The following is a 46,751-nucleotide window of genomic DNA, read 5'->3' as shown; positions in this document are numbered from 1 at the left end:
TTACTTTTAAGATATGAACGGATCCGTTTTAGATCAGAATAATACTCAACATTGAAAAAAACTGCACAGCCTAAGGCTAGTAATACTACTAGAATCATACGACATACTCCTTAAACAGCTAACGCCTTTGTAACGGGCAGCCTTGTGGCGAAGCCATGCTTAAGGCTGTCCAGCCCGAAGGGCGATCGTTGACAAACTTGTTAAGTGTTTTTGCTGACAAACTTTCTGCTCTCTTCAATGATTTCGGTCGCTGTGTTTTCTAGATCGAAGCCAAGGTGTTCATGGCCTCGCTGATCATGTGAAAGCAGCGAGAACATTGCCAGTTCACTTGGGTGGTTATTTTCCTCACACAACTGAGCTAGCTTGTCACAGCCTAAATTTGGGTCAATGTTGCCAGCAATAATGCTTTGAGCAATGTTGATGGCATTATCTTTAATATTATCTTCCATCTTTGTAGAGACACTTACGCCGCCAAGCGTTTTGCGTCCTTTTCATTATGGCTTTGTTATGTGTTTATTCAGCTGGCTCTCTACACTGCCCGTAATACTGGAATTCAACAGGAGACATGATATTAGCTGTTTCATCAATTCGATACAGCTCAGCTTTACAATGTGTAGAATGCGCACCCAACTGACCTGAGACATTCATTTCATAATATTCATCAGCTTTAGGTTTAAATGAAGCATAAATAATACAGTTACTCATACCTGCAACTGACATAATCATGAAGCTATATTTCTTACTTGCAGCTAGCTTTACACCATCAGGGTTTAACTCAGAAATTAACGGGTTGCTGTCGTCTAATACAACTAATTTTGCACCGCTTTCAGAACCAAATGATTTCCCGCAAGTTTGTTCTTCCGTATGTACATAAACGAATGTGGAATAACCTAAAATAGGAGCGTCAAAATCATGCTTAACTTTAAACCCCGCAGAAGACTCACCAGTTTGTGGCTCAACGTAATTAGGTAATCCAGCACAGCCAGTAACCAGCAAAAGTAGTGATACGATGCTTAATCTCAAGGTAACTCCTTCTAAAACACATAACGCCCTGTTAAGGGGCTGATAATGTTTGGCTAAAATGTGTAGCGAAGCGAAACCGAGCCAAACATTAGCAGTCCCGCGCTTAAACAGCTTGTTATATTGCGATTACTTTAATGCTTGCTCTACCGCACATTGCAACAAGCCTTCATCTTCGTATAGTTCGCGGTAATCAGCTAGAGGCAGATTACCCTCGTTGTATTGTTTTTCGAAAAAAATTCGTAAGCGCCATTCATCAGGGGCGACCTTGTCGAAATCAAAATCAATTCCGCCGACATCAGCTGTTCGATAGATATCAACCCCGATACCATGTGTACGATACATCCAATTAGTACCAGGAATAGGTTTTGCTCCACGATATTTAGACTGGAGAATATCTTCGGCTTTTTCTAATTGGAAAGATTGAACTAGTAGTTCTTCAGCCCATTTTCTTTGGGCATACCACAGAGGAATAATCTTCCTGATTTTTTCGAAATTATCCATATGCTCCTAAGCAATATAACAGCGTATTAGACGGAAAAATTCCGTGTTTAAACACGGACTTTTTCCGTCTATCATGATCTTTGTTGCCACAACGCTAGCGTAATTGTTTATAAATTACAATTACTAACGTCACATCCATCAAAAATTTGTTTTGGGGAAAGGCGGAATAATTCCGTCTAATAGGCAGAAACACAGAATCACGCCTATACTGTACAAATAAACAGTGTTGCTGAGGTGTATTTTTGAATGAAAAACTCCCCTTTTCTTACCCACATCCAAGAATTTATGTATACCAGGCACTATGCTAAACGAACGATTGAAACCTACCTCTACTGGATTAAGGGCTTTATCATTTTTAACGATAAGCGTCACCCTAGCCGCTTAGCTGAAGCAGAGGTCGAGGCGTTTCTCTCCCACCTCAGTTGCCAAATGAACGTGGCGCCCAGTACGCAAAAAGTAGCTCTGAATGCGCTAGTGTTTTTGTATAAAGAGGTGCTTCGCTCACCGCTAAAGTCCCATATGACTTTCAATAAGTCCGCTAGACAAACCAAGCTTCCTATCGTGTTAACCTGTGATGAAACAGCAAAACTGCTTATGCACGTAACCATTAATCATGCACTGATCGTCAAGCTCATGTACGGCAGTGGTTTACGCTTAATGGAAGCGGTTAGACTTCGCATTCAAGATATAGATTTTGATTTTCTATCTGTGCTTGTCTGGTTCGGCAAAGGGGGAAAACACCGTAGGGTGACGTTAGCTAAAGAGTTGGTTCCAGCATTGTTGCAGCAAATTGAGTTTGCACGTCAATACTATGAAAGTGATGTGCTACGTGCAGATTATTCAGGCGTATGGTTGCCCAACGCATTAATCCGTAAATTCCCTAATGCGAATAAGAGTTTTCAATGGCATTACCTTTTTCCGTCAACACGCCTTAGTGTTGACCCAGCAGATAAAGCGGCGATACGGCGCCACCATATTGATGAAACGTCTGTACAAAAAGCGGTGAAGGCAGCAGCTTATAAAGCCGATATCAATAAAAAAGTCACCTGCCATACGCTACGTCATTCTTTCGCTACCCATTTATTACAACGAGGCGCCGATATTCGAACAGTGCAAGAACAACTCGGCCACAGTGATGTACGCACTACGCAGATATACACCCATGTGATACAAGCTGGAGGAAATGGAGTGAAGAGTCCGTTAAGTGATTTATAGCTTTGCAGAACCCATAAAAAAACCAGCGTGGAAGCGCTGGTTTTTAGGTTTATTCAATGTCGCAACAACTTACTTTTTCTCAGTCCAGCGATCCATCCAACCCAATACTTTGGCGTACCATTGCTCTAAATTCACAGGGTTCAAGATCCAATGGTTCTCATCTGGATAAATTAGCAACTCCGATGGGATACCGTTACGTTGCATGTAGCTAAACGCTGCGAGACCTTGTCCGTAAGGAACGCGAAAATCTTTTTCACCGTGAACGACAAGCATCGGCGTTTTCCAGTTTTCTACGTAGTTGACTGGGTTGAATTTTTCGTACAAGTCTTTGTTCGCTTTATATTGACCACCAAATTCATATTCAGGGAACCATAGTTCTTCAGTCACGTAATACATCGAGCGCATATCAAACAAGCCCGCATGGTTAACTAAACAATTAAATCCATCAGGCCAGTTCCCTTGGATCCAATTCATCATATATCCGCCGTAAGAGCCACCAAGGGCACAAGTGCGGTTTACATCGAGCCATTTTTGTTGTTTAGTCACAGCAGCAAGGCCTTTTTGTAAGTCTTCAAGCGGCTTGCCACCCCAGTCTTGGCTGATTGAGTCAGTAAAGGCTTGGCCATAACCCGTTGAGCCATGGAAGTCGACCATTACAACACCATAACCCGCACCAGCCCAGAGTTGTGCATTCCATCGGCTACTAAATGAATTGCCAAATGAGCCCTGTGGACCACCATGTACTAAAAATGCAATGGGGTATTTTTTCCCTGCTTGGTAGTTCGATGGTTTGATCCAGTAACCATAGACTTCTTCGTTGTTCCAGCCTTTAAAACTGAACTGTTGATATTCACCAAATTTAATCTTACTCAGTTTTTCTTTGTTGACATGGGTCAACTGAGTCGGGTTTTGTCCGTCTAGATCAATTACATGTAAATCACTTGGCTCTGAAAGGCTTTTGTGATTGAAGTAAAGCTTCTCTTGTGTAACGGCAACAACACTATTGCTACCTTCATTGTATATCGTACGGACATCACCAAACTGGGTATTGATTTCAAATATTGAAACTTGGCCGATATCCTGAGCAGTGACATAAAGTGTTTTATTGTCTGGGCCAAAAGTTAATGAATGAGGACTGCGATCCCATAAAGGCGCTACTTCTTTGCTTTGGCCGGTCACTGTATCGCGTAACATAATGGCGTAGCGATCCGCCTCGAAGCCCGGCTTACTCATGGCTAAATAAGCCATGTAACGCCCATCCGTTGAAAACGTTGGATGTGCATCCCATGCTTTGTTATCCGCGGTTAAATTTTCTGTTTTATTACCCGCGACATCGACTTGCCAGATATCGTAGTTTGTTGACCATGCTTGGTCGACACTTGGCGCTTTAGCGCTATACACAATATGTTTACCATCAGGAGTAAACGTGACTTCTTCCATACCAGAAAATGGTTTGGGTGGTGTTTCAGTATCACGGCCCGCGGTCACGTTTGTAACATGGGTCAGTTTGTCGTCGCTCAGTCGTCCCACAAACAAATGATTACGCGCATGGTCATACCAAGTATCCCAATGACGCACCATTAATTGGCTATATTCACGGCCAGTCGATTTTCGATTTGCTTCGGCATCGAACTTTTCTTTTGAGCATGCAAGAGTTTCACATTCCGGAAACGTACGAATACTCATCACAACCTGTTGACCATCTTGTGAAAGCTTATAACCATCGACGTCTAACGCTAAATCAGACACTTGCATCGCTTCGCCGCCACGAAGGGACAGTTTGTACAGCTGACTGCTCCCTGTCCGCGCAGCAATGAAGTAGATCGCCGAGTCATCCGGCGCAAAAGCGACGTCATGTTCCGTCCCTGCACCACTGGTAAGTTGCGCAGGCTTGGCGTCTTTTTGGGTGAGATCAAGCAGGTAAAGATCTGAGCTTCCCTTTCCTTCTGCATCAATATTTTTGACCGCGTATACAAGTTTGCTACCATCGTGAGAAACGACTGCCGAGTGCAATTTATTGATTTTTGTTAATTGTTGCACGCTAAATGGCGTTGGTTCGGCGGCTTGGACATTCGCCATCATTCCCGCAGTGAGTGCAAAAGCTAAAGCAGTTTTTTTCATGGTTCTATTCATCTTCTTTGAAAGGTCATTTGATATGCGTGGCATACCCTCTGCAATTCATGTAGCACGACGCAGCTTTTCGATTGGCTCGCTGCTTGTCTGAGTACATCAATAGAAATTCGGTTGGATTTGCGCACTTTATGAATTGGCGCAAAAACTAGATTGGCACACTAGCGAAATAATAAGGCTCAAGCAAGCGCTTGAGCCTAGATTTTGTATACAAATTTGTCAAAACGATCGCGAAGCTTTTAGCTTGGGTCTGCGAGTTTGCCTTTCCATATCGCAGGGCCTGTTTCATGAGCGTTGATCCCCTCAGAATCAACGGCAACTGTTACTGGCATATCTTGCACATCAAACTCATAGATGGCCTCCATCCCTAAATCTTCAAATGCAACAACGCGGGACTTTTTAATCGCTTTTGACACTAGGTATGCTGCACCACCGACAGCCATAAGGTATACGGCTTTGTGTTGACGAATGGACTCCACGGTCGCAGGTCCACGCTCGGCCTTACCGATCATGCCCATCAACCCTGTTTTTTCAAGCATCAAATCGGTGAACTTATCCATACGCGTTGCGGTTGTCGGGCCTGCTGGACCAACAACTTCGTTCCCAACAGGATCAACCGGCCCAACGTAATAGATGAACTTACCGGTAAAGTCGACGCCTTCAGGAAGCCCTTCACCCGACTCTATCAGTGTTTGTATTCTTTTATGCGCGGCATCACGACCCGTCAGCATTTTGCCACTGAGTAATAGCGTGTCACCGCTTTGCCAAGTTTGCATCTTTTCTTGAGTCACCGTATTGAGGTCAACTCGTCGAACATTCTCACCGACTTCCCATGTGATTTCCGGCCAATCTTCGAGTGATGGTGGTGACAAATCGGCGGGCCCACTCCCATCTAAATGAAAATGAACGTGACGTGTAGCGGCGCAGTTCGGGATCATCACAACAGGTTTAGAGGCTGCGTGTGTCGGGGCGGTCTTTACTTTTATGTCGAGTACAGTCGTTAATCCGCCCAAGCCTTGTGCACCGATACCAAGTTTATTCGCGCGTTCAAAAATATCTAAACGCATTTTTTCTTCGGTTGTATCCGCGCCCTTTTCTAGCAAGTCATGAATATCAACCGGATCCATTAATGATTCTTTTGCCATCACTGCAGCTTTTTCTGCCGTACCACCGATACCGATCCCCAGCATGCCTGGCGGACACCAGCCAGCCCCCATGGTTGGTAGTGTGCGTTCAACCCATGCTGCAACATCATCAGACGGGTTTAGCATCGCCATTTTTGACTTGTTCTCAGACCCGCCGCCTTTGGCTGCGATAGCAACTTCGATATGATTGCCCGGCACCATATCGATATGTACAACGGAGGGCGTATTGTCTTTGGTATTTTTACGGTTCCCAGCGGGATCAGCCACTATCGATGCACGCAATGGATTATCCGGGTTGGTGTATGCTCGGCGCACTCCTTCGTCAACCATTTGCTGCACGGTCATGTCCGTTTTGTCCCACTGCACGCCCATACCCACTTTGACAAAACACGTCACAATGCCGGTGTCCTGACAAAGGGGACGTTTACCTTCGGCTGACATGCGCGAGTTAATCAAAATTTGCGCAATCGCGTCTTTTGCTGCTGTGCTTTGCTCACGTTCATACGCTTCGGCCATAGCATCCACAAAATCTTTTGGGTGATAATAAGAGATATATTGCAGTGCGTCGGCAACACTTTCGATTAAGTCGGCTTGCTTAATCACACAAGGGGTTAATTCTGCATGAGAATCAGTACTAGACATTGTAGGCTCACTCCTGTCGCTTTACTCGGATAACTCGAGCTGGCTGTGTGTTATTGTTTTTCATCCTTTATGTGAACAATATGATACTCTTTCGTTCCTTTTGGGGCTACATCACATTTTAGATAGGGTTAATCGATGACCAGTTTGGCATCAAATATATTGACAACAAAAAAACTCGACTGGCAATATTCTGCAAGTGAGTTGTTTGAATTCTTTAGCGACTTACCTTGGGCTATATTCTTAGACTCAGCGAATGCTCAGCACCAAGACGCAAGATACGACATTATCGCCCTCGCTCCAAGAGCAACGTTGGTTTGTAACGACGGCCTTTTTACGCTTGATACGTATGAATCGAATTCATTCAACTTGAATGAGCAATTAGTCGTAGGTAGCGAAGTTTTGCAAACCAATGACCCCTTTTCTGCCATTCAAACGGTTCTTGATCAGCACTTCCCGACAGCCTATCGTTCTGAGTTACCATTTACCGGTGGCGCAATGGGTTGCTTCAGTTATGATCTGGGACGTCATGTTGAAAACATCCCAGCCCTTGCTCAAAGGGATGTTGATTTTGCTGAACTTCATTTGGGTTTTTATACTTGGGCACTGGTTTATGATAACCAAGCTGGTCATTGGTATTTAAGCCACTATCAAGGTGATACGGCTCTAGAACAAGTGAAATTGGTCTTAGAGCAACATATTGATACCCAAGCTTTTGAAAAAACGTTTGCACCGAATGCGCCGTTTGCATTGCTGAGCCATTGGCAATCTCAAATGAGCCAGCAAGAATATCAACAAAAGTTCGAGCGCATTCATCACTATTTGCACGCTGGTGACTGTTATCAGATAAACTTGACCCAGCGTTTTGAAGCCCAATACAACGGCGATGAATGGCAGGCTTATTTAAAACTCAGAGCCAGTAACCAAGCGCCGTTTTCAAGTTTTATTCGTTTGCCAACCAGTGCAATCCTCTCTATTTCTCCTGAGCGTTTTATCCATTTAGACGACGGACAAATTCAGACTAAACCAATTAAAGGTACGCTGCGACGTCACACGGATGACAAACTCGATCAACAAGCCGCTGAGACCTTGCGCTGCTCGGAAAAAGATCGCGCCGAAAACCTGATGATTGTTGATTTATTGCGAAACGACATCGGGAAGGTTGCCAAAGCAGGCAGTGTGGCCGTGCCACATCTATTTGAGATCGAAAGCTTTCCCGCGGTACATCACTTGGTAAGCACCATCACCGCCACACTCGCGCCAAAATTTCAGGCCTGCGATCTATTAAAAGCCGCGTTTCCAGGTGGCTCAATTACTGGTGCACCCAAAGTAAGGGCAATGGAAATTATTGAAGAGCTTGAGCCTAGTCGAAGGAATATTTACTGTGGTTCGATAGGTTACATTAGCCAGGATGGCAAAATGGATACAAGCATTACGATTCGAACACTACTGGCAACCGAAGGCAAGCTATACTGTAGTGCTGGCGGGGGAATTGTCGCTGACTCTGAAATGGAAGCGGAATATCAAGAAAGCTACGACAAGGTCAACAAAATCCTCCCCGTATTGACACAATAGGTGCAGAACTTGGTTTAAGGTTAGGTAGAGCAAAAAGAGGTATTCATGGAAATTAGTGAGTTGGCCACACGTTATCAGTTGCATGCGCTGTCGTCGCCGATCCCACTTGCGCCGCCCTACCGATTTGCATCCAAAACCAAACTTAGACAAGCCGCAGTTTTAATTCCTGTTATCGCAAAGCCTGATGGCTTACATATTGGTTTAACCCAGCGTCCTATGCATATGCGGGCCCACCCGGGACAAATTAGTTTTCCGGGCGGTAAAGTTGAATCGAGCGATATCAATGAAGCAGCAACAGCACTCCGAGAAGCTGAAGAAGAAATAGGACTATCGCAACAAAATGTCACGGTTTTAGGTCAGTTCCCTTCGCACAATACGTTTACCGGCTTCGAAATTACGCCAATTGTCGGCATGGTCAAACAACCCTTTGAACCAGTACTCGATCCGGGTGAAGTCGCCGACTATTTTACAGTGCCATTATCTTTTTTACGGCAACAGCACAATCGCCACCGCCTGAATGTGAGCCGCAAGGGCCAGAACTTCCCGGTTTTTTTTATTCCTTATCAAAATCGCTTTATATGGGGCGCCACCGCGGCAATTATTGACCTGTTTTGCCGCCATATCTTTGAGTGAACTATCGGCATACATTAACTTGCATGCTATACATTAACTTGCATGCTAAATGTCGAACGGATCGGTTTAGACGAAGCATTAGGGTAAACTATTACGTGAGACCAATAAGAAGAGCGCCATCAATGACAGCGCTCTATGTAGGTGTAGAAATTAACGCATGGAAAGTTTTACATCAGTGAACCCAAAGGTGGTTCCAGTTACACCACGTAACGTATATATAAACCTGCTGCGAGCGAGCTAACCAGCAGCAATGGAATATTAACCCAGTAACCTTCTTTTGTAGCTCGCACGGTATAAAAGTTAAGTGCCAGACTCACAAAGCTGATCCCAGCGCAGGCCCAAATAATGTATTCAAGTTGTAATGTGAGTTCTGGATCCCAGTCAAGCCGAACCGGCGCTCCCTTTGACAAGTAATAACCTACGGCACGATCGGGTCTTGCTTCACCAAAAATGATTAACGCGTAAATCGCAAATGCCCAACCCGCGACGGACAAAGTCGTCAATAAAATCTGTAGAAATTTCCCTTTCTTCATCAACTCCACTCACTTTTTATGTTTTATCTAACAAAGAATAACAATAATCATCCTAGGATACCTTTTTCAGCTTGAGAAAAGCCACAAGCAAGGTAATATAAACGTCCAAATTTTTTAACTAAAAACGTTTCGTTGGAGAACTAAGCAACAATGAGCATTGCATCTGTCGCTTCTGTATTTAAAGGTGATTTTGCGATTGGTTCGCAAGTCACTGTACGTGGCTGGGTACGAACCCGTCGTGATTCTAAAGCAGGGATTTCGTTCCTTGCAGTATATGACGGTTCTTGTTTTGACCCGATCCAAGGTGTAGTGCCAAATACTCTGTCAAATTATGAAGATGAAGTCCAAAAATTAACAACGGGCTGTTCTGTCATTATGACCGGTGAAGTTGTTGAATCTCCGGGTAAAGGACAAGCGTTTGAGCTTCAAGTGATTAAAGTTGAAGTGACTGGGTTAGTTGACGATCCTGATACTTACCCAATGGCGGCCAAACGTCATTCTATAGAGCACTTGCGTGAGCTCGCACATTTACGTCCTCGCACCAATATCATTGGCGCAGTAGCACGTGTGCGTAACTGCTTATCACAAGCGATTCACCGCTTCTATAATGAAGAAGGTTATATCTGGGTGTCTACACCACTCATCACAGCCTCTGATTGTGAAGGTGCTGGTGAGATGTTTCGTGTTTCGACACTGGATATGGAAAACTTACCTCGCACTGACGCGGGTAAAATTGACTATGACAAAGATTTCTTTGGTAAAGAGTCATTCCTGACTGTATCGGGTCAGCTGAATGCTGAAACCTATGCTTGTGCACTTTCAAAAGTATATACCTTTGGCCCAACGTTCCGTGCTGAAAACTCAAACACCAGCCGCCATTTAGCAGAGTTCTGGATGGTAGAACCTGAGGTTGCGTTTGCAGATCTAGACGATGTCGCTGGCCTAGCAGAATCTATGTTGAAGTATTGCTTCAATGCTGTACTTGAAGAGTGCCGTGATGATCTTGAGTTTTTTGCGCAACGCGTAGAAAAAACTGCAATTGAACGTTTAGAGGCGTTCGTGAAGAGTGATTTTGCCCAAGTCGATTACACTGATGCCATTGAGATCCTAAGAGCATGCGGTAAGAAATTTGAATTCGATGTGGAATGGGGCATCGATATGAGCTCTGAGCACGAACGCTATCTTGCTGAAGAACACTTTAAAGCACCAGTTGTCGTTAAAAACTACCCGAAAGATATTAAAGCTTTCTATATGCGTCTTAATGACGACGGCAAGACAGTAGCCGCTATGGATGTATTGGCACCAGGTATTGGTGAAATCATCGGGGGTTCGCAGCGTGAAGAGCGTTTAGATGTACTTGATATGCGTCTAGAAGAAATGGGACTAGAGAAAGAAGACTTCTGGTGGTATCGCGATTTACGTCGTTATGGTTCAGTTCCTCATGCAGGCTTTGGACTTGGCTTTGAGCGTTTGGTCTCTTATGTCACGGGTGTTTCGAATATCCGAGACGTGATTCCTTTCCCTCGCGCACCTCGCTCTGCGAACTTCTAAGTGCACGAGATTAAAACGGTCATGGCTTAGCCAATTCGGGCAAGCATAAATTGATGAAATCCGCAGTCTGAATAGATTGCGGATTTTTTTATGTTTTGAGGAAATCTTTGCGCATTCGCGCGATATTCTTTAGCTAAGTGCATAAAGTTCCATATAAAGCATCAATATACCCATCTGCTTTGCCACCCTCTCCCACCACACAGCAGGACTTACCCATCAGGTGTTTAGTTCATGACTTCTATATATATGTAGGTATGTACCTGCCACCTCTAATCTGCTGGTGAATAAAACGCAGACAAATCTACAAGTGGCCAATACATCATGACTCAATTACCTGTTGGTCAACTATGGGCTATTCTGCGCAACCCTCCTATCACATCGACACGTTACATCGAAACGTTACATCAGCATCAAAAGCATCGCGCAACTCAAAGCAATAGTATGAGAGCACAGCCCTAAAACCCTGCTGTAGAACTTAAAAACTAAGGAATCTTTATACATTCAATACTTACCGGTTTTGCTGTGCGCTTATTTGATAAAGGTAGCTCAATCCAAGAAGACGCATTCATAGTAGTGGGGTTCATATGCGACTCGTCTATAGGTATCTGCAGGGGGGCACAATTAGGTGGCAGTCATGTTTTTTTCTCCACTGTAAAACGCAGAACAAGCGCTTTTTGAGCTCGTTTTTGCTCAAATCTAATCCTGAATTAGGTCGGTTTTTTATGTGTAGACTGTATATATACACGGTCATTTAACAGGTTCAATGGGCAAAGCAGTAACAAAATATCGGAAAAAGTTTGTAAGTGTAGTTGGACAATTCACTGTAGCTTAGACCACAAAAATTGAATCATTTCACACAAAATGTGAACCATTACTGCGTGCAGATCACACAAAAAACACCCAGCACTTTAGCTTTATCAATATTAGCCTAAGATTAACAAGGTAAATCTTACTGTGACCCCCTTAATAGGTAGATCGTCGAGGTTTTGTGCCGGTGCGCACATTGCCGCAAAACCATGTTATTAGTCACGGGAATGAATAAAAAATCTTGAAAGTGAGTGGCTTATCGTTAGTTTTGTGTTGTTGAAATTTACGATAAAAAGTGGGTCATTTTGTCCCACCCTTAGGGGGTAAACATGATCTTCTTCATGTTAACAGAATGTCAAACCCCACTTAAGGCTATTAAATTTCAAAGCTTGATATGAGTCAATTTAACACTTATCAGCGAATACTAAACTTACAGCCTGTCGATGATGTGAGTTGAACGCATTTTAACATTCTAATAAAGAAAAGGTTGATCCATGGACACACATGCAGCCCTCTATGAACAGGGGAAGGCGCGTCTCGAAGCGTTACGCGAATTGAGCCCTCGCCATACAGAGTCTTTAAAACAAAAAATGGAACAGCATGGTATTACTCGCCGTGACTTCATGAAATGGAGTGCAGCGGTAACCAGTATGCTGGCCCTACCTCTACCATTCAGTACTTTAGTAGCAGAAGCTGCTGAGCTTTCTGACCGTGTACCACTAATCTGGTTGCACATGGCAGAATGTACTGGTTGTTCGGAGTCTTTAATCCGTACCGATACACCTAACCTAGATTCTTTAATCTTCGATCATATCTCTCTTGAGTATCATGAGACGTTGATGGCTGCTGCTGGTTGGCAAGCAGAAGAGAACCTAGAGCACGCTTTAGAGCAGTATAAAGGTAACTACCTATTAGCAGTTGAAGGTGCTGTACCAACTGCAAACAACGGTGCGTTCCTAACTGTTGGCTGTAAAGGTCACACGGGTCTAGAAATTATGCACCACGCTGCTGAAGGCGCTGCGGGCATCATTTCTGTCGGTACTTGTGCTGCATTCGGTGGTGTTCAGGCAGCTGCTCCAAACCCAACAGGTGCTGTTGGTGTTGCTGAAGTAGTTCACAAGCCTGTAGTTAACTTAGGTGGTTGTCCACCAAGTGAAAAGAACATCGTGGGTACACTAATGTACTTCATCATGTTCGGTAAGCTTCCTGCACTCGATATGTTCAACCGTCCTAAGTGGGCTTACGGTGCTCGTGTACACGATAACTGTGAGCGTCGTGGTCGTTTTGACGCTGGTGAATTCGTTGAAGAGTTCGGCGATTTCGGTGCGAAAGAAGGTTACTGTCTATACAAAGTTGGTTGTAAAGGTCCTTACACTTACAACAACTGTCCAACTGAAAGATTTAACCACCATACTAGCTGGCCAGTGCTAGCAGGTCATGGTTGTATTGGTTGCTCAGAGCCTAGCTTCTGGGATGATATGGCAGATTTCGAAAGACCTCTAGGCAGACAACTCCTGTACGGATTTGATGCAACAGCTGATGCTGTAGGTGCTGTTATTCTTGGCGCAGCTGCTGTGGGTGTTGGTGCTCACGCTGTTGTTAGCGTATTTGCCAAACCACTGGAGGATTAATAAATGAGCAAACGTGTAGTTATCGACCCTATTACCCGCATTGAGGGTCATTTACGCGTCGAAGTCGAAGTCGACGAAAACAATGTAGTACAGAAAGCATGGTCTTCTTCTACATTGTGGCGTGGTCTTGAGGTTATCCTTAAAGGCCGTTCTCCACACGACGTAGGTCTATTGATCCAACGTATTTGTGGTGTATGTACTTATTCACACTACCGCGCTGGTGTTGAAGCAGTAGAAGATGCATTGGGCACTAAAATCCCATTGAACGCTAAATACCTACGTTCTTTAATGCAAACTTCTCTATACATGCACGATCACATCGTACATTTCTATCACTTACACGGTCTTGATTGGGTTGATGTTGTTTCTGCACTAAGTGCTGATCCAGCAGCGGCTGCTCAAGAAGCAATGAAGTACACTGATAAGCCTATCGCTGCTGGTGAAGGTGAGTTACGTGCAGTTCAAGAGCGTGTTAAAGGTTTCGTAGAAACTGGTAAGCTTGGCCCATTCGCGAACGCGTACTGGGGCAACGGTACTTACAAGTTTACACCAGAGCAAAACCTAATTGCTCTTTCTCACTACTTGAAGGCACTTGAAGTTCAACGTGTTGCTGCAGAAATGCTAGCTATCTTCGGTGGTAAGTCTCCACATCCACAGTCTTTGGTTGTTGGTGGTGTGACTGCAGTACGTGACATGCTAAGCCCTGCTCGTCTACAAGAGTGGAAACAGAAGCACGCTATCGTAACTGACTTTATTCACCGCGCATACAAAGCTGACATCATGATGGCAGCTGCTGCATTCGGTAATGAGCCAAGTGTACTTGGTGGTGTTGCAATCAAGAACTTCATGGCGACCAACGACTTTGTACTTGCTGATGGCGAATACATGTTCGACGGTGGTGTTATCATGAACGGTGACCTAACAAGCGTTACTGATATTGATAATGACCTTATCAAAGAAGATGTGACTCACTCTTGGTACAAAGCAGACGGTGCACAACACCCATATGAAGGAACTACGATTCCTGATTACACTGGCTTTGTTGAGCGTGACACAGTTTACGGTAAGCTTCCAACGTTGGACGGCGACGGTAAATACTCTTGGGTTAAGTCTCCTCGCTACGGTGATGAGCCAATCGAAGTTGGTCCACTAGCTAGCCTACTGGTTAGTTATGCACGTGGTAACAAAGTTGTTGTTAAGTCAGTTAACGAGCTTCTAGAAGCAACTGGCCTACCGGTAGAAGCATTGTTCACAACGCTTGGCCGTACAGCAGCACGTATGTTGCAAACCGTTATCGTTGCTGAAGAAGGTCTGAAAACTTTCGATGCAATGTTACTGAACATGCAAACTGACGAATCAACTTACGTGAAGCCTGAAATTGACTCTGATAAAGAGTACCAAGGCGTAGGTATGATCGAAGCACCACGCGGTATGTTGAGCCACTGGATCCGTATTAAAGGCGGCCTAGTTGAGAACTACCAAGCTGTTGTACCAACAACTTGGAACGCTGGTCCTGTTGATGCAAACGGTAAAATGGGCCCTTACGAAGCTTCATTGATTGGTCTGAAGTTGGAAGATCCAACTAAGCCATTGGAAGTGATACGTATTATTCACTCGTTTGACCCTTGTATGGCGTGTTCTGTACACGTGATGGACTACAAAGGTGCTGACTTGGGTGAGTTCCGTATTAATCCCAACGGTCAATAATCACTAAGGGAGGGGCAGCAAAATGGGTAAACCTGCAACCCACAGTAGAGACTATATCTTTACGCCCGCAATCCGTATTTTTCACTGGTTGCGTGCACTAGCGATATTAGTCCTAGTTATTACGGGGTTTTATATCTCATGGCCGTTTCTCGTTGCACCTGAAACTAATGACACTCAGGTTCAAAGCATTTTACGCTTTGCTCACTTAGTCTTTGGTTTTGTGTTAACGGCAATTACCTTTGTGAGGTTTTACTTATTCTTCTTCAGCCGTAACGACATTGAGCGTCGTTCGTTTAGAGATGTAATGAGTATCAATAGCTGGATTAAAAACCTGAAGTCTTACCTTTGGATGGGCCAACTACATAAACAAGGTGTTTATGGTCCATTACAGTTCATGACCTATGTAGCAGTGTCATTTATGGCATTAATCATCTGTATTACAGGTCTAGTACTGTACGCTAATGTCTATCACTTAGGCATGGGCGGCATGATGTGGGATATCTCTGGTTGGATCACTGCGCAAATGGGTGGTCTAGCGTGGGTACGAATTATTCACCACTACTTAACGTGGGCATTCTGTATCTTCGTAGTAATCCATGTATATATGGCAGTTTGGTGTGGTATCCGCTTCAAGCATAACTCAGTAGACTCTATCGTCTCTGGTTACGACTACCATAAAGCTGATCATTAATTAGCAATTAACAAATTGTTATCTTTGTGAAGTACGCCGATGTATTCATCGGCGTATTTTTTTATATTTAGACCATTCTAAAAAGTAATCCAACTCCAACTAAATACCTGCACTGTCTGCGATGGATTTCTGTACTACAGATATCGTGTTTAAACAGATCCAGGCAAAAATAACTGTTAACAAAGAAAGGTTCTAATGAAGATACTGCTTTTGGGCATTGGCAATGTCCTGTATGCCGATGAAGGTATTGGCGTACATTTTGTCAATTATATTTCTGAAAATTACGACTTTGACCATGAAGTGCACACGTTGGACATTACCGATGGCGGCACTTTGGCACAAGGCCTGATTCCGATGCTGAGCCAATATGATTACATGGTGGTTTGCGATACTGTAAATGCACACGGTGTAGCACCAGGAGAAGTCTACTTTTTTGATTTTGACAAAGCCCCTGCCGAAATTGATTGGCAAGGTAGCGCTCACGAAGTAGAAATGCTACAAACACTAATTATGATGGAAATGGTTGGTGACCGACCGAAAACATTTATTCTCGGCGTAACACCGACGGTACTTGAGCCTATGGTTCTAGGATTAACGCCTATGGTAGCAGGCGCTGTACCTTTGATGGAAAAAACTCTCCTCAAACATTTCGAATCTTTGGATTTCAGTGTTACTCGCAAAGCCGAAGTTGATATCCACTCGCTCATTCCTGACTCGTTTAAACGTGGTGTCACTACACATGAAATTGATTAAATTTGATTTTACCTGCGCTAAGCAGGTGCCATTTTACGCACACTTATGTAATGAATACCTAAAAAAGGATTCACTTAATATCAGTGTGGGTGAACAAGATAATGGTTACTTTATTGAAGCTGAAGGTGAACAGCCTGAGTTAGAAAAGCTTGCTGATGAAATTGCTGCGGACTTTCTTCTCTCAATTTGGCTCACTGATTCTAAAGTTGCTTTGGTAGAGAAACGCCAAGGCAAAGCAAGCCCGATTAAAACTGCGGCACTTGAACAAGCATTTTGTTCAAAGTGTTTCCCGTTGTTTGCAGATAATCAGTCGAGCCAGTTTGGTCAACTTGATTTGGCTTGTAACTGCTGCAATGGCCAAAATACCGTAGCAGAGACAGCACAAAAACTGTCGCTCAATGATTTAAAAGCGCTGGTTGAAACACTTCAACAAGATGGCGAAGTCACTTTCAATGGCATCAAGCTCAGCTTAAATGCAACTGCTGGTGATAATGAGCGTAACAAAGTGCTTGTATGTAACCCCAATACGCTCAATGCGCATTTTGTAGTGAAAGATCATCAGGTCCTTGCGCTTTCAAGTATCGAGAAGCCGTTGATCACTGCCCGCCCAATTCATGAGCATACGCAATTAGATGCCCCACTCTACGATATCTGCTTTGCATACGATCGTGTGACTGCTGTACTCGCTGAAATCCTACGTCAAAAAGGTGTAGATTGGGTCTATTACACTGCCATTGCTGCACGTCCTCGCATTGCATGGATAGAAAATGGCTGGAGCGAAATTCACACCCCAATTGCAGAATCTGTAGAGTTTTCTACCAAGCAAGAACCATTGCACGATGACGCAGTATTTGCTGGCCTAGAAGCCAAATGGAAAAAAGGTAAAATTACCTTTACCCAAGCAAACACGAGCAGCAACCTTGCTCGCTCAACTGCAGCAACATGCGCCTTGCATGCAGCTAATCTTGAGCAAAATATTGTCAAGAACAGCGCGGTTTTGTATTTAAGTAAGAAGTTTCCGGGTCAAATCGTAACGATTAACTCGAAGAAGGAAACTGAGCTGTTTTTCGCGTTACCTGAGTTACCAAGTACTGGCTATGATATCTATCATCAGCTAGAGCAAAGTCCTCAGCGTAATGTTCTGGAAAAGTTTAAAACCAAGTATCCAGAAGATTACACGCGTCTACTTGACCTGAAGCTTGAAGGCCCAACAGATAACCTGCAAAGCCTATGGGCTATAGCTGGATTATTGCTTGGTCTGCCCGCTAAAGCATTGACTAAAAACGCACTCGCAGATGCTTTATTGGCAAGTGCCCAAAGCCATAAAGGTGCCAACGCGCCACGTATCGACTACCCATTGACTAAAGGTGAAGCACACCGCAGCTTAAACTGGTGTAAAACACTTGGAACGGTCATGAGTTTCCGACTTGCTGATGATTCGGACCCAGCGAAGATCGCATTTGGTATGCAAGATTCACTTGCTGACTTTATTAGCAACTGGATCGAACACGTCGATCAAAATGTTGGCATTAAAACCGTATACCTCGCCGGTAGCGAATTTACCAACGAAATCCTTGCCCGTCGTATTTCTCTGCGCTTAGGGAAAAACTTTGGCTTAGAGATCAACCGTGAACTTGCGATTGATGGCAATAACTTGTCTACAGGTGCTTTATATCTGAAGCAACGGAGGCGCTAACGAGTCCATGAGCAATCAAGCTATCTCTAATAGCATAAGGACTCGCATTAAGGTAACTGGAATAGTGCAAGGCGTAGGGTTTCGGCCCTACGTATACCGTCACGCGACGGAACTTGCTCTCCAAGGCTCCGTGTTAAACAATCAACAAGGCGTGACGATTGAATTACAGGGACCAGAAGGCGTCGTTGCGCAGTTTATAGATATACTCCGCACAACGCCGCCACCTCTTGCACGAGTCGATGCAATTGATATCACCCCCCTCACCTTCGATCCCAATGACAATCAGTTCACGATTATTCAGAGTGAAGGCGAAGGCGACGCTGTCGTTGCGGTTTCTGCTGACAAAAGTACTTGTCAGGATTGTTTAGACGATATGCAGGATACGACAAATCGTCATTATCAGTACCCATTTACAAATTGCACCAATTGTGGCCCCCGCTACACACTCATCAAAGCACTCCCATATGACAGAAAGCATACGTCGATGTCGGGATTTGAAATGTGTGCTGATTGTGCAAAATCTTATCAAGATCCACTTGATCGCCGCTATCATGCCCAGCCTGTTAGCTGCCCAGCATGTGGCCCTCACGTGAGCTTCTGTAAAGCTGATGGACAGGTGATTAGCGAGCGGGAAGACGCGCTTGAACAAACATTGCAGAGCCTACTCGAAGGTAAAATCATCGCCATTAAAGGCTTAGGTGGTTTCCATTTGGTTTGTGATGCGACCAATGAATCTGCCGTTGCTGAATTAAGATCTCGGAAACAACGTCCTGCCAAACCGCTCGCCGTCATGGCTGCTGATATGTCGATGGCGCAAAAGCTTGTGCAAGGTAGTGAATTTGAGTGGCAACTTTTGAGCTCGAAAGAACGCCCGATTACTTTAATGCAAAAGCAAGATCAGCCGACAATTGAGCTAGCGGCGAGCGTGGCTCCGGGAATTGATAAACTCGGCATATTTTTACCCTATACGCCATTGCACCATTTGTTACTCACAAAATTACAACGACCAATTGTCGCCACCAGCGCAAACCGCTCAGGTGAACCCATCATTACCGAAAAGCGTGACATAATTTTACATTTGGGTCGTGTGGTTGATGGCATTCTCGACCATAATCGCGCCATTATTAATGGGTGTGATGATAGCGTGGTGCAATCGGTTCGAGACGAAATTCAAATCATGCGGATGGCCCGCGGTTATGCACCGTTAAGCCTCCACACAAAAGAAGCCCTACCCAACAAAATTATAGCGGTTGGCGCCCAACAAAAAAACAGCATTGCATTTGGATTTAACAACAATCTGTTCCTTAGTCCGCATATTGGGGATTTATTTAGTATTGAAGCAGAAACCTACTTTGATGCAACCTTAGCCACATTCAAACGCCTCTATGATTTCACGCCTGACGTGATTGTCAGTGATAAACACCCAGATTATGCCCCAACACAATGGGCAAATAATTATCACCTGCAACATCAATCATGCCAGTGGCAACAAGTTCAGCATCACTATGCCCATGTGTTGAGTGTTATGGCTGTTAACCAATCAACCGAAAATGTTTTAGGCTTTAGTTTTGATGGCACTGGCCTTGGAGATGACGGAACCTTATGGGGTGGCGAAGCATTACTCGCCAACACGCAAGGCTTTGAACGTTTGTGCCATTTAATGCCATTCAAGTTGATCGGCGGCGAACAAGCAATAAAAGATCCTCGACGTTTACTGCTCGCAACATTATTTGAACGTTATAGCCTTGAGCAAGTGTTAGGGCTACCAATCCCCAGCATTCAACACATGCCGAAGCTGCTCGTCAGTAACTTGCATAAGTTATGGAGCACAGGCAGTGGTTGTACATCCACCTCATCGATGGGCCGGTTATTTGATGCGGTGGCCTGTGCCTTAGGTTTAATTGAAAAGACACAATTTGAAGGCCAAGCCGGCATGCTCATAGAAGGCGCAGCGAACCAATTATCACCGGATGAGTGTGATGCGCTACACTTTACTTTAGCAAGAGCTAACAAAGTATGGGATACCGCAGGACTGATGGCACAGATTGTTGATAGCATTTCCAATCAGCCGCTCACTCAACTCAGAGTGAATCAAATCGCCGATGCATTTATGCGATGCCTTGGTGACGCTGTATGCGAATTTGCACAGTTGCATCATCAGTATAAAGTAGTCTTAACAGGCGGCGTTTTTCAAAATCGCTTCCTTTCAGAATACTGCCTCGCGAAGCTAGAATCATTAAATATAACAGTGTTACCAAGGCAACAAATCCCTATTAATGATGGGGGTATAGCCCTTGGCCAGCTTTGGTTTGGGATACACCAGTCAAAGTTTTAACCATTAATTAACCTTTTTCTGATAAACCTGACAGACGTCACCGAAGCGCGTCAGGTTATGAGGCATTATCTGCCGCAGAAAAAACTGTACCAAGATAACGGAGTTTCCAAATGTGTAAAGATTGCGGTTGTTCTATTACTCGTCACGACCATTCCCATGACCACGACCATTCACACGATCATTCACATGAGCATGGCCATCACCATGAGCTCAATAGTAATCCTCAGTTGAACGATAAAAAGACCCTATCAATCATCAACAAGATCCTTGATAAGAATGATATTGAGGCTGCCCACAACCGCGAACATTTTGAAGCGAAAAATGTTACGGCATTCAACCTAATGAGCAGCCCTGGTAGCGGTAAAACAACGCTTCTTGAAAATCTTATTGACCATACCGCGCAAAAGTATGCCGTCATTGAAGGTGATTTAGAAACCTCGCGTGATGCTGACCGCCTCAAAGCCAAAGGGGTTGATGCTTACCAAATCCAAACTGGCTCTGCATGTCACCTCGATGCATTTATGGTTCACGGTGCTTTACACCATATCTCACTAGACGAGCTTGATATCTGCTTTGTTGAAAACGTGGGTAACTTAGTTTGTCCTGCAAGCTACGACGTCGGTACACACAAGAACGTTGTTCTTGTTTCTGTTCCAGAAGGTAGCGATAAAGTAGAGAAATACCCAGTCATGTTCCGCCGAGCAGACGTTGTATTCATTACCAAGTGCGATCTACTGCCCTACTTTGACTTCAGTGTTGAAGAAGCACGCGAAGAGTGTAAAAAGTTGAACCCTGATGTTGAAGTGATTGAAGTTTCAGTAAAAGATCCTGCATCTATGAAAGCCGTTGCACAGTGGTTCGCCAATAATACAGGGAACTTCAAATAATGTGTTTATCTATTCCATCTCAAGTTGTTGAAGTACACCCAGAAGATAGCACGGTTACCGTTGATACCATGGGCGTCAAACGTCAGGTCAGTACTCATCTGATGGCTGAAGAGCTAGAAGTTGGTGACTATGTATTGATCCACATTGGTTTCGCGATGAACAAAATTGACAAAGCTGATGTTGAAGAGAGTCTCGCTCTCTATCAGGAGATCATCGACAAGATGAACACTGGAGAGGAGTAATCTCGATGCTTGAATTAAAACATTTATATCAAGGATTTCGTGATCCACAAACGATCGAAACCATTGCAAAGGAAATCCAAGCGGAAGCCCTGAAAGTCAAAGGTGAAATCAATATTATGGAAGTATGTGGTGGTCACACCCATACCATCATGAAATACGGTATCAATCAGTTGTTACCAGACAACATTGATTTTATTCATGGACCCGGTTGCCCAGTCTGCGTGATGCCCAAAGAACGCATTGACCATGCTGCCGCATTGGCGAGCATGAATGACACAATCTTGGTCACCCTTGGCGATATGATCCGCGTTCCTGGCTCCGATGGCAGCCTTGCAGAGTTTCGTTCTAAAGGCTGTGATATTCGCCCAATCTACGATCCGCTCGATACTTTGCAAATTGCTAAAGACAACCCGGACAAAAAAGTAATCTATTTTGCAATTGGTTTTGAAACATCAACACCAATGACTGCCGTACTTCTAGAGCTTGCTGAGTTGCAAGGAATTGATAACCTTCTTTTCCACATCAACCATGTATTGGTCCCCCCTGCAATTGATGCCGTCATGGCGGACCCAGCGGTAAAAGTAAATGCATTTATCGGCCCCGCACACGTGAGCGTTATTAGTGGTTCTAAGGTGTATCGCCCGGCTGTAGAGCAGTACAACACCCCAGTTGTGGTTTCAGGCTTTGAGCCCGTAGATGTCATGGAATCGATTCTGCGCATTACTCGCCAAAAAGCCCGTGGTATTGCTGAGTTAGATATTCAATATAGCCGCTCTGTGACCGAAGAAGGTAACCTAACCGCCCAGGAAAAAGTCAATAAATTCCTTATGGTACGACCGGAATTTCGCTGGAGAGGCCTTGGCCCAATCCCCAACTCAGCATTGATGCTACGCCCAGAGTATGCGCACAGAAATGCCGAAGATAAATACGGTGATCGGTTACCAGTTACTGAAATTGACGATCATAAGGCTTGTCAATGTGGTGACATTCTTCGTGGTTTATCAAAGCCAAAAGACTGTAAAGTCTTCGGTCGCGGCTGTACACCAGAAACACCTCTGGGCAGCTGCATGGTGAGTTCTGAGGGCGCATGTAACGCCTATTATCGTTACAACGGAGTGAAGTAATTCATGGCAAAATTGTCCAAAACAGTTCAACTTAGCCACGGCGGTGGCGGTAAAGAGATGAACTTGCTGATCAAAAAGATATTCTTCAAGGCATTTGACAACCCGATCCTACAAAGCGAAGAAGATGCAGCTGCACTTCACTTTAATGGCCCGACTGCGTTCACTACAGACTCTTTTACCGTTGCCCCCCTATTCTTTGCAGGGGGAGATATTGGTAAGCTAGCGGTTGCAGGTACGGTAAACGATCTCGCAATGATGGGCGCTCAGCCTGAATACTTAAGCTGTAGTTTTATCATTGAAGAAGGTTTTCCTGTTGATGATTTAACAACCATTGTCAATAGCATGGCATCAGAGCTCGAGAAATCTGGCGCGAAAGTAGTTTGCGGTGATACGAAAGTTGTCCCTAAAGGATGTGCCGACGGATTATTTATTAATACCTCAGGTGTGGGCCATATCAAAACTCAAGGCATTTCAGTTAAGAGTTTAGCGAAAGATGATGCCATCATCGTCTCCAGAGATGTTGGACGTCACGGTGCAGCAATCTTAATGGCTCGTGAAGGTTTAACCCTAGAATCTGATCTCACCAGTGACTGTGCAACACTATGGCCAGCGATGGACGCATTGATGCAAGCGGGGATCCCGATCCATGCGGCTCGAGACGCAACTCGCGGTGGTCTTTCGGCTGTACTCAATGAGTGGGTACAAGCTTCAAACGTTGGTATCAGCGTCCATGAGAAACACATTCCGGTATGTGATGAAGTCAAAGGGCTTTGTGAACTGTATGGATTTGAGCCTTATGACCTTGCCAATGAAGGCACCTTTATTCTTGCTGTTCCTAAAGATGTTGCCGAAAAAGCACTAGAGATTATTCAACAATTTGATTTCAGCGCAAATGCAGCCATTGTTGGCGACGTTGACGAAGAGCGTCGTGGTAAAGTGGTTTTAGTAACGCCATGGGGTAGCAGCCGTTATTTGGATGTCCCGCAGGGCGAGCTTCTGCCGAGGATCTGTTAATGCACGAATATTCGATTGTAACGGCTCTGATTGAGCAATGTGAGCAATTGGCAGTGGAAAACAGTGCAGCCATTGTATCAAGGGTTTCTATCAAAGTAGGCGTAATGAGTGGCGTAGAACCAGCATTACTGAAGACTGCTTTCGATACCTTTAAACTTGATAGTATTTGTAAGACCGCTGAGCTTGAAATGAACGTTCAACCTTTAGTCATTAAATGCCAAGAATGCGGCACGCAATCAGAACTCGAAGAACGTACGGTCATCTGTCCAAGCTGTAATGGTAACTTCACCAAGGTCGTTGATGGCGAAGACATGATGCTCATGCAGTTGGAGATGGAACAAATCTAGCTGATTTAGGTTTGTGGTTATATAGCTCAAACCTCAGCCCAAATTAACCAACTGCCATATTTGCATTCAAAACACGTAATTAGCCGCGGCACCTGTTCGCGGCTTTTTTATGTCAGCAACGCTTGCAAAGTACCTCTTTTTGAAAGAGGATCCTGTCAAACGAACAAATTCACTCAAATTATGTGGCAACAAAAATCCATCAGTTTACGTGCTTACCCAAGAGGCTTTCACCTAATAACAGATACGATTGAGCAGCAACTTCCTGAGTTAAAACAATATCAGGTTGGTCTAGCCCACCTACTTTTACAGCATACTTCTGCCTCACTCACCCTGAATGAGAATGCAGATCCAACCGTCCGACAGGATTTTGAAAGTTACTTTAATCGCGTAGCAAAAGAAAACGAGCCCTACTTCAAACACACCTATGAAGGAAGCGATGATATGCCCGCGCATTTAAAATCAAGCCTCTTGGGTACAAGTATTCTGCTACCCATTTCAAATGGCCAATTTAACCTAGGTACTTGGCAAGGAATTTATCTTGGAGAACACCGAAACCATGGTGGCAAACGGCGGATATTAATAACATTACAAGGTGAATAGCCATAACATAGATACAATATAAAAACGGCGCCATCAGGCGCCGTTTTTAACCGATTCAATATAGACGAATTTACTCGCTAATCCGCTTGAGTTTCGCATAGTAGAACCCATCAAAACCCGTATCCGCCGGGCTAATTAGCTCGTCTTCAATGAACTCGAAGTGCTCATTGTCAGCTAAGAACTGATCAACTTGCGCTCTGTTTTCTTCAGTCATGATAGAGCAAGTTGCATAAACTAAAATACCGCCCACTTTAACCATACGGCTATAGCTTTGTAAAATTTGCTTTTGTAAGTCGACTAGCACAGGAAAACGCTCTGGAGTATCCCGCCATTTTGAATCTGGGTTGCGCTTTAACACGCCAAGGCCAGAACAAGGGACATCCAACAACACCCGATCGGCGCTAAGTTTGAGTCGCTTAATCGTCTTACTACTCGCGATAATACGTGTTTCGACATTATGCGCTCCCGCTCTCCGTGCGCGTTGCTTCAAATTGTCAAGTTTCCATTGCTCGACATCCATTGCAAGGAGTCGTCCCTTGCCTTCCATTTGTGCTGCAATCGACAGCGTTTTTCCACCAGCCCCTGCACATGCATCGATAACGCGCATTCCTGGTTTTGCATCAACAACACTCGCAATTTGTTGTGAACCCGCATCTTGCTGCTCAAAGCGCCCTGCTTTAAAGGCTTCGGTTTTAAACAGCGCAGAATTAGACAACACTTCAAGTGCGCCTTCAACACCATCAACCGGTACAGTTTCAACGCTTTCTTTCAACAAAACGGCTTGTAGTTCATCTGGGGAGTTTTTAAGTGTATTACAACGCAAATAGCGTTTGGGCGCTTGTAACAGGGCTTTGCGTTCTCGTGGCCATGCTTCGCCGAGTTGCTGACTCCCCATCTCATCAAGCCACTCAGGGCAGCCATCCCATAACGCCTCATCACCCTTTGCTTTTTCCAGCCGAATTAAATATTCTGTTTCGTCAACTTTTAGAGCGTATTGCAAATTCGGTAATGGTAAATCATTGAATCGATGCCAGACATTGAGTAATCGACTCCCCGTTCGCTCTATCTCATCAGTTTTCACATCGGCCAAATAACAGTACAAATTCAAACGACGCAATAAATCACCAGTGACCCAAGTAATTTTCGCTTGTTCTTCGGCGGCAAGCTTTAATCCCGAAAAGTTATGGGAATAGGCTCTATCGAGCGGCTTTCCTTCCTCTAATACGAGCGCCAATATATTGATAACAAGCTCTGTTGAACTCGCTGATAAGGAAGATGTAAGCATGTTGGGTAACCTAATTAAGAAAACCGAGCGATCATAGGTGGATGGACGTTGATACGCAAGCGCTATAAGGGGATTTTGATCCTATACAGACACTTTTAAGTGGTTGATACCTGTTGGGGCAAAACCAAATCTTTAATAGCGCTGATGTTTAGGTTTGCCCTGAACGGCTCATTCGTTGAAATAATCGACTACAACAATATGAATTTACGGGGTAAACCTAAACATGGCTTCATTTAAGATCATGACAAAGTGAGCAATGACAGGTTAAATGCCCAGCTCATCAAGCAAATCATCAGCACTCGTTTTAATCGTGGTCGAAGTACTCGCAGCAGAATTACTACTTGTAGCCACTGGAGACACTTTCTCATTGTGACTGCCATGTTCATCAATCAAAGAGTCCAAATCGAATTCTTCATCATGCTCAAATTCAGCTAGCTTAATAAACTCTGTTTTGTCCATGGCAAACTCTAAGTAGAAAATATGATTATTTTCAGTTTTGAAGGAAACTCGTCTCGCCAAGGGCTCGTCTAAGTTTGCGTCAATAGAGATAGTAAGTTCTTTATTAATGGTGAGCATTTTAGGCTGCGACTGGCCAATTGATGTTTGTAGTTCTTTGTTCACTTGGTTAATAAAGTTCCCAAGCATTTGGTTCATCAATTCGCCCATGACATTGCTCACTTCATCAGATGTATGAGAAAACGCAAGTTCAGATTCAGGCATCCCCATGTTGATCATATATTTTCGATAGATTTCAATCGCTGCGGCGGCAGAGAAATTAATCACGACAAGACCAGAAAAGCCGCCATCAAAAATAGAAAAACAGCCGACATCAGGCTTGAGCCGAGTTCGAGTGATACTCTGAACCATTCCTGCATGTGAAATTTGACTAGCAGTCGTACTCGAAAGCACATGACTCACGGAATGGCACAACTTTAGAAGAATATCATCTGATGTCACAATTTGAGGAGATGTCATTTTACTAACCATATAAGAATGAAGAAGTGCATCATGTTGCACAGAAAAAGCCGTAAGATCAAAATCTAATTCGGCCCAAAGGCTGATCAAAGTCAATTCTTAAACAAACTGTACAACTCAATGGACTATATATGAACAATAGCAAATCATAATCGCTCAAGGTTTGTACAGTGTTCAGCAAAGCGGGTTACGTCAATTAACAATCAACACGATTAAAGCCTTATTATAGTCTATTGAGAACATCTATACCGCTAATCCCCCCAATATAGTGCAGTTCAGTTACTTACACCTTTAGCTCTCTACTCCTCAAATTAGGTAAGATCGCAAGCCCACGAATGCTGCTCCAGTTTTACATTGTAAAAACATCATCCTTTCCACGCTTTTATGGCCAAAAATAACAAAGTAGCGACCAGCTCACTAACAAACTTATCAATAGATTACAATGGCACTGACTAGCGAGCCGCTTAAAATGTGATAAACTAAGCTCATTGCAAATAGGTGTCATGGTTTAGGCCACAATTTAATATTGAACAGGGCTTAGCTTTTGAGCCTAACATTGAGTTTAAAAGAGGTTAGAACTTGAGAATGACGTTAGCGGTTCATCCGCAATTATTTACGATTCATAGTTTTAGCCCTGAACAAAGCATTGATGCGGCAGTGTTTCAGCAATCAATGTTCTTTATCGGAAAAACAAAAGAAGAGCTTTCTGTAGTGGTGCCTGCTGAGCTTAAGCTTGATAGCTTAGAGCAAGAAACCGATTGGCGCTGTTTTGAAGTTGTTGGCCCACTTGGATTTTCAATGACCGGGATCATGTCACGGGTTTCCGGTGTTCTCGCCAATGAAAACGTGAGTATTTTCGCCCTATCCACTTTCGATACCGACTATATTTTGGTGAAGAAGGATAAATTGGACCAAGCGATTACTTCACTACGCAATAATGGCTACCAAATCATTGAATACCATGATTAAGCTAACGGAAATATCTAGGTTACAACAATAAGATATTCAACTCGGTAATATCCTTAAAGATGTAAAGAGTTCAATCTCACCAAGTAAAGATAATATGGATAAGGATTTGATGTACGAGAAATCAGTCACCATCACCGCACAACACGGAATTCACACCCGTCCTGCGGCATTATTGGTTAAAGAAGCAAAAAACTTTCAATGTGATGTATTAGTCGAATGCAATGGCAAACAAGCCAGTGCGAAAAGTTTGTTTAAGCTACAAACGCTAGGATTACATAACGGCGTTCAGGTTAGGGTGTTTGCTCAAGGCGAACAAGCAAAAGCCGCAGTAGAAAAAGTCACCGAATTACTTACGACCCTAAGCTAAACACAAGGATTTTAAATGATTAAAGGAATCGCAGTTTCATCCGGAATCGCATTCGGCCAAGCATTAAAACTGCAACCTTATGATAATAGCCTCGATTACCGACTGCTTCCTTTTTCGAAAATCAGTGAAGAGCAACAAAACTTTCGTGATGCACTACAAGAGTTAGTCGAAAGCTTGCAAGACGCAGGTAAAAATCTCTCTCGCGAGTCAGACAATTATCAACTCATCGAAGCAGATCTCCTGCTACTTGAAGATGAAGAGCTCATCCATCAAATCATCAACTCAATTCGTGAGTTACAGTTTAGTGCTAGTGCAGCCGTAGAACGTGTATTTGAGCACCAAGCAAGTGAGCTTGAATCACTAAATGATGATTATCTAGCAAGTCGGGCAGATGATGTTCGCGGCCTTGGAAAGCGGCTCATTTCCGCAATAAATGGCACCCTTGGTTTAGATCTAAGCAAACTGCAAAACGATACGATTTTACTGGCTCAAGATATTACACCGGCAGAATTCGCAATTTTACCTTTGAAACGTATCAGTGGCATCGTATTGCAAACCGGAGGCTTAAATAGTCATACAGCAATTCTTGCCAAAGCAGCAGGGATCCCAGCATTACTCAGTTGCCATTATCAAGATCAAAAGATTAAAAATGGTGATTCGTTAATTTTGGACGCCCTTTCAGGAGAGTTACATGTCAAACCAGACGAAGAATTACAACAAATTCTTGAAGAGAAGTATTTTCAAGAAGCAATTCGTCGTCAAAATTTGCTCGCGTTCAAAGATAAACCCGTTTATACAACCGACCACCACAAGGTCACCTTGCTTGCAAATGTCGGTAACCTTAATGAAATAAAACATCTTTCAGATGTAGGCGCGGATGGTATTGGCTTATTTAGAACCGAATTTATGGTCATGAACGCGAAAAAGATACCAGACGAACAAGCCCAATACTTACTTTACTGCAATGCACTACAGTCCCTAGAAGGGAATATCTTTACGATTCGCACATTGGATATCGGTGCAGACAAAGAATTACCCAGCCTTTCATTAGATAGCGAAGAAAACCCGGCTCTTGGCTTAAGGGGCATTCGATATTGCTTAGCCCATCCGGAGCTGTTGCGTACTCAGCTGAGAGCTGTATTGCGAGCGTCATACCATGGTCCAATTCGTTTAATGTTCCCAATGGTCAATCATGTAGAAGAAATCGACCAAATTTTCGCAATGGTCGCGCGGTGTGAGAAAGAGCTTCATGAAGAAGAAATGCTATTCGGCGAAGTAAGCTATGGAATTGTCGTTGAAACACCTGCGGCCGTGATGAACCTTGACTCTATGCTAGACAGATTAGATTTCGTTAGCATCGGAACCAACGACTTAACCCAGTATGCCATGGCTGCTGATAGAACCAACCCGAGTCTGAATAAAGACTACCCTTCTTTTTCGCCGGCAATTTTAAAGCTAGTGAAAATGACGATCGATACGGCTAAATCGAACAATGTTCGGGTAGCACTGTGTGGTGAGTTAGCAAGTGACCCACAAATTGCGCCGATTTTGGTGGGTATGGGATTAGATGAATTAAGTGTGAGCCTCGGCAGTATGCTAGAAATCAAGTCAGCAATCTGTCAGTGCGAATACAAGCAACTCAAAGCCAAGGCTAAGGAAATCTTAACCCATAATCGCATTGAGTCACTTCAGGCCAGCCTAAGCGAAAACACTTAGTTTGAGGCCAGATTTTTTGAAATAAAGTCAAGAAGATAAGCAGCAGTACAAAAAAGAATCAATAGATTTTAAAACAGATAAAAATAAAGCAAGTTTAACCGAGGCATACCCTATGATTCAGAACAATGTTTCAGTATGCTTAACAAGAAATATACAAAAACTATAAAAATTTAATAGGGGCAGATTTATGGGTTTTTTGAGCCGCATAAGACGATTAGTCTCAGGCCAACCTAATATCGAAGGTGGCATAGACATTGTGGCGCCGGTCTCAGGTGAAATTGTCGCCATAGAAAAAGTACCCGACGTCGTATTTGCAGAAAAAATTGTAGGCGACGGTATCGCGATAAACCCAGAAGGTAGCCAGATAGTGGCACCTCTTGATGGCACAATTGGTAAAATATTTGAAACAAATCACGCCTTTAGCATTGAGTCACCTCAAGGTTTAGAGTTATTTGTTCACTTTGGTGTTGGTACCGTTGAGCTCAGGGGTAAAGGTTTTAAGCGACTCGCAGAAGAAGGGCAAGAAGTAAAAGCTGGCGAACCAATATTGGAATTTGAATTAGATTATTTAACCGACCAAGTAGATAGCCTGCTTACACCAGTCGTGCTCGCCAATATGGAAGATATCAAATATTTAGAAAAGCGCTCAGGGCATGTTAATGCGGGTAGTGATGTTATCTATACCGTACAAGTTTAATCTGCTATCTAATCATTTGAACAGAGGCTCTATTTAACCTTCGTCAGATAGAGCTTTCTTTTGAAAACGGCTTATCAAGACATCACCCGTAAAACGATACGTGCGATAATAAACACCATCGGCACATTGCACCTGACTTTTTACTAACGGTGAATTCTATTCAAGCGAATCATCTGCACTTGTCCCTCACACTGCTCAGTGCCACAATGACTAAATATTCAATAATAACCATAATAAAAACGGAGTGACCATTTTGATCTTATATGGGATTAAGACCTGCGATACCGTTCGAAAAGCTCTGAAGTGGCTAAAAGCGAACAACCACCTTGTAGAGTTTCATGATTTTAGAGAACAAGGACTTCAGCAAGAGACCCTTGAACTTTGGGTAAAACAATGTGGCTGGGAACAAGTATTCAATAAACGAAGCACCAGTTTTAGAGCTCTCGAACCACATGAAAAAGAAGCTCTTGATGAAAACAAGGCTATAAAACTAATGTTGCAGCACCCAACGCTTGTGAAACGCCCGGTGCTTGTAAACCAAGACCAAATATTCATTGGCTTTAAAGACGCATCTTATAGTGAGTGGCTAAAATAATGACAAATGCAACCCTAGAACTAGCAAAAGAGCTGATTTCCAGAGCCTCTGTTACGCCTCTTGATGAAGGCTGCCAACCCTTGATGGCCGAGCGTCTAGCCAAAATTGGATTCGATATTGAATCCATGGTTTTTCATGATACAACGAACATGTGGGCCCGCAGAGGAACTGAAGAACCTGTTTTTTGTTTCGCTGGCCATACAGATGTTGTTCCTGCAGGTGATATCAGTAGTTGGCACACTGCACCGTTTGAACCGACCGTGATCGATGATTATCTCCATGGCCGCGGCGCTGCCGATATGAAAGGCTCACTTGCAGCAATGATAGTTGCAACCGAACGTTTTATTGAAAAGCACCCGAACCATAAAGGTTCAATTGCATATTTAGTCACGAGTGATGAAGAAGGCCCTTTCATCAATGGCACACCAAAAGTAATTGAAACTCTAGAATCCCGCAATGAGAAGATTACCTGGTCTTTAGTGGGTGAGCCTTCATCAACCTACAAGCTAGGCGATATCGTCAAAAATGGTCGTCGTGGTTCATTAACGGGAAACCTGACAGTCCGCGGTATTCAAGGTCATGTTGCCTACCCGCATTTAGCTGACAACCCGGTCCATAAAGCTGCACCTGCATTAGCAGAATTGGCACAAATGCATTGGGACAATGGCAATGCATTCTTTCCTCCTACGAGTTTCCAAATTGCCAATATTAATGGCGGAACCGGAGCATCAAACGTGGTACCTGGGACATTAGACGTGATGTTTAATTTCCGCTACTCAACTGAAGTTACTGCAGAGCAGTTAATCGAACGAGTTTTGAATATTCTAGACGCCCATGGCCTGGAGTACGATATTGATTGGGTGTTTAATGGCCTGCCCTTTTTGACTGGTGAAGGCCCGTTGCTTGAAGCGACGAAAGCCGCAATTAAAGATGTGACGGGCATTGAAACTGACCCACAAACAACTGGCGGCACATCAGACGGACGCTTTATTGCCCCCACTGGCGCTCAGGTTATAGAGCTGGGTCCTGTCAACGCAACCATTCACAAAGTAAATGAGTGTGTTAGAGTTTCAGATCTGGAAGTACTGGCTCGATGTTATGAGTCCATTTTAGAGAAATTGCTTTGTCCGGAAACGCAATAAAAAATAGCTACCTATACGGGATCCAACCCCACCAGCTAATTGATTGTGCTGGAGTCCAGCTCCAGCAGGATACCGCCGCTGCATTTACCGCAATGCAACGGCAAGCTCAGCTGGAAGGTATCCACATCGAAATTTGCTCAGCACATCGAACATTTGTTAAACAAGCGCAAATCTTCAACGCAAAAGCCAACGGCATACGCCCTTTGCTCGATATTGAGTGTCGGCCCCTCGACTCTAAAAGCCTAAACCAAGATGAATTGCTGCACGCCATTTTGAATTGGTCGGCACTCCCTGGCGGGTCTCGGCATCACTGGGGAACGGATATCGATGTTTTTGATACAAACCGTATTAAACAAAAAGACTTAAAACTGGTTGCAGCCGAATATGAGGCGACAGGCCCATGTGGCAAGCTTTCGAGCTGGTTAAAAGAACACGCCCCCCAATACGGATTTTTCTTTCCTTATCAGAAAGGTAAAAGCGGCGTAAGCCCTGAGCCATGGCATTTAAGTTACGCGCCAATTTCTGCGCGTTATCTAGAGCTATTTGATCCAAAAGCATTACAAGACATTATTTACCACAGCGATATTTCACTCAAAAAGTCCATTCTTGATCACTTACCTTACCTCGTCGAAAAGTACGTATATCGCATTGCAGATATTGACTCTCAAGTAAGATAAAAAGCAAGATACCCATCAAAGTTGCAGCCGCTAAATTAAGCCACAATGCAACGCGGAAAATCAGTGACTAACTTTTACGGTACAAATATGAATTTAGAACAGTTTCGCCATCAGCATGAAATTGCTGGCAGTACGTTAAGCTATCTCGATATTGGCCAAGGCCCAGTGCTTTTGTTTGGCCATAGCTATTTGTGGTGTGCAAAAAGTTGGCTACCTCAACTGGAGCAGCTCTCCAAAAATTATCGTTGCATTGTTCCCGATCTCTGGGCGCATGGCCAATCGGGTGCAATCCCAAAGGATTGTCGAAATCTGGTCGATCTCGGGCAAAATATGCTTGAGTTAATGGATCGTATAGATATCAGTACTTTTACAATTATTGGTCAGTCAGTTGGGGGCATGTGGGGAACAGAACTTGCGCTCTCAGCGCCAGCCAGAGTCAATGGTTTAGTTCTTATTAATACCTTCATCGCGTTTGAGCCCGAAGTCACTCGTGAAAAATATATGGCTATGCTCAATCAAGTTAAAAATGCACAAGCAGTCGAAGCGACGTTAATTGAGCAGATCGCAGCCCTGTATTTTGGCAACCACACCCACGAACAGCAGCCCGCACTCGTTGAGCAATTTAAATTTTCACTAAAAAATATGCCAACAGCACTGATTAACGATGTTGTGAAAATGGGTAGAATGATCTTTGGTCGCAGAGACACCAGTGAGTATGCGGAGCAACTAACATTACCCTGCCTGATTTTGTCTGGTGTTGAAGATAAAGTTCGCACGGTACTCGAAGGGTATTTAATGCAGGACATCATTGACGCCAGCCAATTCGAACATATTCAAGGTGCCGGGCACATGGCCACGTTAGAGCAACCGGAGGTTTTGAATCTAAAACTAGCGTCGTTTCTTAGTCAAGTTTGACGCGTTAGGAAAGATCGATTCAAACGGATATTGATGAGAAAGCAGTGGAACGATTGCCAAGGTAATGTCATCGAAGATTGGCTCAGTTGCGAAAGTGGCAAGTTTTGCTTCCGCAGTTACTACGACGAAGTAAAGCAAAAAAAACCAATTTAAGCGGTTTTTAATTAAGTTTATGGTAAAACAACATGCAGGAGTAAATTGGATAGACCAGCACTGATGCGAATCCTGTTACACTAGTATTATTTCGCCAACTTTCTCAGGTAGTTATAATCAGAACTTATGAAATCATTACAAGCACTTTTTGACAACAACCGCCGTTGGGCCGAAAGGGTTAACCAAGAGAACCCAGAGTTTTTTGCACAATTAGCGAATCAACAAAGCCCTGAATATCTGTGGATTGGTTGCTCTGATAGTCGGGTTCCATCCAATCAAATTATCGACTTAATGCCTGGTGAAGTGTTCGTTCACCGGAACATTGCCAATATGGTAATCCATACAGACTTAAACTGTCTTTCGGTATTGCAATACGCTATTGATGTACTCAAAGTAAAACATGTCATGGTGGTCGGCCATTATGGCTGTGGCGGCATTCGAGCCTCTCTCGAGGATAAGCGCCATGGTTTAATCGATAACTGGCTAGGCCACTTACGAGACATTTATCGCATTCACAAACAGGAGCTCGACCAGCTTGATGACACGGCTAAGTTCAATAAAATGTGTGAACTCAATGTCATTGAACAAGTCGCGAACGTCAGCAGCACCACAAGTGTTCAAGATGCTTGGGCCAGAGGGCAAGATGTGTCGATCCATGGGTGGATATATGGTGTTGATAACGGACTGTTATCAGATCTCGATGTAACCACAGACCGTGAGCAGTGGTTAAAGGCTGCTCGCTAAAGGTTCTATACGCGGGTAAAACTGCTTACCCGCACGCAACTGCTTATATTGTTTCGATCACATAAATGATTGCACTCTGCAAAACTAAGCGACGCTTCTAAAATCTCAATTTATGTACCCTTATCTCGCTTCTTCGCCTTCGTTCAATAGATCAAATCTAGCCTTCTCTTGTGGCCGCGTCACCCTTGTTCGTTAATCGCAGCACCGCGGCTTTTTAATGCTAAGTTGGGCCGATTCGGGTCAATTATTTACGCCGCAATAGCCAATCAATCAAAATATTATGCAAATACGCATCACCCAGCGTGAGGCGTGGGCGACAATGGACAAATTTGAGATCTGCAACCAGACTAAAAGTGTATATAAAGTTCAAACAACCAATAAATTAGGCATAAGAAACAAATCATTCAACCCCAAAAAAAGCATGACCAGTCACACGCACCAGCCCAAATACGAGAGCCAGGCTCGCCCTCCAACAGCTCGACAAGCGTTTAACATCACAATTTAATCTGAGATAAATGCTTAAATTTAGCTAATGTTAATTCATAACTCCCCCAAATAGCGAAAAGCCTTAAACCACCGGAGATTTCGACCACGCGATATCCTGATACACTGGCCAAATTACGCGAATGCACAGATGCGAAATTACAATTAATTATGAAGTCACTAAAAACACTTTTTGATAACAATCGCCGCTGGGCAGAGCGAATCAATAGAGAAACCCCGGATTTTTTTGAGCAGCTTGCACAGCAACAAAATCCAGAATATATGTGGATAGGTTGTTCAGACAGCCGGGTTCCGACAAGTCACATTGTTGATCTCATGCCTGGAGAGGTTTTCGTACACCGTAACATTGCAAACATGGTAATTCACAATGACCTCAATTGCTTATCAGTCGTTCAATACGCTGTGGAAGTCTTAAAGGTCAAGCATATCATGGTTGTTGGTCATTATGGTTGCGGCGGGATAAAAGCCTCCATGGATGGTCAAAACCATGGCCTAATTGACAATTGGCTTGCCCATTTAAGGGATATCTATCGCTTTCATCATGTTGAACTCAATAAGCTTGATGAAGCAGAACGCTTTAATAAGTTATGTGAACTTAATGTCGTTGAACAAGTCGCCAATGTTTGTAACACCTCTATCCTCAAAGATGCATGGCAACGTGGACAAGATGTTCATGTCCATGGTTGGATTTATAGTATTAAGAATGGTTTGCTCAAAGACCTCGATGTAACCACCGACATTGGAAATTGGCAATCCAACAACACCTAACCATTTTCAAATAACATCTAGGCGTTTGTTTCGGTCACAGACATACAAACGCCTATACCGCCCCAAACTGATCCCGTCAACCAACTCAATCCGCCTAAATAGCAACCGCTTCACAGCTACGGGCACGTGTTTACCCTCAAAAATACCAATTAATCATCGCCCCAATGCTTAAAAGCCAGTTATAATCCGTCAGTTAATCTTATAGCCGCGAACGAACCGCTGGCGAATCAAAGGAGAATACTTGCATGCCTGGTTTTGAATTATTTGGTCCTGAAGAAAAGCAGGAAGTTGCTGACGTAATGGAGAATGGTTTTACCTTCCGTTACAACTTTGACCACATGCGTAACGATCGCTGGAAAACCCGCGATATGGAAGCATTGCTTTGTGAAAAAATGAACGCAAAACATGCTCACTTAGTTTCTAGCGGCACTGCTGCATTACAAACGGCAATGGCAGCTGCTGGCATAGGCGCAGGCGATGAAGTTATTGTGCCACCATTTACTTTTGTCGCATCTGTAGAAGCTGTTTTTATGGCTGGTGCCGTGCCGGTATTTGCCGAAATTGATGAGACTCTTTGCCTATCTCCTGAAGGGATTGAAGCAGCAATCACACCGAAAACCAAGGCCATTAACCTCGTTCACATGTGTGGTTCAATGGCTAAAATGGACGAAATCAAAGCCATTTGCGAAAAGCATAACTTGGTGATTCTTGAAGACGCATGCCAGGCCATTGGCGGTAGCTATAAAGGTCAGGCACTTGGCACGATTGGCCATGTAGGTTGTTATTCATTTGATTCCGTAAAAACAATTACTTGTGGTGAAGGCGGTGCAGTCATCACCAACGACGAAACAATCTATAACCATGCGCACATGTACTCCGATCATGGCCATGACCACATTGGCAACGATCGTGGCGCAGAAGATCATCCAATAATGGGATTAAACTTCCGTATTTCAGAAATGAATGCCGCAATGGGTTTGGCCCAGCTTCGCAAACTCGATAAGATCATCGATATACAGCGCAAAAACAAAACAGCAATCAAAAACGCAATGGCTGATATTGACGAAGTTTCTTTCCGAGAAATCCCCGATCCTGAAGGGGATTCGGCTGGCTTCTTAACATTCATGATGCCAACAGAAGAGCGAACGGTAGAGATTAACAAAAAGCTTGCAGAAAACGGCGTAGATGGTTGTTTTTACTGGTATGTCAACAATTGGCATTACCTCAGTAACTGGAAGCACATTCAAGAGTTAAAATCACCTGCTGATTTACCGATTACCCTAATTAAAGATAGACCCGACTATACAAAGGTTTCAGTTCCAAAATCTGATGCCATCATGAGTCGAACAATCTCAATGCTAATCAAACTGTCATGGACAGAAGAACAAATTGCAGAACGTATTGCCAATATTAAAAAAGCATTTGGCCAATAATTCCACCGGAGAATATTGTAATGAGTTTCAAGAATTTTAAGTGCGTACCAAAAATGATTTTTGGTCGTGGCTCTTTTGCTCAACTCGATGAAGTACTCGCAGAAGAACGCAAAGCAACCGATGATTTTGTCGTATTTCTTGTCGATGATGTCCATCAAGACAAACCACTTGGACAACGCGTACCCGCTAAAGATCATGACTTAGTCATTTGGGTGAACGTTGATGATGAACCAACGACCCAGCAAGTTGATGACTTAACCGTTCAGGTGCAAGAGTTTGCTGGTAAGCAACCTGTAAGTGTGGTCGGTCTAGGCGGCGGGTCAACACTTGACCTAGCCAAAGCGGTTTCTTTGATGCTTACCAATCCTGGTGGCTCTGCCATGTATCAAGGTTGGGATTTAATTAAAAACCCAGCGATCCACCATATTGGTATTCCTACGGTTTCGGGAACTGGTGCAGAGGCATCACGCACTGCAGTCCTATGCGGCCCAGTCCGTAAACTTGGTTTGAACTCTGATTACACTGTATTTGATCAAATCATTATGGACTCAGAGCTCATTGCCGGCGTGCCAACAGATCAGTGGTTCTACACCGGTATGGATTGTTACATCCACTGCGTTGAATCACTCGAAGGCACTTACCTCAATGAATTTGCTAAAGCATTTGCTGAAAAGTCGATGGACTTGTGCCGTGAAGTTTATCTAGACAACCATCCTGAGAAAGATGACAAACTGATGATGGCTTCCTATATGGGTGGTATGAGTATCGCATACAGCCAAGTCGGTGCATGTCACGCTGTTTCATATGGTTTAGGTTACGTACTTGGCTATCACCACGGTATAGGCAACTGCTTAGCGTTTGATGTTCTTGAAGAGTTCTACCCTGAAGGTGTGGCTGAATTCCGTAAGATGATGGAAATTCATAACATCACGCTACCAAAAAACATCTGTAAAGATCTCCCAGATGAAACTATTGCTAAAATGGTCGCAGTTACCAAGAGCATGGGTCCTTTATGGGACAATGTCTACGGTGAAGGCTGGGAAGAGAAAGTAACAGACGAGATGTTAACGAAACTATTCCGCCGCATCTAAATCTTATTGCTTTTACAAGCAACAAAGATCGTAGGCGCTTTGTGATCTGCAGAGCGCCTATTCAATCGACATCACAGATCAAGTCCAGTGCAAATAGATAGGATATTTAAATGAAAGTAACTCTGTTAATCCCGGCTCGTTACGGCTCTAGCCGTTTTCCAGGCAAGCCTTTAGCACCGATTAACGGTAAGCCCATGATCCAGCACGTATACGAACGTGCGAGTTTAGCTAAGGGCTTAGAAGCTATCTATGTCGCTACAGACGACGATCGAATCAAAAGTGCCGTTGAAGCCTTTGGTGGCAATGTGGTCATGACTTCCGCAGAAGCTGCATCTGGGACTGATCGCATTGAAGACGCTGTGACTCAGCTCGGTTTAGCTGATGAAGACTTAGTCATAAATCTACAAGGCGACCAACCCTTAATTGATCCAATTTCGATTGAGCAAGTGATTACACTTTTTAACCGCCATCCTGGCGAATTTGGCATGGCGACGTTAGGGTTTGAAATTACAGAGCAAGAAGAGCTGGATGATCCCAAGCATGTCAAAATGGTGTTTGATAACGAGTTCAACGCACTATATTTCTCGCGCGCTCGTATTCCATTTGGTCGTGATAGTAATGAACACCCTGTTTACAAACATCTTGGTGTCTATGCTTACACCCGAGAATTTGTAAGAACATTTGCCAAACTACCACTTGGTCGATTAGAAGATATCGAAAAGTTAGAACAGCTAAGAGCGATAGAGCATGGTCACAATATCAAAGTTGCGATCAGTGCATTTGACTCCCCCGAAGTCGACACACCAGAAGATATCCGTAAATGTGAGCAACGTTTAGCCGTTGATTAACTTTTTTCGCTAACATATCGACTTCAAACATTAAGGGAATAATCACATGTCTAATTTTGAAGTCGGTTTAATCATTGCGCTAGTCATTGGCGTGATTGTTAGCAATTTAGCGGTATTAAAATATTCCGCCCGATTTAAATTGCCACAGTTTGGTCAACAAGATCCAAACAAGAAAGCAAAAGAAATGCATGAAGCGAACAAAGAAAAAGCTCAGCAACAATCATCGTCAGAAAAAGAGTCTGACAAAACAGACTCTTCTGAATAAAGTTGACGATAAATCAGGCGTCTAGCTGAACCTCGCTTGCAGTCAACTCCAATCTCATTAAACTAGTATCCAGATTCAAAATTCATTCATTGCATGGAGTACAGATGAGCGCGATTAATCTATTGTTGTTATGCGGCGGTGGTAGTGATGAACACGATATTTCACTGCTTTCTGCAAAATACTTCGAAAGCTCCTTAGCAAATTCGCCTCAATTCCAAGTCCATAAACTAATTCTCGATGCTGAAGGTCAATACAAAACTGATGATGGTCACTGTTGCGAACTGACAAATGCTGGCGCAATTCGATTTGCTGATGGGCGTGAGCAAATTCTTGACTATGTTATCCCTTGTATTCACGGTTATCCCGGTGAAACTGGAGATATTCAATCTTACTTGGAATTAGTTAAACTGCCCTACTTTGGATGTAATGCTGAGGCGAGTGCTAATTGTTTCAATAAGATAACCGCAAAAATGTGGTTCGATTTACTTGATATCCCTAACACGCCATTTATTTTTCTCGATGAGAACTCGCAAGCTTCAGTTGAGAAAGCAACTCAAGCATTGTCACAATGGGGTTCAATATTTGTGAAAGCAGCCTCTCAAGGTTCCTCTGTCGGTTGCTATAAAGTCGATGCCGTTGAAGACATTGAAACTGTGCTGCAACAAGCCTTTAGTTATTCACCTTATGTCGTAGTTGAAAAAACCATACTGGCAAGAGAATTAGAAGTTGCTGTGTACGAGTATGAAGGCGAAATCATTGCTACCAAGCCAGGGGAAATCGTTTGCCCATCAAATACTTTCTATACTTTTGATGAAAAATACGCGGCCGATAGCCACGCAGAGACACATGTCGAAGCGCCAAATCTCGATGCCGTGATTTCAGACAAAATACGCCAGTATGCCATCAAGGTATTTAAAGGTATGAAGCTCCGCCACTTATCAAGAATTGATTTCTTCTTAACCGATAATAATGAAATATTGCTCAATGAAATTAACACTTTCCCGGGTTTGACGCCTATTTCAATGTTTCCAAAAATGCTAACCCATCATGGTCATGAATTTAACAAGTTTCTTGAAACATCGATTTTAAAACAGCTTTCCTAACGCTTATCGGCTGAGCTGTGGTTTGATTACCATAGCTCCCATTCATTTAGAAAGGTACATTGTACTTTTCATAAAGCTTGCGCATAAACCCATCTTGATACATTTGAGTGAGTGCTGATTGCAGATTTTCAAGCGCGGTATCGGGAATTGAACGATGGCAAGCCATTGCCCGAATTGAAGTGTAGAATACCAATTCAGGCTTACCCAGCGACGCGTTGTTTTTTGTCATTTGTTGCTTGGCACTTTCGATCTCTGCAGCCCACAAATCAATCCGCTTATGCTGAAGCATACGAATATTTTGTTCACTTCTCGCAGTAACCTCCACGGTAAAGCCTTGTCCTTGCAAGTATTCTGCAACACCGCTCCCTAAAAAGCTTCCTATAACGTAGGGCTTTGCGTCATTAAGTGTAACAAGGGGAAGTTTGTTATCGGTTTGACTAAATAAACCGTAGCGAGAAACCAAAACAGGGCTCACCCACTTATAGGTAACTTCTCGTTCTTGACTACGCTCAACGGGCAATGCGCAGTAATACTCGTTGAGTCTTGTGGTAACTAGGATCCTTTTTAAAGGTAGAAAATCGAGTCGATAATCAAGCTTGGCTCTCTTGAAGAGTTCTGCCACTAAATCCACAATAAAGCCTTGCTTATGATTATTCTTTATCTTAGCAAACGGCGCTTCTTCATACGTTAAAACCTGGATCACGGGTTTATTTTGTGCAAAAGCGCTTGCAGCCCATACGTTAACGAACATCAGCAATGTAACGAAAGCTTTAAACAAAGCACTACTGCCAAACATTGATCGCCTCCTGATAGGGCAAAGTTCGACCACGTTGATTCAAGGGGTCAAAACGTTTTGGCGAACCGGGTTTATCCAGCCAAATTTGCTCAGATTGTATCGGGTTGAGTTGCGGAGAACATACCCCTTGCTTATGCGACAGCTCAAATAGATGCTGATCCATCTTATTCGCCAATTGATCCATACCTTCATCAACCGTTAATTTCCCTAAAATAATGTCAGAAATAAATCGCCACCAATACTGCGCCATTCCGGGGTAATCAGGTACATTGGTTCCCGTTGGCGTCCAAACATCACGTGCATTGCTACGATAAAACTCAACGAGTCCTCCTAGATAGGGAGCCTTAGCCGTCATAAATTGTGAGTCAATATCTGAGCGTCTAATCGGAGTTAATGTCATCATGGTTTTACGTAAAGATACGGTTTTTGAGACAACAAATTGTGCATAGAGCCATGCAGCTTGCTGATTTTTTAATGGTGTAGATTTCAAAATTGTCCATGAGCCTGCATCTTGATAACCCGACTTCATCCCACTGCGCCAGTACTTTCCTACGGGTGACGGTGCAACTCGCCATTTAGGAGTGCCATCAGGATTTACAATTGCAAGGTTCGAAGAAATCACATCTGGAACAAAAGCTGTGTACCAAAATATTTGCTGTGCTACCTGCCCGCCTTTTAACCACTTCAACGATGATTTGAACGTCAGGCGCTTTGAATCTTCTGGTGCAAACTTGTTTAACCAATCAATATATTTCCGCATTGCATATTTCGCAGCGGGACTATTTAAAGCCCCTCCTCTTGCAACACTTGCTCCGACAGGTCGACATTGATCCACGCGGATCCCCCATTCATCAACGGGCAATCCATTGGGTAAACCAATATCACCAACACCAGCCATTGAAAGCCAAGCGTCGCTAATGCGCCAGCCCACTGATGGATCAGGCTTGGCATAATCATAGTGACCATAAACTCGTGTACCATCAATCGTCTTCACGTGATAGCCAAAAAACTCCGCAATATCTTCATAAGCCTGCCAGTTTTGCGGAACACCTAATTCATAACCATACAAATCTTTAAACTGCCGCTTAAAGTCAGGTCTTGAAAACCAGTCATGTCGATACCAATACAAATTTGCAAATTGTTGATCTGGCAATTGATACAACTTGCCATCGGGCCCTGTAGTAAATTTCAGTCCAATAAAGTCATTCAAATCTAAGCTCGGCAAAGTGACTTGTTTGCCTTGACCTTGCATGAAATCCGACAAGACAAGCACCTTCCCGGAACGAAAGTGTGTGCCGATTAAGTCACTATCACTTATATAAGCATCATACAGGTTTTGACCGGTAAGCATTTGAGCTGACATTTTTTTTACAACATCATCCTCTCCTGTCAACTCATGAACAACGTGTATTCCAGTAATTTGATAAAAAGCTTTTGCGAGTCGATTTGCTTCATACTCATGGGTATTTAACGTTTCAGACACGACGCGGATCTGCATTCCTTTGTATGGCCGAGCAGCCTCAATAAACCAATTCATTTCTGCAATTTGCGCAGACTTACTCAAAGTCGAAGGTTGAAACTCTTCCTCTATCCATAAATTGGCACTGTCGATTTGTGAGGCGGCAACACAATGGAAGCCAAAGAACATACAAAAAAAGGCGAGTAAATAGGAACTGAAACATCTAAATGCCATCAACGTACTCCACTAGCCACAGAAAAAAGCAGATATAAAGAATAACCCAATAGGTTTCTAAGTATTAAGTGTAGAAGCCTACATAGGAATTGCTAGGACTCCTTTTGTACCAACTATGTCATCACAACTCTCAAACACAAAGGGCACAAGTACAATTGACTTCAAACGCCTCAGAAAACTTAAATGTAATAGCAACCAATGGATAAACAAATAATCATTCGCTAGTTGCTAAATCAACCAGGATAATTGTTTTCAAACAAACCTCTCCGATGGTATCGAAACGGATTACGGGAAAACGTTGGAAAAAGCAGCATTTTTTACTATTGATGCTATTTTAGATAACGATTCACCCCAACCTGTGTAGTATAATTACACCAAATCGTACTCTTTTGATGCGGATCACGGAAAAGCTGCCCATCAAAGTGTAATTTTTCAACATCAAGAAGATTTAGCCAAGCCTACGTTTCGCTAAATATTTTTAACAGGAATTAAATAATGACAGTCAATAATGCAGAAGAACTTGATCTATTGATGGAGCGTGTTGCGAAAGCACAAGCAGAATACGCCAGCTTTAGCCAAGAGAAAGTCGATAAAATCTTTAGAGCAGCAGCACTCGCTGCAGCTGATGCGCGGATATCACTCGCTAAAATGGCGGGTAAAGAGACTGGCATGGGAGTGATTGAAGATAAAGTTATCAAAAATCACTTTGCATCCGAGTATATCTACAACAAATATAAAGATGAAAAAACCTGCGGTATTTTAGAAGAAGACAAAACCTTTGGAACGATCACAATTGCCGAGCCTGTGGGCATCATTTGCGGCATTGTACCAACGACCAACCCAACATCCACTGCAGTCTTTAAAGCATTAATCAGCCTAAAAACTCGCAACGGGATCGTTTTCTCACCACATCCACGCGCCAAAGTATCGACAACTACCGCTGCTAAACTGGTTCTAGATGCTGCAATCGCTGCTGGCGCACCCAAAGATATTATTGGTTGGATCGATGAGCCAAGCGTAGCGCTTTCAAACCAACTGATGACCCATGATAAAGTAAATCTTATCTTAGCCACAGGTGGACCAGGAATGGTCAAAGCTGCCTACTCTTCTGGGAAACCAGCAATTGGCGTGGGTGCCGGTAATACGCCAATCGTAATCGACGAAACTGCTGACATTAAGCGTGCTGTGAGTTCTATATTAATGTCCAAAACATTCGACAATGGCGTGGTGTGCGCATCAGAGCAAGCCGTGGTGGTTGTCGATGAAATATATGAACAAGTGCGGGAGCGTTTTGCTACCCATGGTGGTTATCTACTCAACGAGTTTGAAACCCAAGCCATGCAAGATGTGATATTAAAAAATGGCGGTCTTAATGCAGATATCGTTGGCCAAAGTGCAGCCACGATCGCAGCGATGGCCGATATCAAGGTCCCGAGTTGGACAAAAGTTTTAATAGGCGAAGTCAGTGGTCTCACCGAAGCAGAAGCATTTGCCCATGAGAAACTATCGCCACTGTTAGCTATGTATCGAGCAAAAGATTTTGAAGAAGCTGTCGACAAAGCCGAAGCGCTCGTCGCCTTAGGTGGTATTGGTCACACATCAGGACTTTACACAGATCAAGACACCCAAGCGCAGCGGGTAAAAGAGTTTGGCTTCAGAATGAAAACCGCTCGCATATTGATCAATACGCCCGCCTCACAAGGGGGAATTGGTGATTTATACAACTTCAAACTGGCACCATCTTTAACACTGGGCTGTGGCTCATGGGGTGGAAATTCAATTTCTGAAAACGTAGGTCCAAGTCACTTAATTAACAAGAAAACTGTCGCTAAGAGGGCTGAAAACATGTTGTGGCATAAGCTACCTTCGTCTATCTACTTCCGTCGTGGCAGCTTGCCAATTGCGCTTGAAGAATTAAGTGAAAACAAACGGGCACTTATCGTCACTGACAAATACCTGTTTAACAATGGCTACTGCGATGAAACGATTCAAATCTTGAAGGAACAAGGTTTAGAGACAGAAGTTTTCTATGAAGTCGAAGCGGATCCGACGCTAGCAGTCGTACGCAAAGGAACTGACGTTGCAAATAGATTCCAGCCCGATGTCATCATAGCACTTGGCGGCGGTTCCCCCATGGATGCCGCAAAGATCATGTGGGTAATGTATGAACATCCAGAAGTTGATTTCGCTGATTTAGCACTCCGTTTTATGGATATTCGAAAGCGCATTTATAAATTCCCTAAAATGGGCATCAAAGCGAAAATGGTTGCCATTCCAACGACTTCTGGAACCGGTTCCGAAGTAACACCGTTTGCAGTTGTTACCGATGAACAAACCGGTATGAAGTACCCAATTGCCGATTATCAATTAACGCCCAATATGGCGATTGTAGATCCAAATTTGGTGATGGATATGCCGAAATCATTAACGGCATTTGGCGGCATTGATGCAATTACTCACGCCCTAGAAGCTTATGTCAGTGTTATGGCAAATGAATATAGTGATGGTCAAGCATTACAAGCTTTAGACTTATTATTTAAATACTTACCTGATTCATATGAACTAGGCGCTAGCGCACCAATTGCCCGTGAAAAAGTGCACAATGGTGCAACTATTGCCGGAATTGCGTTCGCAAACGCTTTCTTAGGCATCTGTCACTCGATGGCTCACAAACTTGGCGCAGAGTTCCATTTAGCGCACGGTCTAGCTAATGCACTATTGATTAGTAACGTCATTCGCTTTAATGCTACAGATATCCCAACCAAACAAGCTGCATTTAGCCAGTATGATCGCCCACAGGCACTTTGCCGATATGCGGCTATCGCTGACTCATTAAAACTAGGTGGAACTACTGATGCGGAAAAAGTCGAGAAACTCCTTGAAAAAATTGATGAACTCAAGGCGGCGATTGGCATACCAGCGTCTATCCAAGCAGCAGGAGTCAACGAAGCAGACTTTTTGGCAAAACTTGATGAATTAGCAGAAGATGCGTTTGATGACCAATGTACTGGTGCAAATCCACGCTTCCCACTCATGAGTGAATTGAAACAAATTCTACTCGACAGCTACTATGGTCGTGAATATAAAGACGCACAATCTTAAATAGCGCAATAATGAGTACCAAAAAAGCCAGTCATTTTGACTGGCTTTTTCATGCACATAATAAAGTTGAATACTATAAAAGACGAGTTGTTTGGGCTAACTCGCTTGATGTAAGGGATTTTTAAATTCTTGAA

General features: G+C 43.6%; 43 protein-coding genes (1 of these 43 cut by a window edge). 32 read left to right on the top strand and 11 right to left on the bottom strand.

The genetic code is table 11. The features are described 5' to 3' along the window. Positions 1-200: 200 nt before the first annotated feature. The 3 genes from IEY18_RS13115 to IEY18_RS13105 form a co-directional block, all read right to left on the bottom strand. Positions 201-449: a hypothetical protein gene (locus IEY18_RS13115; protein WP_188921543.1), complete on the bottom strand. Its 249-nt coding sequence runs from the start codon at positions 447-449 to the stop codon at positions 201-203. Between the two features lie 64 nt (positions 450-513). After that, positions 514-1,023, bottom strand: a complete 510-nt coding sequence (locus IEY18_RS13110) for a hypothetical protein (RefSeq protein ID WP_188921541.1) — start codon at positions 1,021-1,023, stop codon at positions 514-516. Positions 1,024-1,149: 126 nt separating this feature from the next. Next, a complete protein-coding gene (locus IEY18_RS13105) occupies positions 1,150-1,524 on the bottom strand; it encodes a DUF6896 domain-containing protein (protein WP_188921539.1) in 375 nt (124 codons plus the stop codon). Between the two features lie 246 nt (positions 1,525-1,770). Between IEY18_RS13105 and IEY18_RS13100 the strand changes: the two genes are divergently transcribed. Then, the gene (locus IEY18_RS13100; protein ID WP_188921537.1) at positions 1,771-2,739 is read left to right on the top strand and encodes an integron integrase; all 969 of its coding nucleotides are present in this window, start codon (positions 1,771-1,773) and stop codon (positions 2,737-2,739) included. 69 nt (positions 2,740-2,808) lie between these two features. Here IEY18_RS13100 and IEY18_RS13095 read toward each other — a convergent pair whose 3' ends face one another. Next, positions 2,809-4,872 (bottom strand): dipeptidyl-peptidase 5, encoded by a 2,064-nt coding sequence (locus IEY18_RS13095; RefSeq protein WP_188921535.1) that lies wholly within the window; start codon positions 4,870-4,872, stop codon positions 2,809-2,811. A gap of 236 nt (positions 4,873-5,108) precedes the next feature. Next, positions 5,109-6,656, bottom strand: coding sequence for a fumarate hydratase (locus IEY18_RS13090; protein WP_188921533.1), 1,548 nt, complete (start codon positions 6,654-6,656; stop codon positions 5,109-5,111). 135 nt (positions 6,657-6,791) lie between these two features. Between IEY18_RS13090 and pabB the strand changes: the two genes are divergently transcribed. Together pabB and IEY18_RS13080 are read left to right on the top strand one after the other, a co-directional pair. Continuing rightward, the gene (gene pabB, locus IEY18_RS13085; RefSeq protein ID WP_188921532.1) at positions 6,792-8,228 is read left to right on the top strand and encodes an aminodeoxychorismate synthase component I; all 1,437 of its coding nucleotides are present in this window, start codon (positions 6,792-6,794) and stop codon (positions 8,226-8,228) included. 45 nt (positions 8,229-8,273) lie between these two features. Then, positions 8,274-8,861, top strand: a complete 588-nt coding sequence (locus IEY18_RS13080; RefSeq protein ID WP_188921529.1) for a CoA pyrophosphatase — start codon at positions 8,274-8,276, stop codon at positions 8,859-8,861. A 197-nt stretch (positions 8,862-9,058) separates the two neighbouring features. Here IEY18_RS13080 and IEY18_RS13075 read toward each other — a convergent pair whose 3' ends face one another. Beyond that, on the bottom strand, positions 9,059-9,394 hold the full coding sequence (locus tag IEY18_RS13075; protein WP_188921527.1) for a hypothetical protein: 336 nt from the start codon (positions 9,392-9,394) through the stop codon (positions 9,059-9,061). A 150-nt stretch (positions 9,395-9,544) separates the two neighbouring features. Here IEY18_RS13075 and asnS point away from each other — a divergent pair, with 150 nt between their 5' ends. The 13 genes from asnS (at position 9,545) to IEY18_RS13010 (ending at position 24,779) form a co-directional block, all read left to right on the top strand. Further along, on the top strand, positions 9,545-10,945 hold the full coding sequence (gene asnS, locus IEY18_RS13070) for an asparagine--tRNA ligase (protein ID WP_188921525.1): 1,401 nt from the start codon (positions 9,545-9,547) through the stop codon (positions 10,943-10,945). Between the two features lie 1,301 nt (positions 10,946-12,246). Continuing rightward, entirely contained in the window at positions 12,247-13,383 is a 1,137-nt protein-coding gene (gene hyaA / locus IEY18_RS13065) for a nickel-dependent hydrogenase small subunit (RefSeq protein ID WP_188921523.1), read from the top strand. 3 nt (positions 13,384-13,386) lie between these two features. Then, positions 13,387-15,090, top strand: coding sequence for a nickel-dependent hydrogenase large subunit (gene hyaB / locus IEY18_RS13060; protein WP_188921522.1), 1,704 nt, complete (start codon positions 13,387-13,389; stop codon positions 15,088-15,090). A gap of 22 nt (positions 15,091-15,112) precedes the next feature. Further along, positions 15,113-15,781, top strand: a complete 669-nt coding sequence (gene cybH / locus IEY18_RS13055) for a Ni/Fe-hydrogenase, b-type cytochrome subunit (RefSeq protein ID WP_188921520.1) — start codon at positions 15,113-15,115, stop codon at positions 15,779-15,781. A 195-nt stretch (positions 15,782-15,976) separates the two neighbouring features. Beyond that, positions 15,977-16,534 (top strand): HyaD/HybD family hydrogenase maturation endopeptidase, encoded by a 558-nt coding sequence (locus IEY18_RS13050; RefSeq protein WP_188921518.1) that lies wholly within the window; start codon positions 15,977-15,979, stop codon positions 16,532-16,534. Then, entirely contained in the window at positions 16,521-18,230 is a 1,710-nt protein-coding gene (locus IEY18_RS13045) for a Kae1-like domain-containing protein (RefSeq protein WP_188921516.1), read from the top strand. Before IEY18_RS13050 ends, IEY18_RS13045 begins: the two co-directional genes overlap by 14 nt. Before the next feature lie 7 nt (positions 18,231-18,237). Then, positions 18,238-20,565 carry a carbamoyltransferase HypF gene (gene hypF, locus IEY18_RS13040; protein ID WP_188921514.1) on the top strand — a complete coding sequence of 776 codons (2,328 nt, stop codon included), beginning with the start codon at positions 18,238-18,240 and terminating at the stop codon, positions 20,563-20,565. Between the two features lie 110 nt (positions 20,566-20,675). Further along, a complete protein-coding gene (gene hypB, locus IEY18_RS13035) occupies positions 20,676-21,452 on the top strand; it encodes a hydrogenase nickel incorporation protein HypB (protein ID WP_188921512.1) in 777 nt (258 codons plus the stop codon). Further along, on the top strand, positions 21,452-21,694 hold the full coding sequence (locus IEY18_RS13030; RefSeq protein ID WP_188921510.1) for a HypC/HybG/HupF family hydrogenase formation chaperone: 243 nt from the start codon (positions 21,452-21,454) through the stop codon (positions 21,692-21,694). The genes hypB and IEY18_RS13030 overlap by 1 nt, the downstream gene beginning before the upstream one ends. A 5-nt stretch (positions 21,695-21,699) precedes the next feature. After that, positions 21,700-22,818, top strand: coding sequence for a hydrogenase formation protein HypD (hypD, locus tag IEY18_RS13025; RefSeq protein WP_188921508.1), 1,119 nt, complete (start codon positions 21,700-21,702; stop codon positions 22,816-22,818). A 3-nt stretch (positions 22,819-22,821) separates the two neighbouring features. Next, a complete protein-coding gene (gene hypE, locus IEY18_RS13020) occupies positions 22,822-23,832 on the top strand; it encodes a hydrogenase expression/formation protein HypE (protein WP_188921506.1) in 1,011 nt (336 codons plus the stop codon). Then, positions 23,832-24,179 carry a hydrogenase maturation nickel metallochaperone HypA gene (gene hypA / locus IEY18_RS13015; protein WP_188921504.1) on the top strand — a complete coding sequence of 116 codons (348 nt, stop codon included), beginning with the start codon at positions 23,832-23,834 and terminating at the stop codon, positions 24,177-24,179. The genes hypE and hypA overlap by 1 nt, the downstream gene beginning before the upstream one ends. Positions 24,180-24,356: 177 nt before the next feature. Beyond that, positions 24,357-24,779: a secondary thiamine-phosphate synthase enzyme YjbQ gene (locus IEY18_RS13010; RefSeq protein WP_229779874.1), complete on the top strand. Its 423-nt coding sequence runs from the start codon at positions 24,357-24,359 to the stop codon at positions 24,777-24,779. Positions 24,780-24,849: 70 nt separating this feature from the next. On the opposite strand, the gene IEY18_RS13005 is transcribed toward IEY18_RS13010, so the two are convergent. Together IEY18_RS13005 and IEY18_RS13000 are read right to left on the bottom strand one after the other, a co-directional pair. Continuing rightward, positions 24,850-26,064, bottom strand: a complete 1,215-nt coding sequence (locus IEY18_RS13005) for an RsmB/NOP family class I SAM-dependent RNA methyltransferase (protein WP_188921499.1) — start codon at positions 26,062-26,064, stop codon at positions 24,850-24,852. Positions 26,065-26,328: 264 nt separating this feature from the next. Next, on the bottom strand, positions 26,329-27,039 hold the full coding sequence (locus tag IEY18_RS13000) for a DUF3334 family protein (protein WP_188921497.1): 711 nt from the start codon (positions 27,037-27,039) through the stop codon (positions 26,329-26,331). Between the two features lie 579 nt (positions 27,040-27,618). On the opposite strand from IEY18_RS13000, the gene IEY18_RS12995 reads away from it, so the two are divergent. The 15 genes from IEY18_RS12995 to IEY18_RS12925 all read left to right on the top strand — a co-directional run bounded on the left by IEY18_RS12995 (position 27,619) and on the right by IEY18_RS12925 (position 41,026). Then, positions 27,619-28,008 (top strand): ACT domain-containing protein, encoded by a 390-nt coding sequence (locus IEY18_RS12995; RefSeq protein ID WP_188921494.1) that lies wholly within the window; start codon positions 27,619-27,621, stop codon positions 28,006-28,008. 109 nt (positions 28,009-28,117) lie between these two features. Then, entirely contained in the window at positions 28,118-28,375 is a 258-nt protein-coding gene (locus IEY18_RS12990) for an HPr family phosphocarrier protein (RefSeq protein ID WP_188921492.1), read from the top strand. A gap of 15 nt (positions 28,376-28,390) precedes the next feature. After that, positions 28,391-30,091: a phosphoenolpyruvate--protein phosphotransferase gene (gene ptsP, locus IEY18_RS12985; RefSeq protein ID WP_188921491.1), complete on the top strand. Its 1,701-nt coding sequence runs from the start codon at positions 28,391-28,393 to the stop codon at positions 30,089-30,091. A gap of 187 nt (positions 30,092-30,278) precedes the next feature. Then, positions 30,279-30,788 carry a PTS glucose transporter subunit IIA gene (gene crr, locus IEY18_RS12980; RefSeq protein ID WP_188921490.1) on the top strand — a complete coding sequence of 170 codons (510 nt, stop codon included), beginning with the start codon at positions 30,279-30,281 and terminating at the stop codon, positions 30,786-30,788. A 244-nt stretch (positions 30,789-31,032) separates the two neighbouring features. After that, positions 31,033-31,383, top strand: coding sequence for an arsenate reductase (locus IEY18_RS12975; RefSeq protein ID WP_487250679.1), 351 nt, complete (start codon positions 31,033-31,035; stop codon positions 31,381-31,383). Further along, complete coding sequence (dapE, locus tag IEY18_RS12970; RefSeq protein ID WP_188921488.1) at positions 31,383-32,525, top strand: succinyl-diaminopimelate desuccinylase; 1,143 nt, start codon at positions 31,383-31,385, stop codon at positions 32,523-32,525. The genes IEY18_RS12975 and dapE overlap by 1 nt, the downstream gene beginning before the upstream one ends. Next, positions 32,507-33,202 carry a M15 family metallopeptidase gene (locus IEY18_RS12965; RefSeq protein WP_229779868.1) on the top strand — a complete coding sequence of 232 codons (696 nt, stop codon included), beginning with the start codon at positions 32,507-32,509 and terminating at the stop codon, positions 33,200-33,202. Before dapE ends, IEY18_RS12965 begins: the two co-directional genes overlap by 19 nt. A gap of 87 nt (positions 33,203-33,289) precedes the next feature. Next, on the top strand, positions 33,290-34,117 hold the full coding sequence (locus IEY18_RS12960; protein WP_188921487.1) for an alpha/beta fold hydrolase: 828 nt from the start codon (positions 33,290-33,292) through the stop codon (positions 34,115-34,117). Positions 34,118-34,396: 279 nt separating this feature from the next. Beyond that, positions 34,397-35,014, top strand: coding sequence for a carbonate dehydratase (can, locus tag IEY18_RS12955; RefSeq protein WP_188921486.1), 618 nt, complete (start codon positions 34,397-34,399; stop codon positions 35,012-35,014). A gap of 654 nt (positions 35,015-35,668) precedes the next feature. Beyond that, the gene (gene can / locus IEY18_RS12950; protein ID WP_188921485.1) at positions 35,669-36,286 is read left to right on the top strand and encodes a carbonate dehydratase; all 618 of its coding nucleotides are present in this window, start codon (positions 35,669-35,671) and stop codon (positions 36,284-36,286) included. Between the two features lie 245 nt (positions 36,287-36,531). After that, positions 36,532-37,719 carry an 8-amino-3,8-dideoxy-alpha-D-manno-octulosonate transaminase KdnA gene (gene kdnA / locus IEY18_RS12945; RefSeq protein ID WP_188921484.1) on the top strand — a complete coding sequence of 396 codons (1,188 nt, stop codon included), beginning with the start codon at positions 36,532-36,534 and terminating at the stop codon, positions 37,717-37,719. A gap of 20 nt (positions 37,720-37,739) precedes the next feature. Next, positions 37,740-38,810, top strand: coding sequence for a 3-deoxy-alpha-D-manno-octulosonate 8-oxidase KdnB (gene kdnB / locus IEY18_RS12940; protein WP_188921483.1), 1,071 nt, complete (start codon positions 37,740-37,742; stop codon positions 38,808-38,810). A 110-nt stretch (positions 38,811-38,920) separates the two neighbouring features. Continuing rightward, positions 38,921-39,658: a 3-deoxy-manno-octulosonate cytidylyltransferase gene (kdsB, locus tag IEY18_RS12935; protein WP_188921482.1), complete on the top strand. Its 738-nt coding sequence runs from the start codon at positions 38,921-38,923 to the stop codon at positions 39,656-39,658. Between the two features lie 46 nt (positions 39,659-39,704). Further along, positions 39,705-39,923, top strand: a complete 219-nt coding sequence (locus tag IEY18_RS12930; RefSeq protein ID WP_188921480.1) for a DUF2897 family protein — start codon at positions 39,705-39,707, stop codon at positions 39,921-39,923. A 104-nt stretch (positions 39,924-40,027) separates the two neighbouring features. Next, a complete protein-coding gene (locus tag IEY18_RS12925; RefSeq protein ID WP_188921478.1) occupies positions 40,028-41,026 on the top strand; it encodes a D-alanine--D-alanine ligase in 999 nt (332 codons plus the stop codon). 46 nt (positions 41,027-41,072) lie between these two features. Here IEY18_RS12925 and IEY18_RS12920 read toward each other — a convergent pair whose 3' ends face one another. Next, complete coding sequence (locus IEY18_RS12920; protein WP_229779866.1) at positions 41,073-41,822, bottom strand: substrate-binding periplasmic protein; 750 nt, start codon at positions 41,820-41,822, stop codon at positions 41,073-41,075. Then, positions 41,809-43,470, bottom strand: coding sequence for an ABC transporter substrate-binding protein (locus IEY18_RS12915; protein WP_229779872.1), 1,662 nt, complete (start codon positions 43,468-43,470; stop codon positions 41,809-41,811). Before IEY18_RS12915 ends, IEY18_RS12920 begins: the two co-directional genes overlap by 14 nt. 540 nt (positions 43,471-44,010) lie before the next feature. Here IEY18_RS12915 and adhE point away from each other — a divergent pair. After that, positions 44,011-46,617 carry a bifunctional acetaldehyde-CoA/alcohol dehydrogenase gene (gene adhE, locus IEY18_RS12910; RefSeq protein ID WP_188921474.1) on the top strand — a complete coding sequence of 869 codons (2,607 nt, stop codon included), beginning with the start codon at positions 44,011-44,013 and terminating at the stop codon, positions 46,615-46,617. 96 nt (positions 46,618-46,713) lie between these two features. On the opposite strand, the gene IEY18_RS12905 is transcribed toward adhE, so the two are convergent. After that, a protein-coding gene (locus IEY18_RS12905) for an alpha/beta fold hydrolase (RefSeq protein WP_188921472.1) crosses the window boundary here: on the bottom strand, positions 46,714-46,751 show its final stretch. It continues 841 nt past the right edge of the window; 38 of the gene's 879 nt are visible here — the last part of the coding sequence; its start codon lies off the right edge, out of view — the gene reads right to left on this strand; it ends in the stop codon at positions 46,714-46,716.

This window comes from Shewanella gelidii, assembly GCF_014647855.1.
Taxonomy (GTDB): domain Bacteria; phylum Pseudomonadota; class Gammaproteobacteria; order Enterobacterales; family Shewanellaceae; genus Shewanella; species Shewanella gelidii.
Note: the sequence above shows the minus strand (reverse complement) of the source record. Positions and strands in the feature narration are given on the sequence as shown.

Bases quoted from the DNA above. Each gene is read 5' to 3' on its own strand.
- IEY18_RS13075 (WP_188921527.1), bottom strand. From the start codon at position 9,394: ATGAAGAAAGGGAAATTTCTACAGATTTTATTGACGACTTTGTCCGTC.
- IEY18_RS12920 (WP_229779866.1), bottom strand. From the start codon at position 41,822: ATGTTTGGCAGTAGTGCTTTGTTTAAAGCTTTCGTTACATTGCTGATG.
- hypA (WP_188921504.1), top strand. From the start codon at position 23,832: ATGCACGAATATTCGATTGTAACGGCTCTGATTGAGCAATGTGAGCAA.
- IEY18_RS12915 (WP_229779872.1), bottom strand. From the start codon at position 43,470: ATGTTCTTTGGCTTCCATTGTGTTGCCGCCTCACAAATCGACAGTGCC.
- IEY18_RS13045 (WP_188921516.1), top strand. From the start codon at position 16,521: ATGAAATTGATTAAATTTGATTTTACCTGCGCTAAGCAGGTGCCATTT.
- asnS (WP_188921525.1), top strand. From the start codon at position 9,545: ATGAGCATTGCATCTGTCGCTTCTGTATTTAAAGGTGATTTTGCGATT.
- kdsB (WP_188921482.1), top strand. From the start codon at position 38,921: ATGAAAGTAACTCTGTTAATCCCGGCTCGTTACGGCTCTAGCCGTTTT.
- IEY18_RS13030 (WP_188921510.1), top strand. From the start codon at position 21,452: ATGTGTTTATCTATTCCATCTCAAGTTGTTGAAGTACACCCAGAAGAT.
- IEY18_RS12960 (WP_188921487.1), top strand. From the start codon at position 33,290: ATGAATTTAGAACAGTTTCGCCATCAGCATGAAATTGCTGGCAGTACG.
- kdnB (WP_188921483.1), top strand. From the start codon at position 37,740: ATGAGTTTCAAGAATTTTAAGTGCGTACCAAAAATGATTTTTGGTCGT.
- adhE (WP_188921474.1), top strand. From the start codon at position 44,011: ATGACAGTCAATAATGCAGAAGAACTTGATCTATTGATGGAGCGTGTT.
- IEY18_RS13005 (WP_188921499.1), bottom strand. From the start codon at position 26,064: ATGCTTACATCTTCCTTATCAGCGAGTTCAACAGAGCTTGTTATCAAT.
- hypB (WP_188921512.1), top strand. From the start codon at position 20,676: ATGTGTAAAGATTGCGGTTGTTCTATTACTCGTCACGACCATTCCCAT.
- IEY18_RS12925 (WP_188921478.1), top strand. From the start codon at position 40,028: ATGAGCGCGATTAATCTATTGTTGTTATGCGGCGGTGGTAGTGATGAA.
- can (WP_188921486.1), top strand. From the start codon at position 34,397: ATGAAATCATTACAAGCACTTTTTGACAACAACCGCCGTTGGGCCGAA.
- IEY18_RS12990 (WP_188921492.1), top strand. From the start codon at position 28,118: ATGTACGAGAAATCAGTCACCATCACCGCACAACACGGAATTCACACC.
- hypE (WP_188921506.1), top strand. From the start codon at position 22,822: ATGGCAAAATTGTCCAAAACAGTTCAACTTAGCCACGGCGGTGGCGGT.
- hyaA (WP_188921523.1), top strand. From the start codon at position 12,247: ATGGACACACATGCAGCCCTCTATGAACAGGGGAAGGCGCGTCTCGAA.
- IEY18_RS13100 (WP_188921537.1), top strand. From the start codon at position 1,771: ATGAAAAACTCCCCTTTTCTTACCCACATCCAAGAATTTATGTATACC.
- cybH (WP_188921520.1), top strand. From the start codon at position 15,113: ATGGGTAAACCTGCAACCCACAGTAGAGACTATATCTTTACGCCCGCA.
- hyaB (WP_188921522.1), top strand. From the start codon at position 13,387: ATGAGCAAACGTGTAGTTATCGACCCTATTACCCGCATTGAGGGTCAT.
- IEY18_RS13090 (WP_188921533.1), bottom strand. From the start codon at position 6,656: ATGTCTAGTACTGATTCTCATGCAGAATTAACCCCTTGTGTGATTAAG.
- hypD (WP_188921508.1), top strand. From the start codon at position 21,700: ATGCTTGAATTAAAACATTTATATCAAGGATTTCGTGATCCACAAACG.
- hypF (WP_188921514.1), top strand. From the start codon at position 18,238: ATGAGCAATCAAGCTATCTCTAATAGCATAAGGACTCGCATTAAGGTA.
- IEY18_RS13095 (WP_188921535.1), bottom strand. From the start codon at position 4,872: ATGAATAGAACCATGAAAAAAACTGCTTTAGCTTTTGCACTCACTGCG.
- IEY18_RS13050 (WP_188921518.1), top strand. From the start codon at position 15,977: ATGAAGATACTGCTTTTGGGCATTGGCAATGTCCTGTATGCCGATGAA.
- kdnA (WP_188921484.1), top strand. From the start codon at position 36,532: ATGCCTGGTTTTGAATTATTTGGTCCTGAAGAAAAGCAGGAAGTTGCT.
- dapE (WP_188921488.1), top strand. From the start codon at position 31,383: ATGACAAATGCAACCCTAGAACTAGCAAAAGAGCTGATTTCCAGAGCC.
- IEY18_RS13115 (WP_188921543.1), bottom strand. From the start codon at position 449: ATGGAAGATAATATTAAAGATAATGCCATCAACATTGCTCAAAGCATT.
- can (WP_188921485.1), top strand. From the start codon at position 35,669: ATGAAGTCACTAAAAACACTTTTTGATAACAATCGCCGCTGGGCAGAG.
- IEY18_RS12930 (WP_188921480.1), top strand. From the start codon at position 39,705: ATGTCTAATTTTGAAGTCGGTTTAATCATTGCGCTAGTCATTGGCGTG.
- crr (WP_188921490.1), top strand. From the start codon at position 30,279: ATGGGTTTTTTGAGCCGCATAAGACGATTAGTCTCAGGCCAACCTAAT.
- IEY18_RS13080 (WP_188921529.1), top strand. From the start codon at position 8,274: ATGGAAATTAGTGAGTTGGCCACACGTTATCAGTTGCATGCGCTGTCG.
- IEY18_RS13000 (WP_188921497.1), bottom strand. From the start codon at position 27,039: ATGACATCTCCTCAAATTGTGACATCAGATGATATTCTTCTAAAGTTG.
- ptsP (WP_188921491.1), top strand. From the start codon at position 28,391: ATGATTAAAGGAATCGCAGTTTCATCCGGAATCGCATTCGGCCAAGCA.
- pabB (WP_188921532.1), top strand. From the start codon at position 6,792: ATGACCAGTTTGGCATCAAATATATTGACAACAAAAAAACTCGACTGG.
- IEY18_RS13105 (WP_188921539.1), bottom strand. From the start codon at position 1,524: ATGGATAATTTCGAAAAAATCAGGAAGATTATTCCTCTGTGGTATGCC.